Annotated in this window: 57 protein-coding genes and 2 tRNA genes (1 of these 59 running past the window's edge); 46 read left to right on the forward strand and 13 right to left on the reverse strand. The window is 37.1% G+C overall.

The genetic code is table 11. The annotated features are described in order from the left end of the window. Positions 1–139: 139 nt before the first annotated feature. Positions 140–214 (reverse strand) — tRNA-Gln (locus tag ES948_RS07440). A 31-nt stretch (positions 215–245) separates the two neighbouring features. Next, positions 246–322: transfer RNA gene (locus ES948_RS07445), tRNA-Met, on the reverse strand. Positions 323–487: 165 nt separating this feature from the next. Between ES948_RS07445 and ES948_RS07450 the strand changes: the two genes are divergently transcribed. After that, complete coding sequence (locus ES948_RS07450) at positions 488–1,516, forward strand: bifunctional 3,4-dihydroxy-2-butanone 4-phosphate synthase/GTP cyclohydrolase II (RefSeq protein WP_152184324.1); 1,029 nt, start codon at positions 488–490, stop codon at positions 1,514–1,516. Next, on the forward strand, positions 1,516–2,448 hold the full coding sequence (locus ES948_RS07455) for an FAD:protein FMN transferase (RefSeq protein ID WP_188109481.1): 933 nt from the start codon (positions 1,516–1,518) through the stop codon (positions 2,446–2,448). The genes ES948_RS07450 and ES948_RS07455 overlap by 1 nt, the downstream gene beginning before the upstream one ends. Here the strand turns inward: ES948_RS07455 and ES948_RS07460 are convergent. The 5 genes from ES948_RS07460 to ES948_RS07480 are packed head-to-tail and all read right to left on the reverse strand — an operon-like array spanning position 2,434 to position 6,291. Beyond that, on the reverse strand, positions 2,434–3,537 hold the full coding sequence (locus ES948_RS07460; RefSeq protein WP_152184325.1) for a multiheme c-type cytochrome: 1,104 nt from the start codon (positions 3,535–3,537) through the stop codon (positions 2,434–2,436). The genes ES948_RS07455 and ES948_RS07460 overlap by 15 nt on opposite strands. Positions 3,538–3,552: 15 nt before the next feature. After that, complete coding sequence (locus ES948_RS07465) at positions 3,553–4,005, reverse strand: hypothetical protein (protein WP_152184326.1); 453 nt, start codon at positions 4,003–4,005, stop codon at positions 3,553–3,555. Continuing rightward, positions 3,995–4,429 carry a hypothetical protein gene (locus ES948_RS07470; protein ID WP_246153845.1) on the reverse strand — a complete coding sequence of 145 codons (435 nt, stop codon included), beginning with the start codon at positions 4,427–4,429 and terminating at the stop codon, positions 3,995–3,997. Before ES948_RS07470 ends, ES948_RS07465 begins: the two co-directional genes overlap by 11 nt. 42 nt (positions 4,430–4,471) lie before the next feature. Then, a complete protein-coding gene (locus tag ES948_RS07475; RefSeq protein ID WP_152184328.1) occupies positions 4,472–5,002 on the reverse strand; it encodes an FMN-binding protein in 531 nt (176 codons plus the stop codon). A 41-nt stretch (positions 5,003–5,043) separates the two neighbouring features. After that, positions 5,044–6,291, reverse strand: a complete 1,248-nt coding sequence (locus ES948_RS07480; protein WP_152184329.1) for a porin — start codon at positions 6,289–6,291, stop codon at positions 5,044–5,046. A 192-nt stretch (positions 6,292–6,483) separates the two neighbouring features. Between ES948_RS07480 and ppsA the strand changes: the two genes are divergently transcribed. The 15 genes from ppsA to ES948_RS07555 are packed head-to-tail and all read left to right on the forward strand — an operon-like array spanning position 6,484 to position 22,477. Beyond that, positions 6,484–8,898, forward strand: coding sequence for a phosphoenolpyruvate synthase (gene ppsA / locus ES948_RS07485; protein ID WP_223176045.1), 2,415 nt, complete (start codon positions 6,484–6,486; stop codon positions 8,896–8,898). 1 nt (position 8,899) lies between these two features. Continuing rightward, positions 8,900–9,826 carry an NAD(P)-dependent oxidoreductase gene (locus ES948_RS07490; protein ID WP_152184331.1) on the forward strand — a complete coding sequence of 309 codons (927 nt, stop codon included), beginning with the start codon at positions 8,900–8,902 and terminating at the stop codon, positions 9,824–9,826. Then, positions 9,823–12,402, forward strand: a complete 2,580-nt coding sequence (locus ES948_RS07495) for a plasma-membrane proton-efflux P-type ATPase (protein ID WP_152184332.1) — start codon at positions 9,823–9,825, stop codon at positions 12,400–12,402. The genes ES948_RS07490 and ES948_RS07495 overlap by 4 nt, the downstream gene beginning before the upstream one ends. After that, positions 12,399–13,310, forward strand: a complete 912-nt coding sequence (locus ES948_RS07500) for an LOG family protein (protein WP_152184333.1) — start codon at positions 12,399–12,401, stop codon at positions 13,308–13,310. Before ES948_RS07495 ends, ES948_RS07500 begins: the two co-directional genes overlap by 4 nt. After that, on the forward strand, positions 13,300–14,565 hold the full coding sequence (locus ES948_RS07505; RefSeq protein WP_152184334.1) for an MgtC/SapB family protein: 1,266 nt from the start codon (positions 13,300–13,302) through the stop codon (positions 14,563–14,565). The genes ES948_RS07500 and ES948_RS07505 overlap by 11 nt, the downstream gene beginning before the upstream one ends. Before the next feature lie 12 nt (positions 14,566–14,577). Continuing rightward, the gene (locus tag ES948_RS07510; RefSeq protein WP_246153846.1) at positions 14,578–15,234 is read left to right on the forward strand and encodes a thiamine pyrophosphate-dependent dehydrogenase E1 component subunit alpha; all 657 of its coding nucleotides are present in this window, start codon (positions 14,578–14,580) and stop codon (positions 15,232–15,234) included. After that, positions 15,227–16,318, forward strand: a complete 1,092-nt coding sequence (locus ES948_RS07515) for a 2-oxo acid dehydrogenase subunit E2 (protein WP_152184335.1) — start codon at positions 15,227–15,229, stop codon at positions 16,316–16,318. Before ES948_RS07510 ends, ES948_RS07515 begins: the two co-directional genes overlap by 8 nt. Before the next feature lie 14 nt (positions 16,319–16,332). After that, entirely contained in the window at positions 16,333–16,458 is a 126-nt protein-coding gene (locus ES948_RS11165; protein ID WP_188109482.1) for a 2-oxo acid dehydrogenase subunit E2, read from the forward strand. A 3-nt stretch (positions 16,459–16,461) separates the two neighbouring features. Then, positions 16,462–17,778, forward strand: coding sequence for a dihydrolipoyl dehydrogenase family protein (locus tag ES948_RS07525; RefSeq protein ID WP_152184337.1), 1,317 nt, complete (start codon positions 16,462–16,464; stop codon positions 17,776–17,778). Continuing rightward, positions 17,775–18,362 carry a lipoyl protein ligase domain-containing protein gene (locus ES948_RS07530; RefSeq protein WP_152184338.1) on the forward strand — a complete coding sequence of 196 codons (588 nt, stop codon included), beginning with the start codon at positions 17,775–17,777 and terminating at the stop codon, positions 18,360–18,362. The genes ES948_RS07525 and ES948_RS07530 overlap by 4 nt, the downstream gene beginning before the upstream one ends. Continuing rightward, positions 18,343–19,179 carry a lipoyl synthase gene (gene lipA / locus ES948_RS07535; protein ID WP_246153847.1) on the forward strand — a complete coding sequence of 279 codons (837 nt, stop codon included), beginning with the start codon at positions 18,343–18,345 and terminating at the stop codon, positions 19,177–19,179. Before ES948_RS07530 ends, lipA begins: the two co-directional genes overlap by 20 nt. Then, positions 19,176–19,874, forward strand: coding sequence for a 2,3-bisphosphoglycerate-dependent phosphoglycerate mutase (locus ES948_RS07540; protein ID WP_152184339.1), 699 nt, complete (start codon positions 19,176–19,178; stop codon positions 19,872–19,874). The genes lipA and ES948_RS07540 overlap by 4 nt, the downstream gene beginning before the upstream one ends. A gap of 4 nt (positions 19,875–19,878) precedes the next feature. Next, entirely contained in the window at positions 19,879–20,775 is an 897-nt protein-coding gene (locus ES948_RS07545; protein ID WP_152184340.1) for a cation diffusion facilitator family transporter, read from the forward strand. After that, positions 20,776–21,429: a response regulator transcription factor gene (locus tag ES948_RS07550; protein WP_152184341.1), complete on the forward strand. Its 654-nt coding sequence runs from the start codon at positions 20,776–20,778 to the stop codon at positions 21,427–21,429. Continuing rightward, a complete protein-coding gene (locus ES948_RS07555; protein WP_152184342.1) occupies positions 21,416–22,477 on the forward strand; it encodes a sensor histidine kinase in 1,062 nt (353 codons plus the stop codon). The genes ES948_RS07550 and ES948_RS07555 overlap by 14 nt, the downstream gene beginning before the upstream one ends. A gap of 2 nt (positions 22,478–22,479) precedes the next feature. Here ES948_RS07555 and ES948_RS07560 read toward each other — a convergent pair whose 3' ends face one another. Then, positions 22,480–22,920, reverse strand: a complete 441-nt coding sequence (locus ES948_RS07560) for a hypothetical protein (protein WP_152184343.1) — start codon at positions 22,918–22,920, stop codon at positions 22,480–22,482. A 193-nt stretch (positions 22,921–23,113) separates the two neighbouring features. On the opposite strand from ES948_RS07560, the gene ES948_RS07565 reads away from it, so the two are divergent. The 14 genes from ES948_RS07565 to ES948_RS07630 all read left to right on the forward strand — a co-directional run bounded on the left by ES948_RS07565 (position 23,114) and on the right by ES948_RS07630 (position 33,951). Further along, on the forward strand, positions 23,114–23,368 hold the full coding sequence (locus ES948_RS07565) for a hypothetical protein (protein ID WP_152184344.1): 255 nt from the start codon (positions 23,114–23,116) through the stop codon (positions 23,366–23,368). 1 nt (position 23,369) lies between these two features. Further along, positions 23,370–24,110, forward strand: a complete 741-nt coding sequence (locus tag ES948_RS07570) for a DUF4395 domain-containing protein (RefSeq protein WP_152184345.1) — start codon at positions 23,370–23,372, stop codon at positions 24,108–24,110. Next, complete coding sequence (locus ES948_RS07575; protein WP_152184346.1) at positions 24,097–24,504, forward strand: arsenate reductase ArsC; 408 nt, start codon at positions 24,097–24,099, stop codon at positions 24,502–24,504. Before ES948_RS07570 ends, ES948_RS07575 begins: the two co-directional genes overlap by 14 nt. Then, the gene (locus ES948_RS07580) at positions 24,504–25,340 is read left to right on the forward strand and encodes a M90 family metallopeptidase (RefSeq protein ID WP_152184347.1); all 837 of its coding nucleotides are present in this window, start codon (positions 24,504–24,506) and stop codon (positions 25,338–25,340) included. Before ES948_RS07575 ends, ES948_RS07580 begins: the two co-directional genes overlap by 1 nt. A gap of 42 nt (positions 25,341–25,382) precedes the next feature. Next, the gene (locus ES948_RS07585) at positions 25,383–26,102 is read left to right on the forward strand and encodes a DUF695 domain-containing protein (RefSeq protein WP_152184348.1); all 720 of its coding nucleotides are present in this window, start codon (positions 25,383–25,385) and stop codon (positions 26,100–26,102) included. Next, the gene (locus ES948_RS07590; RefSeq protein ID WP_152184349.1) at positions 26,102–27,943 is read left to right on the forward strand and encodes an MFS transporter; all 1,842 of its coding nucleotides are present in this window, start codon (positions 26,102–26,104) and stop codon (positions 27,941–27,943) included. Before ES948_RS07585 ends, ES948_RS07590 begins: the two co-directional genes overlap by 1 nt. After that, positions 27,918–28,289, forward strand: coding sequence for a diacylglycerol kinase (locus ES948_RS07595; RefSeq protein ID WP_152184350.1), 372 nt, complete (start codon positions 27,918–27,920; stop codon positions 28,287–28,289). The genes ES948_RS07590 and ES948_RS07595 overlap by 26 nt, the downstream gene beginning before the upstream one ends. A gap of 137 nt (positions 28,290–28,426) precedes the next feature. Continuing rightward, positions 28,427–29,611: a saccharopine dehydrogenase family protein gene (locus ES948_RS07600; protein WP_152184351.1), complete on the forward strand. Its 1,185-nt coding sequence runs from the start codon at positions 28,427–28,429 to the stop codon at positions 29,609–29,611. Positions 29,612–29,614: 3 nt separating this feature from the next. Beyond that, positions 29,615–30,460 (forward strand): HDOD domain-containing protein, encoded by an 846-nt coding sequence (locus ES948_RS07605; protein ID WP_152184352.1) that lies wholly within the window; start codon positions 29,615–29,617, stop codon positions 30,458–30,460. Further along, entirely contained in the window at positions 30,444–31,598 is a 1,155-nt protein-coding gene (nspC, locus tag ES948_RS07610) for a carboxynorspermidine decarboxylase (protein ID WP_152184353.1), read from the forward strand. The genes ES948_RS07605 and nspC overlap by 17 nt, the downstream gene beginning before the upstream one ends. Before the next feature lie 10 nt (positions 31,599–31,608). Beyond that, positions 31,609–32,166 carry a class I SAM-dependent methyltransferase gene (locus tag ES948_RS07615; protein ID WP_152184354.1) on the forward strand — a complete coding sequence of 186 codons (558 nt, stop codon included), beginning with the start codon at positions 31,609–31,611 and terminating at the stop codon, positions 32,164–32,166. A gap of 8 nt (positions 32,167–32,174) precedes the next feature. Beyond that, on the forward strand, positions 32,175–32,777 hold the full coding sequence (locus ES948_RS07620) for a 3-methyladenine DNA glycosylase (RefSeq protein ID WP_152184355.1): 603 nt from the start codon (positions 32,175–32,177) through the stop codon (positions 32,775–32,777). After that, positions 32,778–33,194 carry a secondary thiamine-phosphate synthase enzyme YjbQ gene (locus ES948_RS07625; protein WP_152184356.1) on the forward strand — a complete coding sequence of 139 codons (417 nt, stop codon included), beginning with the start codon at positions 32,778–32,780 and terminating at the stop codon, positions 33,192–33,194. Beyond that, the gene (locus ES948_RS07630; protein ID WP_152184357.1) at positions 33,184–33,951 is read left to right on the forward strand and encodes a DUF429 domain-containing protein; all 768 of its coding nucleotides are present in this window, start codon (positions 33,184–33,186) and stop codon (positions 33,949–33,951) included. Before ES948_RS07625 ends, ES948_RS07630 begins: the two co-directional genes overlap by 11 nt. Here ES948_RS07630 and recO read toward each other — a convergent pair whose 3' ends face one another. Then, entirely contained in the window at positions 33,952–34,569 is a 618-nt protein-coding gene (recO, locus tag ES948_RS07635; protein ID WP_152184358.1) for a recombination protein RecO, read from the reverse strand. Between the two features lie 178 nt (positions 34,570–34,747). On the opposite strand from recO, the gene gltB reads away from it, so the two are divergent. The 9 genes from gltB to ES948_RS07680 all read left to right on the forward strand — a co-directional run bounded on the left by gltB (position 34,748) and on the right by ES948_RS07680 (position 46,098). Continuing rightward, positions 34,748–39,187, forward strand: coding sequence for a glutamate synthase large subunit (gene gltB, locus ES948_RS07640; RefSeq protein WP_152184359.1), 4,440 nt, complete (start codon positions 34,748–34,750; stop codon positions 39,185–39,187). 2 nt (positions 39,188–39,189) lie between these two features. Continuing rightward, positions 39,190–40,575, forward strand: coding sequence for a glutamate synthase subunit beta (locus ES948_RS07645; RefSeq protein WP_152184360.1), 1,386 nt, complete (start codon positions 39,190–39,192; stop codon positions 40,573–40,575). A gap of 155 nt (positions 40,576–40,730) precedes the next feature. Next, the gene (gene accD, locus ES948_RS07650; RefSeq protein ID WP_152184361.1) at positions 40,731–41,576 is read left to right on the forward strand and encodes an acetyl-CoA carboxylase, carboxyltransferase subunit beta; all 846 of its coding nucleotides are present in this window, start codon (positions 40,731–40,733) and stop codon (positions 41,574–41,576) included. A 1-nt stretch (position 41,577) separates the two neighbouring features. Continuing rightward, positions 41,578–42,141, forward strand: a complete 564-nt coding sequence (locus ES948_RS07655) for a thiamine phosphate synthase (protein ID WP_152184362.1) — start codon at positions 41,578–41,580, stop codon at positions 42,139–42,141. After that, entirely contained in the window at positions 42,138–42,596 is a 459-nt protein-coding gene (locus tag ES948_RS07660; protein ID WP_152184363.1) for a 23S rRNA (pseudouridine(1915)-N(3))-methyltransferase RlmH, read from the forward strand. Before ES948_RS07655 ends, ES948_RS07660 begins: the two co-directional genes overlap by 4 nt. Positions 42,597–42,607: 11 nt before the next feature. Continuing rightward, the gene (gene dksA / locus ES948_RS07665; RefSeq protein ID WP_152184364.1) at positions 42,608–42,958 is read left to right on the forward strand and encodes an RNA polymerase-binding protein DksA; all 351 of its coding nucleotides are present in this window, start codon (positions 42,608–42,610) and stop codon (positions 42,956–42,958) included. 10 nt (positions 42,959–42,968) lie between these two features. Next, positions 42,969–43,991 carry a hypothetical protein gene (locus ES948_RS07670; protein ID WP_152184365.1) on the forward strand — a complete coding sequence of 341 codons (1,023 nt, stop codon included), beginning with the start codon at positions 42,969–42,971 and terminating at the stop codon, positions 43,989–43,991. A gap of 2 nt (positions 43,992–43,993) precedes the next feature. Continuing rightward, on the forward strand, positions 43,994–44,944 hold the full coding sequence (gene dusB / locus ES948_RS07675) for a tRNA dihydrouridine synthase DusB (RefSeq protein ID WP_152184366.1): 951 nt from the start codon (positions 43,994–43,996) through the stop codon (positions 44,942–44,944). Next, complete coding sequence (locus ES948_RS07680) at positions 44,941–46,098, forward strand: hypothetical protein (protein ID WP_152184367.1); 1,158 nt, start codon at positions 44,941–44,943, stop codon at positions 46,096–46,098. The genes dusB and ES948_RS07680 overlap by 4 nt, the downstream gene beginning before the upstream one ends. Here the strand turns inward: ES948_RS07680 and ES948_RS07685 are convergent. Genes ES948_RS07685 through ES948_RS07695 form a run of 3 tightly spaced genes read right to left on the reverse strand, consistent with a single transcriptional unit; the run spans position 46,095 to position 47,801 of the window. Continuing rightward, positions 46,095–47,057 carry a hypothetical protein gene (locus ES948_RS07685; protein WP_152184368.1) on the reverse strand — a complete coding sequence of 321 codons (963 nt, stop codon included), beginning with the start codon at positions 47,055–47,057 and terminating at the stop codon, positions 46,095–46,097. The two genes, ES948_RS07680 and ES948_RS07685, sit on opposite strands and share 4 nt — an antisense overlap. After that, positions 47,054–47,380, reverse strand: a complete 327-nt coding sequence (gene fliN, locus ES948_RS07690) for a flagellar motor switch protein FliN (RefSeq protein ID WP_152184369.1) — start codon at positions 47,378–47,380, stop codon at positions 47,054–47,056. Before fliN ends, ES948_RS07685 begins: the two co-directional genes overlap by 4 nt. After that, positions 47,373–47,801, reverse strand: coding sequence for a chemotaxis protein CheX (locus tag ES948_RS07695; RefSeq protein ID WP_152184370.1), 429 nt, complete (start codon positions 47,799–47,801; stop codon positions 47,373–47,375). Before ES948_RS07695 ends, fliN begins: the two co-directional genes overlap by 8 nt. A 126-nt stretch (positions 47,802–47,927) precedes the next feature. Between ES948_RS07695 and ES948_RS07700 the strand changes: the two genes are divergently transcribed. Genes ES948_RS07700 through ES948_RS07720 form a run of 5 tightly spaced genes read left to right on the forward strand, consistent with a single transcriptional unit; the run spans position 47,928 to position 55,293 of the window. Continuing rightward, on the forward strand, positions 47,928–48,659 hold the full coding sequence (locus ES948_RS07700; RefSeq protein ID WP_152184371.1) for a sulfite exporter TauE/SafE family protein: 732 nt from the start codon (positions 47,928–47,930) through the stop codon (positions 48,657–48,659). A 9-nt stretch (positions 48,660–48,668) separates the two neighbouring features. Further along, a complete protein-coding gene (uvrA, locus tag ES948_RS07705) occupies positions 48,669–51,494 on the forward strand; it encodes an excinuclease ABC subunit UvrA (protein WP_152184372.1) in 2,826 nt (941 codons plus the stop codon). A gap of 57 nt (positions 51,495–51,551) precedes the next feature. Next, positions 51,552–52,598, forward strand: a complete 1,047-nt coding sequence (locus ES948_RS07710; protein WP_152184373.1) for an HD domain-containing phosphohydrolase — start codon at positions 51,552–51,554, stop codon at positions 52,596–52,598. 2 nt (positions 52,599–52,600) lie between these two features. Further along, positions 52,601–54,340, forward strand: a complete 1,740-nt coding sequence (locus tag ES948_RS07715) for a hybrid sensor histidine kinase/response regulator (protein WP_152184374.1) — start codon at positions 52,601–52,603, stop codon at positions 54,338–54,340. Positions 54,341–54,366: 26 nt separating this feature from the next. Continuing rightward, the gene (locus ES948_RS07720) at positions 54,367–55,293 is read left to right on the forward strand and encodes a manganese-dependent inorganic pyrophosphatase (RefSeq protein WP_152184375.1); all 927 of its coding nucleotides are present in this window, start codon (positions 54,367–54,369) and stop codon (positions 55,291–55,293) included. An 11-nt stretch (positions 55,294–55,304) separates the two neighbouring features. Here ES948_RS07720 and ES948_RS07725 read toward each other — a convergent pair whose 3' ends face one another. Next, entirely contained in the window at positions 55,305–56,969 is a 1,665-nt protein-coding gene (locus ES948_RS07725; RefSeq protein WP_152184376.1) for an AMP-binding protein, read from the reverse strand. Between the two features lie 153 nt (positions 56,970–57,122). Here ES948_RS07725 and ES948_RS07730 point away from each other — a divergent pair, with 153 nt between their 5' ends. Then, a protein-coding gene (locus ES948_RS07730; RefSeq protein ID WP_152184387.1) for a YgiQ family radical SAM protein crosses the window boundary here: on the forward strand, positions 57,123–57,671 show its start. The gene runs 1,140 nt beyond the window's last position; 549 of the gene's 1,689 nt are visible here — the first part of the coding sequence; its start codon is at positions 57,123–57,125; the stop codon falls past the right edge of the window.

Genomic DNA, 57,671 nt, shown 5'->3' on the forward strand with positions numbered 1-57,671 from the left:
TTGGTTGAATGGGCGTGAAAAGTTGTAAAAATGTTACTGTAAGTGTCAGTCGTATTGTCAGTAAAAATCCTATAAAATCAGCTGACAGTTGTTAAATCAATTGCTTGAAAGTGCCTATTTTATGGGTATTTAAAGTGGGTGGATGGGGTAGAGGGATTCGAACCCCCGAATATCGGTACCAAAAACCGAGGCCTTACCGCTTGGCGATACCCCAATGTATGTAGTTGATAGACGAAATATCAATTTGGTTGCGGAAGCTGGATTTGAACCAGCGACCTTCGGGTTATGAGCCCGACGAGCTACCGAACTGCTCTATTCCGCGGTGTTTTAAACACTTTAACTCTGTGTTTGTGAGCGAAATTATAGACAAAATTGTATTTAATGTCAAGAGTATTTTAAAAAAAATTGTTAATTTTTTATTGACCTCTTTTTAATGAAGATTGCTATATAATATGTCAATAATAAATATTGATGAAAAAGAGAAAAAATGACACCGATTGAGAGAGTTTTACAAGCCATTGAAGATATCAAAAAAGGGAAGATGGTCATCATGATTGATGATGAAGACAGAGAGAATGAGGGTGATTTGGTTTATGCTGCAGCTTTCTCCACTCCTGAACATGTAAACTTTATGGCAACACATGCAAGAGGGCTGATCTGTGTGGCACTCTCACGTGATATAGCAAACAGGTTAGACCTTAACCCTATGGTAAGTTCAAACACATCATCATATGAGACAGCATTTACTGTTTCTGTCGATGCTAAGAGTGCTTCTACGGGGATCTCTGCAAAAGAGAGAGATGATACCATCAAGATTCTTGCAAACCCTATCTCAAAAGCTGATGAACTTGTAAAACCCGGGCATATCTTTCCGCTTATCGCAAAAGAGGGTGGTACACTTGTTCGTACAGGGCATACAGAGGGTTCCGTTGACCTTTGTCGTTTAGCAGGGCTTAGTGAAGCGGGTGTGATTTGTGAAATCATCAAAGATGATGGAGAGATGGCTCGCCGTGATGATCTGGATATTTTTGCAAAAGAGCATGACCTGCATACTGTTTTTATCTCTGATATCGTAGAGTATCGTTTGGCAAATGAGCGTCTTGTAAATGAAGTAGATGTAGAGGAGATAGAGTTTTTTGGTGTAAAAGTTACACGTCATACCTTTAAAGACCATGATGGTATTGAGCATACTGCTATCTTGTTTTATAGTGCAGGAGAAGTTGCAAATGTCCGTGTGCACAATGTTATACCTGACTGTGAGCTTCTTTTAAACCAAGAGAAGTATAACAACCTTATCAAATCGATAGAGTATCTCAAACAAAACAGTGGTGTTTTACTTTTTATCAATAAAACAAATCACCAGGATAATGCTGCCATGAAAGAGTTTGGTATTGGTGCACAGATTATCAAGTCATTTGGTATCTCTAAAATGAATCTTATCACTTCTTTAAAACCAACTGACTTTGTAGGACTGAGTGGTTTTGGTCTTGAGGTCAATGAGGTTATTGATATTTAATGCTTCGACTTTTTTTAGTGTTACTGCTGTGTCTTGTGTTAGAGGCAGATGAAGGGCTTGTAACACGTCAAAAGGTACTGATGGGTACCTTTGTGACGCTTTCTGTTGAAAGTGCGCATAAAGAGCTTATAGAGCCTTCTTTTAGAGTGCTTAACAATATTGAAAAATCTCTCTCCAGTTTTGATGAAAACTCTCCGATTTATAAACTCAATCATAACAAAAGTGCTAAACTTGATAGTTACAGTTATGAAGCGCTTCAACTTTCTTTGGAGTATTACAAACAGACAGACGGCTACTTTGACATTGCCATTGGAAAAATAACAAAAGATCTGTATCGTTTTGGCCAAGATGAGCGAGTAGCTGTGAAAAAAGAATTAAAAGCAGCTTCTACAGATATGAACGGGTTTGAGTTCAACAAAGATGAAGCAATCATTACAGACGATATAAAAGTAGACCTTGGTGGAATGGGGAAGGGCTATGGAGTCGACAAAACAGTAGCATTTTTAAAAAAGCATAAGGTGCAAAAAGCCATTGTTGCATTGAGTGGTGATATTCGCTGTATCGGAGGCTGTAAGGTAATAGTAAATAATCCTCTGCGTGAGGATATACCTTTAGCAAGCTTTACGATAAATAACAGCGGTGTGAGTACAAGTGGAAATTATAATCGTTATGTAAAAGAGAAAAAGTATAACCATCTCATCAATCCAAAGACAAAAGAGTCTGCGTCTAACTTTTTGTCTGTAACACTCATTTCAAAACTGCCTTCTGCAACACTTGATGCCTATGCGACAGCTGTAAGTGTCATGCCTAAGAACAAAGCCTATATGTTTTTGGATTTACAGCCACTTGCATATATTATTTTAGAATCAGACAAGAGCTTACATATCAGCCATGATATCAATGATTATGTAGATGATCTAAAACGCAAATGATTCTGTTTTTAAGACCTTTATCTTTGTAAGTTCTTTGTCTTTATCAAGTTGCAGTTCTTTTGCTGCCTCTTTTGATATGAGTCGAAAACCTAGAGTTATTATCAGCTGGTCGCCTTTTTTCAGTTTTGTATCATAGTTGATACTCTTTTTCGCATAGATGAGTGTATCTTTTAAAACTTCTGTTGCTTCAAAAGGCATGCTTGTTTTTCCATCTTTTCCAAATGTGCGTTTAAATATGTATGGTTTTAGTGCAATGTGTTTTCCGTCTCGGACGATTTTTACTTCCAAAATACCTTCTCTGTAAGCCTGACCAAAAAGAGCATGATTGGCTTGGTTGATAATATTTACAGTAAAACCTTTTGTATCTTTTGTTACATCAATATCAATATATTTACCTAAATCTTTTGAGAACTTATGCAGACCCGCTATGCCATGGTAAGCGTGTGTCTTACTATCTCTGAGTGTTGTTTTTGAGCCCATTGTCTTTGGCATATGACAGGAGATACAGGTCTCTTTGTCTTTTTTATCAATGTAGGCATCAAGCATAACAACATCGAAGCCGTGAGCATTGTTCACGTGAGAGTGGCATCCCATACAGACATTGCCATTATAGTAGTTTTCATTATTATACTCTATTTGATGATATGGTGAGTTTTTAGAGCGTTTGATAAGACCGAAAAATGAGCTAGTTGTCTCATACTTTACTTTTGCTTTTTCTTTTTTATCGGCTTCGGCACTGTAAAAATCTCTTTTTTTGTCACTGAGCACGTTTTTATTTTGCTCGTCATGCTCTTGAATATTAGTTATGGTATGACAATAGACACATGAGATAGGCTCTTCTTTTGCCTCTTTTTGTGTTTTTGCACTTGGTGAGTGGCATGCTTTACATTCATTTTTATCTGTAACTTGTTTTTCTTTTTCAAAGACAGCTTTATAGATTTTATCACTCTCAAGAGAGGATTTTCTATGGATGGAACTGTAGTACTCTTTATAGATAAGCGGATGACACTTTTGGCAAACTTTACTCTCACTTGCCAGCAGTGAACTGAGATTAAGAACGATAAATAGTGTAAGGAGTAGTTTTTTCATAGAAAAGATTGTACCTTATTTATCATAAATTATACTTTTAAAAAGTATAAACAGAATATATAATAGTGTTACTTGGAAAAGAAAAAAGGAGATAATTTTCATATAGACAAAGAAAGAAAAGCCCATAAGAATCAAAAAAGGTGAAAAAAGTTCTAAAAAGGCACTCAAAAATGTGAGGAGTATGATAAAAGTAATCTCTTTTGTATTACGTTTTTTAGTAAAGATCACAAAATGTAGAACGACCATTACAAAAAGCCCAAAGGCAAAGATGTGAGGAAGGATGATCTTTAAAAGACCTGTATATGTTTTTGCCGGTGTAAAAGTAGCTTCATTTCCTAGGTAATAGTGCAGAACACTCTCATAGGAAAATCCAATCTTATCTGCAAATATCATGGCACTGCTTAACAGCAGTAAGATACTAAAGAGTAAAAAGTAGCCTATTGCATATCTATATGCTTTATGTAACAAGGTTGAGCTCCCATAAAGAGCGTAGTGTCATCCAAAGTGCTATGATATGCCATGCAAAAAAGGCGACTAGATAGATAGTCGTAAATTGAGCTGAATAAAAATAGGCAGCAGTAAGTGTTATCGGAGTCAAAAGTGCAAAGAAGACGAAAAGATTCATACTTAAAATGGTATTTGTTTTATGATGTAAAAGACGAATATATACGGCACTCAGTGTAAGAACAAGCATCATTAAAAAAAAGATTTGCATATGAACAAACTCTAAAAAGACAGATTTGTTCATCGGGTCTAAGAACTCATCGGCATTTCCAAAAAGTGTTGTTTGAATGGTACCTGTTGTGATACCCATAGTATGTGATTTTACAAAGACATCAACAAGCAGATAAAGTAGTATAAAAATTAAAAGCCTATTGAGTAAGGGCTTCATTATTTTGTCTTGTTTTACATTTTTTATCAGAGTAAAACGCAATTACTTCCCTTTTAAAAGTTTATTGTAGATTGCAAAGGCGATGCGTGAGCTGTCAGTGACACTTCTTGCACTGAGTGTTGCTCCTGTGATAGTGGGAATATCACGTGAGAGTTGCAGCATTTTATTGGTTTTTATATCTCTGAACTGCTCTTGCCATGTTTTACTTGGAATATACTCATGTGGTTCATTAAAGGCAATAATCTCGATACCTTTAAGTGTTCCATCGCTGATAAGGTACATAACAACACCATTTTTAGAGCGTACTTTTTTATTGATCAAAATTCCGTATCCAAGAATCTTTCCATCTTTTTTTGCTGTATAGATACGATAAATTTTGGTTGTCAGTTTTGTTTTTGCTTCTGCCTGTACTTTTTTAAAATCCTCATTTGAAAGAAGGATGTTTTTCTTACTTATGGTAACACTTTTACCATAGTTCTCTTTCATGGCATCTATCGGTGAAAGAAGAACTTTCGCCGATAGATTTGCTGTCAAAAAGATAAAGAGTAAAGAGAAGATAAATGTTTTTTTCATAAGCTAACTCTTGTGAATTTTTTTATCATTATAGCAAAACTCTAAAAGATAAAGCCCATAGAGAGACTAAATGTATCAGAATCTATACCACTGTTTGCATAATCATTATCTGCCATTGCATAGTCCATTTTAAAAACTACTTGCTCATGCGGATAAAAATTTAGACCTACTGTTGTAATGTTCACTGTATCAAAATTCTCTGGAGCTGTACCAACTGTTTTACTTTGTGGATTCAGGCTTTCATATTGTACAAAAAGAGGTAAAGTATAACTGCTTTTTGTCAGTGACAAGATATCAAAACTTGCATTGAGATAGCCTCCTTTGGCCTCTTTTGCTATCGATGGTGTTGTAAAAGCATCTGTTTTTGAACGGGATGTCTCTGTATAAACACCATAGAGTCTAAAACCACTGTTTGTATAGTCAATATGGGTGTCCCACATAGTAAGAGTATTGTCCGTATACAAAGAAGCACCTAAAAGCAAACCATTGATACCTGTATAATCTACTCTAAATGTTCCACCGATTTTTGGATCTGTGTTTTTAAAAGAGCCACCTCGTCCGCCACGTATCCACTTTTCACCATTTGCTGCAGTATCTAAACCTGTTATGAGTGCAGCTTTGTATGTTAGAGATTCAACTATATCTCCGTACGCCATTACACCACTTTCATTCCAGGTAGAAGGGATAAGATATTTTGCACTCTCAGGACGCTGTACTGTTGTAAAGAGTGTTGGCTCATGTCTCTCATTGATAAGTCCCATAGGCACTAAAAAGTTACCAACTCGAATGTTTGCATTTTGATTGATGAGAAAATCAAGATACATGAACTCTAAAATAACTTCGCCACCTACAGATGTCCCTCCATTATTTTCAATTCCACCGTGTTCAAACTCTATCTCTGTATTTAAAATGATATTATCAGAGAATTTATATCCTATGTAGGGTACAAACCTATAGACATCTACTGTTGAAGTAGAACCGCTTTGATTTGCAAGTTTTTTGTTTGCATAATACATTTCTCCATACCCACCTATACTTAATGGTGATTTTGAGTAATAAACTTTTGATGCAGCAGCACCAAGACCACTGTGTGATTTTTCTGTATCAACTACCGTATAATTAAATCCGGTCTTTAAATCACTTGTTTCATCAATAAGCGTCTGTGTTATCTCTTTTAGAGAAGCTATCTCTTTTTTGAGTTTAACAATATCCTCTTTCTCATCTGCAAAAGATGCACTACTTGTGAGTAACATACCAGCCAAAGCTAGTGAGATTTTTGTTTTTTTCATTATGAATTCCTTTTATTTTAATTATGATATTTACTATCAAAATCTTTTATGTTGAAATAGTACAAAATTTTTTTTATAAAGTCAATAGTTATGATAATTAATATCAATATTTAAGAAAAGAATGTTGATATATGACAACATTTTATTTACATTTAGAGGAGTATAATATAAGCGTGTTGATGGAGAATAATGATGGAAAATGTTAAATGGTTTAACGAAATAGGCATAGAGGATGTTGCAGAAGTTGGTGGAAAAAATGCTTCGTTGGGTGAAATGTATCAAAACCTCACGCAGCTAGGTGTACGTGTTCCAAATGGTTTTGCCGTTACATCAAGTGCATACAGATATATACTTGATACCAATAATGCATGGGAAAAACTCCATACAGAACTTGATAATTTAGATATAAATGATGTTGATAGTTTGCAAAAGCATGGGAAGGCATGTAGAGATATCATATATAGTTGTGAAATGCCTGATGATTTGAAGCAAGATATCTTAAATGCTTATGCAAAACTCAAAGCGGAATATGGTGAAGAGCTTTCGCTTGCTGTTCGTTCCTCTGCTACTGCTGAAGACTCTCCTGAAGCCTCTTTTGCAGGACAAAATGATACTTATCTGAATATTTCCACGGAAGATGAGCTTTTAGATGCCTACAAAAGGTGTCTCGCCTCCAATTTTACAGACCGTTCTATCCATTATAAGTATGACAATGGTTTTGATTATTTAAAAGTCTATCTTTCTGTTGTTGTAATGAAGATGGTTCGCAGTGACATAGGGACAAGTGGTGTAATGTTCTCTCTTGATACGGAAACTGGGTTTGAAGATGTTGTTTTTATAAATGCGGCACTTGGGCTTGGTGAAAATGTAGTACAAGGAAGTATCAATCCTGATGCCTTTTATGTTCACAAACCGACATATAATGAGGGTTTTCGTGCAGTACTTAAGCGCTCACTGGGCTCAAAAGAGCAAAAGATGATATTTACAGATACCATCAATCTTGACAATATCGCAGTTGAGTATACAAAAAATATTCCTACCACTCAAGAGGAACGTAGCCATTTTTGTATTACAGATGAGGATGTGATGGTACTTGCAGGTTATGCTATAAAAGTGGAAAATCATTACTCCAAAAAAGCCGGTTTTCATAAACCGATGGATATGGAGTGGGCAAAAGATGGAATAGACGGACATCTCTATATGGTTCAAGCAAGACCTGAGACTGTAGAGTCCCAAAAAAAAGGTAATGTGCTCGAGATTTATCATCTTAAAGAAAAAGGCAAAGTGATTGTTAGCGGTCAGGCTATCGGTACAAAAATTGGTCAGGGAAAGGCACACTACATAAAAGATGTCAGTGAGCTGAATACTTTTAAAGCCGGAGAGGTTTTGGTCGCTGATACCACATCACCTGACTGGGAACCTGTGATGAAGATAGCATCTGCTATTGTTACAAACAAGGGAGGACGTACCTGTCATGCGGCGATACTGAGTCGTGAACTTGGTATTCCTGCAGTTGTCGGATGTGATAATGCTACAGAGCTATTAACAGATGCTAGTGATGTGACTGTCAGCTGTGCAGAAGGTGAAGAGGGTTATGTTTATGAAGGTAGACTCGCTTTTGAGATTCAAAAGACAGATCTGAGTAATCTGCCAAAAACGAAAACAGCAATTATGATGAACCTTGGCAACCCTGATCAGGCCTTTTCACTTTCTTCCCTTCCGGTAGATGGTATTGGACTTGCCCGTATGGAATTTATCATAAATGAATATATCAAAGCACATCCAATGGCACTAAAACATCCGGAGCGTGTTGATGATAGGACTAGAGAGCAGTTACAGGAGCTCACGCAGGCATATGATTCTATGGAAGATTTCTTTGTAAAAACGCTCTCTGAAGGTGTGGCAACCATTGCATCGAGTGTTTATCCTAAACCTTGTGTGGTACGTATGAGTGATTTTAAATCCAATGAGTATGCAACACTTTTAGGTGGAAGCAGTTTTGAACTTCAAGAAGATAACCCGATGATAGGGTTTCGAGGAGCCTCACGATATGCGCATCCAAATTATGAAGAGGGGTTCGCCTTAGAATGTGCTGCGATGAAACGTGTGCGTGAGGAGATGGGCTTTACAAATGTAATCTTAATGATTCCATTTTGCCGTAGAGTAGAAGAGGGTAAGCATGTTATCGATACAATGGCGAAATATGGTCTCAAACAGGGTGAAAACGGACTGCAAATCTATGTAATGTGTGAGATACCAAACAATGTGATCAGTATTGATGCCTTTAGTGAAATCTTTGATGGTTTTAGTATAGGAAGCAATGATCTCACGCAGCTCACACTTGGCGTGGATCGCGACAGTGAAATCGTTGCATTTGATTATGATGAACGAGATGAGGGTGTTAAGGAGATGATTAAGATGGCAGTAGAAGGGTGTAAACGTAACAATCGGCACAGTGGTATCTGTGGTCAGGCACCCTCAGACTATCCTGAAATGGCAGAATATCTGGTACGACTTGGTGTGGATTCTATGAGCTTAAACCCTGACAGTGTTCTAAAAACCATACAGAACATAGGTTTTTTAGAAAAAAAACTTACAAGAGCCTAAAATGAAAATTGCATTTTTTGAGATAAAACCGGAAGAACAGGAGTTTTTTACAAAAGCTTTGGTGTCCGAGAAGCTCTTTTTCTTTGAAGATACCATTAATGAAGTTATTTTAGAAGATAGAGATTATGATATTGTCTCTGTATTTGTGCATTCAAAAATTTCAGATGAGATTTTAGAAAAACTTCCGAAGTTACAATATCTGCAAACACGTTCAACAGGTTATGATCATATAAAATGTGACTTGCTTTATAAAAAAGGTTTGCTTCTTTCGAATGTGGCAGGATATGCCGGACCTGCTGTCGCAGAATTTTCCTTCTCTTTACTTTTAAATGCTACACGGCATACGCATACAGCACTAGGGCGAACAAAAGAGGGTGATTCTCACTATAGTGATCTAAAAGGAATCGAACTCTTTGGCAAAACAATCGGTATTTTGGGCTTAGGTACGATTGGCTCCCAGATGGCACGTATCGCTTGTGGTTTTGGTATGAAAGTACTGACATATTCTCGGACAAAAAAAGATATTGTAGATGAACTGCAAATAGATTTTTGTAATCTTGAGATAGTTCTCAAAGAGAGTGATATCATTATGATGGCACTTCCACTCACACCAGCAACACGGCATATATTAAATATGGAAAATAGTAATTTACTAAAAAAGAGAGCTATAGTTGTAAACACTGCTCGAGGTGAACTTATTGAAGATAATGTATATGAAAAAGTAGCCAATATATTTTGTTTGGATGTTATTAGTAAGCAAGAATATATAAAAGAAGATAATATTCTCTATACACCACATATGGCCTACTACACAAATGAAGCACTGCAGAGAATCATGCAGATTTCTCTAAAAAATATAGAAGCATTTTTATCATCAGAGGCATTACCCAACTGTTTAAAACTGCCGTGTCAAAAGGACTATAGATGAGAAAGGGAAATGATGAGCTTTCTAATCTGACAGGACTGAGCGAAGAAGAAGTTCATGAACGACTGCAAAAATACGGTTACAATGAGATAAATGAGAAAGAGGAGAGTTGGTTACATCGTTTTTTTCGTCGATTTTGGGGACCAATTCCATGGATGATTGAAGTTGCAGCCATTCTTTCTGCAGTTGTGAAGAGATGGGAAGACTTTATTATCATAATTATTTTACTCTTCGTGAATGCTATAGTTGATTTCTATCAAGAGTCCAAAGCTTTGAATGCAATAGCAGTGTTAAAGAAAAGATTAGCACGAAAAGCATTGGTATTACGTGAAAATGAATGGATGGAAATTGATGCAAAAGAGATAGTACCTGATGATATTATAAAAATAAAGATAGGCGATATAGTACCTGCAGATGTTGCGTTGTTGCAAGGAAGTGAGTTTTTGCTTGTTGATCAGTCTGCACTTACAGGTGAATCTTTGCCTGTTCGAAAAAAAACAGGTGAGACATTGTATGCAAATGCCATCATTAAACAGGGTGAAATGGTAGCACGGGTTACACAAACAGGAAAAAATACCTATTTTGGAAAGACAGTTGGACTTGTGGCAAAAGCCCAAAATGAAGAGGTAAGCCATTTCCAAAAAATGGTTATAAAGGTAGGGAATTTTTTAATCTTTTTAACACTCTTTATGATTGCTATCATTATTTATCATGGTATCCAAACAAATCAGCCTACAGTTGAGTTATTAATCTTTGCACTTGTTTTGACAATCTCTGCTATTCCAGTTGCCATGCCGGCAGTTTTAACTGTTACTATGGCCATAGGTGCAAGAGCTCTGGCTGCCAAAGAGGCTATTGTGAGTCGCTTGGCTGCTATTGAAGAGATAGCAGGTATGGATGTATTGTGTTCCGATAAAACAGGCACATTAACACAAAACAGAATGAGCCTGGCGGAACCATATTTAGTAAAGGATACAACGCAAGAAAAACTGATGCTTTATGCAGCACTGGCAAGTAAAAAAGAGAATCAAGATCCTATTGAAAAGCCTATCTTTGATTATATAGACAAATATAGCCTTCAAAGTGAAATTGCAGCACATAAATTGAAAAAATTTCTTCCATTTAATCCTGTTCATAAAAGAACAGAAGGGATTTATGAAGATGAAAATTGTGAACTTATCTTTACAAAAGGTGCCCCGCAGGTTATTATAGAACAGAGTGATGAAAAAGAGTTTGACAAAGAAGCAGCTTATAAAAAAGTAGAATATTTTGCTTCTGAGGGTTTTCGAACCTTGGGTGTCGCTTATAGAAAATGTGAAGAGGATCTGTACCATTTTATAGGACTGATTCCTCTTTTTGATCCACCTCGTGAAGATTCTGTAGAAGCTATAGCCGAAGCCAAGGCAAAAGGTATTACAGTTAAAATGATTACAGGAGATAATCTTGCTGTTGCAAAATATATTGCATCTTTGCTAGATATTGGAGAAAAGATAGAGGATATCCATATACTTAAAGGAGAATCAGTCGAGGAGTATATCTATCTTTCAAAAATATTATCCAAAGCTATTGTTCAGTCATTACAACCTGATGTAGCACAGGAGAAGATAGATGAAGAGGTAACCAAGATTGTTAAAAAAGTTCAAAAAGAGCTTTATAATATGCCGCTTCCAAAAGGGAGTGTTAAAAAACATGAGTCAGAGATCATTGCACTTATAGAGTATGCTGACGGTTTTGCACAGGTTTTTCCTGAAGATAAATATTTTATAGTCGATGAACTGCAAAAGGCCGACCATATTGTCGGTATGACAGGAGATGGGGTCAATGATGCACCGGCACTTAAAAAAGCAGATTGTGGAATAGCAGTCAGTGGTGCTACAGATGCTGCACGTGCTGCAGCCGATATTGTACTTATGGCTCCTGGTCTGAACGTGATTGTTGATGCTATTAAAGAGTCAAGACAGATTTTTGAACGTATGAAAAGTTATACAATTTTTCGTATTGCTGAAACCATACGTGTCATTATTTTTATGACACTTGCAATTGTTGTATATGATTTTTATCCTATTACCGCTTTGATGATAATTATACTTGCACTTCTTAATGATATACCAATTATGAGTATAGCCTATGATAATACAAAGTTGCGTGAGACACCTGTACGCTGGGATATGAAAGAGGTTTTTGTTCTGGCTTCCTGGTTGGGAATAGCAGGAGTGCTTTCTTCCTTTTTACTCTTTTGGATATTAATCTCATATATGGATCTGCCACTTGAACTGGTTCAAAGTCTGTTTTTTGCAAAACTGGTTATTGCCGGACATGGTACAATATACAATATGCGTATAGATGACTGGTTCTTCAAACGGCCATGGCCTTCTAGGACACTTTTTGGTGCAACTTTTTTAAGTCGTGTTACTGGAACAATAATTGCCGTATATGGTTTTGATCTGATGGCGCCAATCGGTTGGGGATGGGCTGGCTATATGTGGGCTTATGCTCTTGTGTGGTTTGTGTTTAATGATGCTGTAAAAATGGCTGTACTTAAATATTATAGAACAAGATATAATGAGGATATCATATGAAAAATGAAAAAACAAGTTTACCTTGGGAACATCCCAAACTAAAAGCGGAAGATCCAAAATCGTTAGAGCTTATTAAAAAGATTATGAAAAGTCCTACATATACTATGGCTGAACAAGATGAAGCGTTTATGCACTCTTATGAAGCTAGAGGAATTCGTCTTGAAATCGACTATTTAAAAGCAGAGCTGAAGATGAATGAATATGGCATCGAGCATACGATAGTTGTCTTTGGGAGTGCACGTATAGTTGAGCGCGAGACTGCACTGAAACGACTGCGAACCATTGAAGAGATGCTTCAAAAAAATTCAGATGATAGAGAGCTTTTATGGGAACTGTATGTTGCTGAACGTATGGTTGGAAAGAGTATCTATTATGAAGATGCAAGAAAATTTGGGCGTTTGGTAGGAAAAAGCGGAGAGACTGTCGAAGATTGTCGTGTTACTTTAATGACAGGTGGTGGTCCAGGTATCATGGAAGCAGCTAACCGTGGCGCTTATGATGTTGGAGCAAAAAGTATAGGACTCAATATCAAACTCCCGCATGAACAGTATCCAAATCCTTATATAACCCCTGATTTATGTTTCTTGTTTCACTATTTTGCAATAAGAAAGCTTCATTTTTTAAACAGAGCCAAGGCTTTGGTTGTGTATCCTGGAGGTTTTGGAACTTTTGATGAACTTTTTGAGACCTTGACACTTGTTCAGACAGGAAAAACAAAAGATATACCTGTGATTTTAGTAGGGAAAAAGTACTGGAAAAAAGCGATAGACTTTGAATTTTTAAAAGATGAAGGCGTAATCGCTCCTGAAGATATAGATGTATTTCATTATGTAGATAATGCTGAAGAAGCTTGGGAGTATATACTCTCTTGGCATAAAAAACAAGGAAAACCACTCTATGAATCTTAATCCTGAATTACTTCACTTTCTCGTTGTAACTGTTTTTAGCTTTTTAATCGGTCTTGAAGTAAAATCATACCGCAGTCAGTTTACAAATGCAGAGAGTGAGAATTATTTCTTTGGTGATGTCCGAACATACAGTTTTGTAGGTATTTTGGGTTATGTTCTTTTTCTACTGGAGAGTACAACTTTACTGCTTTATCTGGCAGGTTTTTTTTCTATAACACTTCTTTATGCAATTTTATACAGCAGAAATCTTTTAGAAAAAAAACGCAGTATCTTACTTTATATTGTAATGCTCCTGGTTTACAGTTTTGGTGCATTGATCCAAACGCAACCACTTTGGATGAGTGCACTGTTATATGTAAGTATTGTTTTTATTCTCAATTCAAACAGAGGTATTGAGAAGTATGTAAAAAATATCAATATCAGTGAGTTTGAAACACTTGGAAAGATGGTACTGCTCTCTGCTGTTATATTACCACTACTCCCTGATACAAAAAGTATTCCTTACATTCCACTCTCCCCGTTTAAAATATGGCTTGCCGTTGTTGTAATCTCGGGTATCAGTTATGGTGGCTATATCTTGCAAAAGTACTTTTTCCCATCAAAGGGCTACTTTTTAACAGGGATTTTTGGAGGCTCTTACTCTTCAACGGCCACAACGGTTGTCCTGGCTCGTAAGGCAAAACATCTTGGAGGGCGTAATGTCATAGATGCAGCCATTATCTCAGCGACTTCGGTGATGTATCTGCGTCTTATTGTAATAGCACTTTTGTTTAATTTTGAGATTGGAAAGATGCTTTTGTTACCATTTATAGTGTTGGCGGTATTTGGTTTTACTGTAGCAGCTTTCTATCTACGAAATACACAAGAGAGAAAAGAACACCCTGACATTGTTGATAAAAACCCTTTAGAGTTGAAAACTGCATTTATATTTGCCTTTTTATTTGTTGCGATGATGATTATCACACAGTATGTGACAGAGGATTATGGAAAAGTTGGACTTGAGATTCTTGCGTTTGTTGTTGGTTTTACAGACATTGATCCTTTTGTTCTCTCAATCCTCACAGGAAAATTCAATATAACATCAATACAGATTACAGTAGCCATTATGATAGCAGCAGGAAGTAATAATTTATTAAAAGCTCTCTATGCGCTCTGGTTTGGCAGTGTCAAAAAAAGTTATAAATCAGCGTTGTGGTTGGCAGTTCTAGGTGTTGTCACTATCTCTCTGGGACTTGTATATGAAAATGTTTTATAAAGGTTGAAAAGTATGAATAAGTTACTTGCAGAAGAGATATATTATTTGATGGTACTGGGTCGTAAGTTTGAGTATGCAGCCAAAGAGAACTATATGAAGGGAAATATATCAGGCTTTTTGCATCTTGATATCGGACAGGAAGCTTTGAGTGTAGCTGCCATTAAAGCGTTTGAAAAAGGAGATGTGTTTTCCACGTACCGTGAGCATATTATGGCCATGGCAAGGGGAATTGAACCTAAAGCTGTCATGGCAGAACTTTTTGGAAAAGCAAGCGGTGTGAGCGGTGGTAAAGGTGGAAGTATGCACCTCTTTGAACCTTCACGCTTCTTTTACGGCGGGGATGCCATTGTCGGTGGACATATTCCAAATGCAGTAGGGTGTGCGTATGCTAGAAAGTACCAAGGCAGTGATGATGGTGTGATGGTTATCTTTGGAGATGGGGCTACAAACGGTGGAGCTTTTTTTGAATCACTCAATATTGCTGCAACACAGAAACTTCCACTGCTCTTTTTATGTGAAAACAATGAATACGCAGATGCTCCACCACTGCGACTAGCCGGAGCAGATACACCTATACCCTATAACAGAAAACTCGAACTAGCTTCCATACCAACACCACAAAGTATTGCGGATGATATTATAGAGTGGGGAAGGAAAAACGATGTATGATATAGTGATGCCCCAACTCTCAGACTCGATGGATGATGGAAAGCTTATAGCATGGAAAGTAGATGTTGGTCAGACAGTCAAGAGTGGTGATATAATAGCTGAAATCGAGAGTGACAAGGCGATTATGGAGTTGCAGAGTTTTCAAGATGGTATCGTTGAAGCCCTGCTCGTTGATGAAGGTGCAGAAGTGCCTGTCGGTACCGTTATAGCAAAGATCGCAACAGATGAAAAAGTGGAGCAGGCAGTAAAGAAAAAAATAGAAAAAAAAGAAATAAAACAGAGTAAACCAAAAGAGCTCAAAGAGCAAAAGAAAAAAGAAGCAAAAAGAGATGAAAAAGAAAAAATTGAAATCTTGAAAATAGAGTCTGCAGATGGAGTTTCGCCAAAAGCACGTGCCAAAGCAGCACAATATGGCATAACACTCCAAAATCTCATGCAGCATACACAAAAGGTTCAACTGCATGCAGATGATGTAGAGAGGTATATAAACGAGCACTATTTTACACCAAAGGCACAGAAGCTTCTTTTAAAGTATAAACTAGAGGCTTCACTCTTTGCATTAAATCATAAAATAGATGAAGTTGAACTGCAGGAGTATATCGACGAACATGAGATTCCGCTCCCTTGTGCAATAAGTTCTATGCAAAAAGCCATCATTAGCAATGTAACATCTTCAGCAAAGAAACCGGTATTTCATATTTATGAGTATGTTGATGCAACACTCTTACAACAGAATGTACAATACAGTATAACAGCCTGGTTTATCAAGATTTTTGCAGACATTATGATGCGACATGATACATTTCGCTCACGTTTACAGAAAGAGAGTCTCTCTGTCTATCCAAATGCTTCTATATCTTTAGCTGTTGCAGATACAAAAGAGCTTTACATGCCTGTTATAAAAGATGCAAACAAGCTGACAATTACAGAGATAGATACAATGCTTAAAAGCTTTAAGTCAAAACTGCAAAATAAAAGCTTTACACAAGAAGATATGCATGGCTCAACATTTGGCATATCAAATCTTGGTATGCTTGGCATTAAGCAGTTTGATGCGATGATAAAAAAGAAGATACTGCAATAGTCGCTATCGGTGCAGTGGAGAATGGTAAAATCGCTATAACACTTACAGCAGACCACAGGCTGATAAATGGTTATGAGGCAGCACTTTTTATGCAAGATGTGAAAAAAGAGCTGAGTAATCCTCTTAATTTTAAGGATTAGACGATGTATGACATAATTTACATAGGTGGTGGACTTAACTATGCTGGTGCCATTGTTGCAGCAAAAAATGGGAAAAATGTGGCGCTTATTGAAAAAGATCTTAACCAGCTTGGTGGTGTATGTCTGCAAAAAGGGTGCATTCCTTCAAAGATGTTTTTACATTATGCCAATTTGGTGTATGAGAGTAAAAACGAGATACTGCAAGGGGAGTTGGAACTTTGTCAAAAAACACTTTTTGAAAAAAAAGATGCATTGCTCAAAAGTGTAACAAAAGTTGTGCAAAAGCAGTGTAGCCATTTTGAACTGATTGAAGGGGAAGGGAGCGTTGTTGCTCCGCATAAAGTTGAGGTAAACGGTAAGGTTTTAGAAGCTGAGCATATTGTTATGGGAACGGGTTCAGCGCCTTTTATTCCTGAAGGTATTGAGTACAATAAAAAAGATATCATTGTAAGCGATGAGGTGTTACAACTGCAAGAACTTCCAAAAAAAGTTGCTGTTTACGGTACTGGGGCTATTGGACTTGAGATGGCAAGTTTTTTTGCAGCTGCCGGAGTTGAAGTTTTTCTCATTGACAGGTCTGAAAATATTTTGTTCAATGCGCATCCAAAAATCATCGAATCATTGAAAAACCAGCTTGAGAAACTGGGTATCAAGCTTTTACAAAATCATCCAATAAAAAGTGCAAAGAGTACAAAAAAAGGTGTACATATAACATATGAAGGTAAAAGCAGTAAATATTTTGAGATGCTCTTAGTGGCTACCGGACGCAGACCAAATGTCGATGTCGTTGCCTGTGATGATATAAAGGTGGAACGTGGAATTGTAACTGACACTCATTTTGAGACAACGCTGCAAAAGCATTATGCTATAGGAGACTGTAATGGCAAGGTCAAACTTGCTCACGCAGCACGAGCTGAAGTTCTGAACGTCACAGAACGTATTCTTGGAAAAAAACCTCGTATACTTAACTTAGAGCATGTTGTGAAGTTTATCCATACTTTGCCAATGAGGTATGCTAGAGTTGGAAAGAATAAAGCAGATTTAGAAGAACAAAAGCTAGAGTACAAAGAGAGTATTATAATGCTCAATCAATTTACATATTCAGTTTATAATCATGCAAGTAATGGTGTAATGGTCAGTTATATTGATAGAGAGGGATTTGTTTTGGGTGCGGAGATTTTTGCTCCAAATGCAGAAGAGCTTATCGCACCGGTTGCAATAAGTTTGGCAGGGGAGATGGACGCTGCATCGGCAAAACGAACCATCTTGGCACATCCTACATTTTCCGAAGCCTTAGAGAGAACATTTTATAAGTTATGATACTGCACAAATGGGGCGAAGTAGAGTATGGTAAAGCTAGAGAGATGATGCAGAATGTTCATACAAAAGCCTTGCAAGATGGAAAGAATCATCTCATCCTCTGTTCACATCCCAATATTTTTACGGTTGGCAGTGACAGAGATGAGGATTTTTGTGTCGGTGTTGTTCAGAGTGATCGGGGTGGCTCCATCACCTGTCACTCAGAAGGGCAAAATATTTTTTATTTCTGTTTTCAAGTGAATAATCCGGTACAGTTCTATAAAAAAGTTTTGAATGCTTTTGAGAATTTTTTTATACAACATCTCTCGGAAGTTTTTTATGATAAAAAGAGGGCAGGCTTTTATATTCAAAACCGTAAGGTTGCCTCTTTGGGCTTTCGTTACTCCAAAGGAGTTTCTCTTCATGGTGTAGCTTTAAATGTTGATGTGGATTTGGATTTTCATGCACAGGTCAATCCCTGTAATTTAGAAGGTGTAGAGCCAACTTCACTGAGAGCTGAAGGTGTGATGCTTACGCAAGAAGAGGTAAACAGTAAGATACTACACTTTTTAGAGAAGAGTTTTGATGATGCATTACAAACCTAAAGTCAAAGCTCCACATCCAGAGTTGATACAAAAGATGCAAAATACTCTACGTGAGTACAGTTTAAATACTGTTTGTGAGACTGCAGCATGTCCTAACAGAGCTGAATGCTATGAAAGAGAGAGTGCTACTTTTATGATACTTGGGGATGTCTGTACACGCTCTTGCAGCTTTTGCAATGTAAAAACAGGGCATGGGGTGGCAGTTGAAGCAAAAGAGCCTGAGCATTTGGCATCAGCTATTGCAGCGTTGGGGCTGAAATATGTTGTCATTACTTCAGTGGACAGAGATGATCTAAAAGATTATGGATCAAAACATTTTCTTTCTTGTGTCCGTGCTGTTAAAGAGAAAAATCCAGATATCAAAATAGAGCTTTTAACACCTGATTTTCGATTTTCTCAAGGAGCTTTGGATACAATCATAGTAAGTGATGTACACAAACTTGCACATAATCAAGAGACGGTTAGGCGTTTAAGTAAGACTATAAGACCACAAAGTGATTATGATAGGTCACTGCAAGTCTTAGAATATTATGCAAAGTACTCCAAGTCCAAGATTAAATCATCATTGATGGTCGGACTAGGTGAATCTGAATCTGAATTGTATGAGGCAATGCAAGAACTATTAGATGTTGGAGTAAGTGAACTGACAATAGGGCAGTATTTACAACCAACACAAAGACATCATAACGTTGAAAAATACTATGCACCGGAGTTTTTTGAAGTAATGAAGCAAGAAGCCTATAGAATGGGTTTTTGTGCTGTGGCTTCGGGTACACTTGTGAGAAGTTCTTATTTCGCTGAGGAGTTGGGAAGATGAAGAATGCAAAACTTGTTTTAATGCGACATGGGCAAAGTGTCTATAATCTACAAAACCGTTTTACCGGTTGGAGTGATGTGGAGCTAAGTGAACAGGGTGTGCGTGAGGCCAGAGAAGCAGGAGTGCTTTTAAAAAAACATAAAATCTATCCGGATATCTGTTTTACTTCATGGCTTAAACGTGCCATTCATACAGCAAATTTGGCTTTAGAAGAGCTTGAGTGGGAGCACATTGATACACTTCGTTCTTACAAGCTAAATGAAAGACACTATGGAGCGTGGCAGGGAAGAGATAAGAAGAAGGTAAAACAGCAAGAGGGTGCAGCAAACTTCTTGGCAGTTCGTCGTGGTTATGATGTGCCACCACCACCTCTACGTGAGGATGACGAAAGAGTGGTCTGGAGAGATAAAAAATATGCCGCAATTCAAAAAGAGCTTTTACCTTTGAGTGAGTCATTAAAAGATACAAAAAAGAGAGTTGTGGAGTATTTTGAAGCTGTGATAAAAAAAGAACTGCAAAAGCATTCCACTGTTTTAATCTCGGCTCATGGAAACTCCCTGCGTTCTTTAGTAATGTATCTGGAGAAGATAAGTAAAGAGGATGTCGTGAGACTTGAAATTCCAACAGGAGAGATAATTGTATACGCTTTTAATGAGAAGCTCAATATCATTAAAAAAGAGGTTTTCAAAGGATGAAAAAATGAGTAGTCATAATCACCACCATCATGCAGTAAGTGGTAGAAATCTTTTTATTACGATAGTTTTAAATATTATTATTACACTCTCTCAAATCATAGGAGGAATCTTCTCTGGTTCTTTGGCACTATTGAGTGATGCGATGCACAACTTCAGTGATGTTTTGACTTTACTTATTGCATGGTTGGCTAACAGACTTGCTCAAAAATCTTCTACACAAAACAGAACATTTGGGTATAAACGGGCAGAGATTTTAGCAACACTCTTCAATGCTTCTGTTCTCATAGTTATCGGCGTCTTTTTAATTGTAGAAGTCTTCCAAAAGTTTTATCATCCTGAGGCGATAAACTCTCTGTATGTTATCTGGCTTGGAGTACTGAGTATCGTACTAAACTCTGTCAGTGTTCTACTTGTAAAAGATGATGCCCATACAAATATGAACATCAAAGCAGCTTATTTGCATCTGCTCACAGATGTCATGACAAGTGTTGCCGTTGTCGGTGGTGGTCTGTTGATGTACTACTATGATCTGTTTTGGCTGGATCCGTTGGTATCACTACTTATAGCACTCTATCTTATTAGTGCCTCTTTTAAGCTTGTGAAAGAATCTGTTTCGATTTTAATGCAGTTTACTCCTTCTTCTATTGATGTGCAGGAGCTCATAGCAATGATAAAATCTTTGGATGCCATAGATAATGTCCACCATATTCATCTATGGCGATTAAATGACCATGATATCCATGCAGAAGCACACTTAGATTTTACAGAGAATGTTACGTTAGAGAAGGCTTCACAAATTATTGATATACTTGAAGAAAAATTAGCCGATACCTTTGGTATCAATCATGTGATATTTCAGTGTGAATACAATAGAGATGACAATAAAGCGGAGATTGTGTAGATGTCTAAAATACTTCTTTTAGAAGATGATGAAGTCTTAGCAGAGACTTTGAGTGAGCTCTTGGAGAATGAAGGTTTTGAAGTAGTTCATGTTACAAATGGAGAGATGGCACTTGATGCTACTTTCAATGCAAATTTTGAACTCTTTTTACTTGATGTAAATGTGCCACAGCTCAATGGTTTTGAACTTTTAAAGAGTCTGCGTGAGGCGGAGAACACGACACCTGCCATATTCATTACATCTTTAAACGATATTGCTTCACTCTCAAAGGGTTTTGAAATCGGAGCAGATGATTACATTAAAAAACCTTTTGATTTTGATGAGCTTTTAGTTCGTATCAAAGCACTCATCCGTAAGTCATATCACAGTAGGTCAAATCTCCTGAGTGTAGCAAACTTTGCTTTTGATATTGAGAAGAACGAACTCTATAAAGATGATATTTTTGTAAAGCTTTCTCCTTATGAGCTACAAATCGTAAGACTATTTTTTAAAAATCTCAATCAAACGCTTTTGAAAGAAGATCTTTTAGAAGAGTTAGGAGACGGCAGGGAGATGAGCGAAGGAGCACTGCGTGTGCATATCGCAAAACTACGAAAAACAGGACTCAATATCACAACCATTAAGGGAATAGGATATCGCCTTGCGTCATCATGAAAAAGTAGCTTTTTTAAAGTTTTTTATTACATATTTTGTCAGTGTTGCTCTTTTGATTCTGGTGGCCGGATTTTTCTATTTTGAGCAGACCAAAGGCTATCTTTTACGGATGGAGGAATTTTCACTCATAGAGTATGCCAGACATATAAAGATGGGTGAAAATCTGGATACATTTGGTAAAGATTACCACCATGATTTTCTGCGTGACAAGCAACAATATATAGATATTCGAAATTTTAAAGCTCTAAACGGGGAATTTATAAAAATTATACCAATGAATCACAATACATACTATTTGCAGGTTTTTAAGTCGAAACACAGCTATGATGAGAATCTCTGGAATCTAAAAAAGAGGGTCATAGCTGTTCAGATACTACTGCTTTTGATGTTTGCATTTTTAAGTTACAAGCTTGCAAAAAATGCGCTCAAACCTTTGCAGGAGAGTATCTCTAAACTCGATAAATTTGCAAAAGATTTGATACATGACCTTAATACTCCGGTTACGTCAATAAAGCTTAATATGAAACTTTTGGAAAAAAATCCAACACTGCAAGGTGATAAGATTGTCGCGCGTTTAAACAAAAGTGTCCATAATATCTCGGAGTTGCATGAAAATCTTAATATCTTATTGCAAGAGGAGACCTTCCAGATGCAGCGTATCAATATCTGTACACTTGTCAATGAAGTGGTTGATATTCAAAAAGGGCTCTATAGCAGTATAAACTTTCAAGTTGACTGTTCTGATTTAAAAGTCAAACTCAATCCTAATGCCACAAAACAGATACTTCAAAACATCATATCAAATGCCTGCAAATACAACTCTCAAAACGGCTATGTCAAGATTTATCAAAAAAACGGTGCTTTGTATATTGAAGACAGCGGAAAGGGTATTAAAGAGCCTGAAAAGATTTTTGAGCGCTCTTACAGTGCCGAGCATAGTACAGGCATTGGTCTGGATATTGTCAAAAGGTTGGCGCTTGCGATGGATATCACTATTGAAGTGACAACTTCCGACAGAGGAAGTTGTTTTATTTTACGATTTACGTGAGATTATTCTAAAATATCACGTTGGTCCTGTGTGAGAACCTTACGGGTATTGAAAATACATCTAAGGTGAATCATTGTTGCTTTTGCACGTAGATTAGCGAGCTTATAGACATCTTTTTTCAGTGATGCTGGATTGGCTCCTTTGTTGCTTGAGAGAACTATTTTACTCTCAAGGGCCATAATCTCTCTTTGCAGTTTCTGTACTCCGCTAACAGTCGCTTTTCTGATCTTAAGTAACTTTCGCTTTTGTGCTTTTGTAAGAGCCAAATCTTTGTCATCCCACATCATTTTGATCATCATTGTTAAATGTGGCAGTTTTCCTTGAATCAAAAATGGTTTTGATTTGGTCTTTTTTTGGGGATTTGCACTAAGTGTTACAGGTGTGAGTGTTGCTGTAATGAGAAAAGCACAAAAGAGAAGACCTAGAGTTGATTTTATAGACATAATATAGTCCTTTGCTATTAAGATGTATAATTATAAGGAGATACTATTAAGAGATTGTTAACAGATTAAAAGAAGGATAGTGATGTTTTACTACTTAAAATGGAAAAGAGAATAGGAATTATATATCAAGATATGTTGATATATATAAAAATTTATGTTAGAGTTACACAATTAAATAAATACAGAGGTAAATATGCAAAAAAATGTAAGTAAAACACAAAATGGTGTGAAGATTAACTTTTTAGGATCTGTTGCAAAGCAAAATATTGTAACAATGGTACAAAACTGTGCAACAGGACAGTGCGAGTGTATGAGTGATGATACAAAGGCAAAGATAAAAGATATGCAGGTAGAGGGAAGTGATGGGAATGTTGAACTCTCGCTTGAAGGTGATGTCTCGGTTGAAGAGATTCAAGCAGCACTGGAAAAATCAAAGGTACTAAATTAAGATGAGCAAACTTAAAGAGTTTTTTCCTTACGGAGAGAAAGTTCCTGGTTATGATGTTCGTGTTCTTAATGAGCGTGAAGCGCGTGCTGCTGCAGGAATTTTGTTTATCGGGGCTTTTTTAGGGTTGACCAATGGTGTGATGCTTGGTACTGCTGTTTTTTCAGAGTATTTTGTCAGTTTTTTCGCACTTGACTTTACTATTCGTGTGATTCAACCACGTTATGCTCCAAGTCTTTTACTCGGAAGATTTTTTGTACAGAATCAAACACCTGAATATGTAGGAGCTGAGCAAAAACGTTTTGCGTGGCTTTTGGGCATGGTGATCGCATGGCCGATGTTTTACTATCTTGTTATCGACTTTCAGCCAAACCCCATCAAAGTGCTTGTCTGTCTTATCTGTATGGCACTGCTCTTTTTTGAGTCTGCTTTTTCAGTCTGCCTTGGATGTAAAATCTTTCATTTGATTAAAAAAGCAAAACCGACACATTGTCCTGGCGGTGTCTGTGAGATGCGTATAAAAGAGACTGTCCAGAAGTTTGATCCTGTACAAAAGTTTATCTTGATTGTGACCGTCATTGCCATATCTTACGGTTCCTATCTCTATATGACCAAACTAGAAGACAGAACAGTACTTGTCAAAAAGATAAAAGTAATGCTGATGAGCGAAGAGGAGCTTCAAAAACTAGAAGAGGCAGAGTATCAAAAAGAGTTAGAGGAGTTTGACAACGATGACGACTTCTAAGAAGAAAGTACTCATTATGTGTACAGGAAACAGCTGCCGAAGTATTATCGGTGAAGCGCTTATTAACAAAGAACTAGATGGTGTAGAAGCTCAAAGTTGTGGTGTCGCACCAAGTGGCAGGGTCAACTCAAATGCTAAAAAAGTTTTAGAGTTGCATGATGCATGGGATGATAGTTACTACTCAAAGCATCTTGATAGTGTCATTGATGAGGACTTTGACCTTGTCGTAACTGTATGTGACCATGCAAAAGAGACATGTCCCATTTTTCCAAAACCGGTGAAGAAAATTCATGTTGGCTTTGAAGATCCGGATGGAAAAGATTTTGATGCTTTTGAAGAGACTTACGTACTCATAAAAGATAAACTCCTAAAGCAAGTCAAAGAGAATCTCTAGTGAGCTATTATGAGGTACTGCTTCTCTTTTTTGGTGGGCTTGGTATCTTTGTCTATGCAATCTATTTTGTTTTAAGATTTAAAAAAGAGAGACATTTAGAACAATTACAAAGTGAGCCTTTTAAAGAAGAGTACAGAACCTACTTAGAACAAACACCTCATTATAAAAATCTCTCAGCTGAAGATAAAGCCAAGATAGAACGCTCCATTATCATATTTACCAATACAAAAGAGTTTATCGGCGTGGGTATAGAGCTCACGCAGGAGATGAAAATTATTATCGCTTTTTATGCCTGTCTTTTATTGCTGCGTAAAACAACAACAAACTGTTATGATAATCTCAAGACCATTATTATCTATCCAAGTGTGGTAGTCTTTGAAAATCTGCACTCATCAGGTGGTATTTATACCAAAGAGAAGTTTCTTCTTGAAGGACAGGCTGCAAATGATACAGTTGTCATCATCTGGCATGATGCAAAAAAAGAGGCCTATCATCTACGTCATGGCAATGTTATTATTCATGAATTTGCCCATGAGATAGACTTTATGGATGGAGAAATTGATGGTGTTCCACCGATTGAGCGTTCAAAGTATGATGAGTGGACACGGGTACTTTTTCATGATTTTAAAAAACTCAGCAATGTGGCTTTAAAAAACAGAGATTGGGGCAAGTACAAACTTTTAGGCTCTTATGCTGCAACAAATGAAGCAGAGTTTTTTGCAGTGCTTACAGAGCGTTTTTTTGAATCACCCCAGAGTCTTAAAAAGCATTTCCCGGAACTTTATAATGAGCTCAAAGATTTTTATAAAATCGATACAATAAAGCTTATAGGCTAAGTTTGCTATAATCACATAAATAATAAAGAAGAGTATATATTTATGAGAGAATTTTTTAGACGAATTGAAGATGGCAATGAAATCATTATAGAAGCAGATTTGAATGCTTATGGATACAGTAACAAATATGCCTGGCTATTAAGTGTTTTTATCAAGTTTGATGCATCAGATGAGACACAAGAGGGCTTTGAAGAGTATTTAGAGACAAAAGAGTCGCTTATCATTGCTCTAGAACATGATAAAAAGGCAAAATATGTCGGAAGCCGTATGCTTGATGGGTGGAGTGAACTCTACTTCTATGCGGATGACTCAAAAGGACTTGATAAACTTGTTGCCAATATCTTGACACCGAGTAACTATGTTTATGAGAGTCATACTGTCAGGGATTCAAAATGGGATTTTCATCATAAAAACCTTACACCAAACGAACTTGAACTTGCACATATACAGAGTGACAAGATAATCTATCTCTTGGAAGAAGAGGGTGATGACTTAGAACTTCCACGTCCTGTTGAACATTATGTCTCATTTGATACGCCTACACAAAAAGAGCGTTTTTTAGAATCACTCAACGAGAAACAGTTTACTTTTAAAGATGAGATAAGTTCTGATGAGTTTGAAAACGGTATAGCACTTGTAAGAGAGCATGCTGTGACTCAAAATGGTGTTAAAGAAGTTGTTGAAGAGCTCTTTGCAATGATAAAAGAAGAGAATGGTTATTATGAGGGTTGGAGTACAACACTTGCTAATGAAGAGGCTTAATGATTAAAATCATAGGAAGCATTAACTATCTTCTTGTTGTTTTTTTAAATGCTTTTACAGATTTAGGGCATAAGATAATCATCCAAAATACAATTTTTAAAGTTTATGATGGTTCAACGCAGATAGTTTTGACTGCTATTGTCAATGCATTGATACTTTTTCCTTTTATCTTGATCTTCTCACCATCCGGTTTTTTGGCTGACAGGTTTGCCAAAAACAAGATTATGGAGTATGCTGCTCTTTTTGCTGTAGTTATTACGTTGGGAATTACCTACGCTTACTATCATGGTCATTTTCTGCTTGCATTTTCTTTGACATTTGTATTGGCTTTACAGAGTGCTATCTATGGGCCTGCAAAGTATGGTTATATCAAAGAATTTTTTGGAGATAAGTACATCAGTGCAGCAAACGGAGCTGTTCAGGCTATCACTACAGTTGCAATACTTGGTGGTATCATCTTTTATACTGTTTTATTTGAGGGAATGTACAGTGATAGCTACGTCACTGAAGACGAAATCCTGCAGGCGATTGCTCCTCTTGGATGGCTGCTTGTCGGAGCTTCTTTGATAGAGTGGTTCTTGGCTGCAAAGCTTCCAAATAAGACAGAACAGAAGAGTGTAAAGGTCTTTAAGGCAAAAAAATATCTTAGTGGTTTTTATCTTGTAAAGAATTTAAAGACATTAACACGAAAAAGAGAGATATATGAGGCTGTTATCTCATTGGGTCTTTTTTGGTCCATCTCACAGGTTGTTCTTGCTATTTTTGGTGAGTATGCAAAATCAGAACTTGGTGTGACAAATACCATCTATGTCCAAGGTGTTATGGCACTTGCCGGTATTGGGATCGTGTTAGGTTCCATACTTGCTGCAAAATTTTCAAAATACTACATTAATCTAGGACTCAGTGGTATTGGTGTTATTGGGATTACTCTTATTGTATTTAGCATCCCTTTTATAGACTCAATGATGCTAATAGCAGTGATGTTTATACTCTTTGGTCTGCTTTCAGGCTTTGTTCTTGTACCGTTAAATTCCCGTATTCAGCATTTGGCATCGCGCATTCATCTTGGGACTATTATCGCAGCAAACAATTTCGTCCAAAATATTTTTATGTTCTCATTTCTAATGCTGACTACGGTTTTTGCCTACTTTGGAATGAATGCTGAGATACTTTTTTATTTGATGGGGCTTGTCGGTCTCTATCTTGTCTACCTTTTGTTTAAAAGGTACTATGTAGATATTTTTTGGGCCTTTATGGGACTGCTCAGTGCTTTTCGCTACAAGTATGACTATTATGGGTTAGAGAATGTTCCACAAGATAAAGCAGTACTTCTGCTTGGAAATCATGTAAGCTGGCTGGATTGGATCATCTTACAGTTGCCATTTGAAAGACGGATAAACTATATGATGGATAAAGAGATTTATCACTGGAAGTTGATGTATCCTCTCTTTAAAAGGGGTGAAGTTATTCCTCTCTCTCCACGTGCTTTTAAGGATGCTTTTAAAGATGCTCACGCAAGACTTAAAGAGGGGCGTATTGTCAGTATATTTCCAGAAGGCGGGATAAGTAAAGATGGCAATATTGGTACCTTTCACAGAGGTTTTGAACTGATACCCAAAGATTATGATGGTGTTATTGTGCCATTTTACATAGACAGTGGTATTTTTGGCACTGTTTTTTCAAAATATAAACCGAAAAATGGTAAACTTAACTTATTTAAACGTAGAGTTATAAGAATCTATTTTGGCAAGCCACTACCAAAAGAGACAACGAGTGAAGAACTAAAAGCGATTGTTACACAAATGAAGGAGCAGTATGAAACTCAACAAACCCAAGCATAATCTTTTTAGAAACGGTGTCTATGCGCTAGAAGGTTTTGTGGATATTGTTAAAAATGAGACCTCTTTTAAGTGGCAGCTGCTAATGTTTTTTATATTAGGTACTACTGCCTGGGTATTACCGATTAGCTTTGGGTATGCAAGTATACTTTTTTTGTCACTCTTTATCCCAATCCTTGCAGAAGTTGCAAACTCCGCACTGGAGCGTGTTGTTGACCTGGTAACACAAGATTATCATATCTTGGCAAAACAGGCAAAAGATGCAGGTGCGACCCTTGTTCTTTTAAGTCTTATTTTGATGCTTCTTATCTGGGCATCTGTTTTACTGCTTGCATTTGAAATAGTCTAAGGGAAGAGTTTGAAGTAAAGAGAGTATTTGTTTTAAAGCTCTTGGAAAAAATTGTTAGGTATTGTTATGAGAGATGTATAGGTGTTGGTAATAACACAGAAAAATAAAGACCTATATCTTACTTTAGGAGAAAAATTTTGAAAAACAGAACTTTAATAATCGGTGCAGGTGGTGTTGGTCGTGTTGTTGCACATAAATGTGCAATGAATGCAGAAATCTTTGGTGAAATTACTCTTGCTAGTCGTACGAAATCCAAATGTGATGCAATCGCAAGTGAGATAAAGGATGTAGTAGTTAAAACAGCAGCAGTCGATGCAGATAATACAGAAGAGCTTATTGAACTCATTAAAGCAGTGGATGCTTCTATTGTTATCAATGTTGCACTGCCGTATCAGGATTTGACTATTATGGATGCCTGTATAGCTACCGGAGTAGATTATTTAGATACTGCAAACTATGAGCATCCCGATGAAGCCAAGTTTGAGTACAAAGAGCAGTGGGCAAAAGATGCAGATTTTAAAAAAGCTGGAATTATGGGACTGTTGGGAAGTGGCTTTGACCCGGGCGTGACGAATGTATTCTGTGCTTATGCGCAAAAACACTACTTTGATGAGATTCATACTATTGATATCTTAGATTGTAATGCAGGTGATCACGGTTACCCATTTGCAACGAACTTCAATCCTGAGATAAACCTGCGTGAGGTAAGTGCAAAGGGACGCTACTGGGAGAATGGAGAGTGGATAGAGACTGAGCCTATGGAGATTAAGATGGTATGGGACTATCCAGAAGTTGGTCCCAAAGACTCTTATCTGCTTTATCATGAAGAGATGGAGTCTCTTGTGAAGCATATTAAAGGGCTTAAACGCATTCGCTTTTTTATGACCTTTGGTGAGAGTTATCTTACACATATGAAGTGTTTGGAAAATGTTGGAATGCTAGGTATTGAGCCGGTGGAACATCAAGGACAGAAGATAGTGCCTATTGAGTTTTTAAAGACACTTCTGCCTGATCCAGCATCTTTGGGTCCTCGTACAAAGGGTAAAACGAATATTGGAATCGTAGCAGAGGGTATAAAAGATGGTAAGAAAAAGAAAATCTACATCTATCAGGTAAGTGACCATGAAAAGTGTTATAAAGAGGTAAAAAGCCAGGCAGTATCGTATACAACAGGTGTTCCTGCAATGATAGGTGCGAAATTGATGCTTGAGAAAGTCTGGTATAAAGAGGGCGTACATAATATGGAAGAGTTCGATCCGGATCCGTTCATGGAAGAGCTCAATACTCAAGGACTTCCTTGGCAAATAAAAGAGCTGGAGTAGTGTATGACCTATGAAGATTTAGTCAAAAATATTGATGATATGCCGTCACTTTCAAAAGTGGCATCGGTTATACAAGGACTGTATGCAAGAGGGGCACATAATGTGGATGTCCGTAAGTTGATTCGCATGATAGAAGCCGATGTTATGCTTACGGCAAATATATTAAAAACGATAAACTCTCCCTATTATGGTTTTAAAAGCCGCATATCTTCCATCTCTCAAGCAGTAACGCTTTTAGGAACACAGCAGATGTACTCTTTGGTCATTCACTATGCCATCTCGAAGCATCTCCAAGCAGATACTACGATATATGGCTTTAACAATGCACAATTCAATGAGATGTGTATACTGCAAAGTTCACTTATGATGCAGTGGTATGCAAAGATTGATCTGCATGATACACATATCTTAACTTCATTGGCATTGATTATGGAGTCTGGCAAGATTATTATCTCTAAAGAGTTGATGGAAAGTGATTACAGAGAGGAGTATAGAAAAGGTTTTTTAGCCTGTGAAGATATTCCAAAGTTTGAACAGGAGTTTTTGTATACAACTTCATACAATTTGAGTGCACTGCTTTTTGAGCATTGGAATTTGACTCCTATCTACTCCATAGTGCTAAAAAATCTTGATAAAGATGAAGCAGAGTATGGGGAAGATGTTGATGCCATTATGGCACAGTATATCAAAGCTATAGATGTTATACGTACTGCAATTAATCTTAAAGAGGTTCTCACTGATAACTCCATTGCAAAAGCTACTCAAAAAGTAAAAGAGATAGGTCTGGATAGTGAATATTTTGAAACAGTAGCACAAAGAATAAGAAAGAAGTATGAAGAAGCAGCATAGATCTTTAGCTACTCCTTACTATCTCTGTGAAGAGGAGCTATTAGAACAGAATTTAAAAGTTTTGGATTATGTACAAAAAGAGAGTGGAGCTAAAATTATTTTGGCTTTGAAGGGTTTTGCTATGTGGTCCACTTTTGATTTGGTCTCACGCTACCTTAAAGGATGTACTGCAAGTGGACTATATGAAGCACGACTTGCACGTGAGGAGTTTTGCAAGTGGAATCCTCACGCAGAAGTTCATACCTATTCACCTGCCTTTAAAGAGGATGAAATAGAAGAGATAGCTCGTATCTCTGATCATATAGTTTTTAATTCTCCAAATCAATTAAACAGATTTGTTTGTAAAGTCAAAGAGATTAATCCGAAAATAGAAGTTTCTTTGCGCGTTAATCCTGAAGTCTCATCTTCTCCAGTTGATATCTATAATCCTTGTGGTTTATACTCAAGACTCGGTACAACAGTTGAAAATTTTGATGAAAATCTCCTAAAAGAACTCGATGGACTTAATTTTCATGCACTTTGTGAGCAAAATGTGGATGCTTTAGAAGAAGTGCTTAAAAGTTTTGATGAAAAGTTCTCAAAATATTGTAAAAATTTGAAGTATATCAACTTTGGCGGGGGGCATCATATCACTAAAAAAGGATATGATTTAGAAAAACTTATTTGGATAATCAAAGAATTCAAGAAAAAATACAATGATATTGAAGTTTATCTTGAACCGGGTGAAGCTGTTGGCTGGGAGACGGGTTATCTAGTGTCAACCGTACTCGATACTTTTAAAAACGGCATGGATATTGCCATCTTAGATACATCGGCTGAAGCACATATGCCAGATACATTAGCAATGCCATATCGTGCCGAGGTCAGAGGTGCCGGTAAAGCGGGTGAGAAAAAATATACTTATCGCTTGGGAGGAAATACTTGTCTTGCCGGTGATATTATGGGGGATTACTCGTTTGATAAGCCTCTAGAAGTTGGAGATGAAATGATCTTTGAAGATCAGATTCATTATACTTTTGTGAAAAATACAACTTTTAATGGTATCAAGCTCCCATCTCTTGCTATCAAACGCAAAAATGGTACGATAGAGTTGATAAAAGAGTTTGGTTATGAAGATTATAGAGATAGATTAAGTTGAGGGAGAAACAATGATAAGTGATAAAGAGCGCTGGAACAAACGATATCAGGAAAAACCTTTCCGTGATTATGTTGAACCGATAGTTGAGAAGTATATCGATGAAGCAAATGTAGGTTATGCACTTGATATTGCATGTGGGCAAGGTCGTAATACTCACTTTGTAGCTGATTGTGGCTTTGAGGTGGATGCAATTGATTTGAGTGATTATGCACTCTCAAAAGTAATGGATAATGACAAAATTCACAAGATTGAAGTTGATCTGGATGAATATAATTTAGAGAAAAAAAAGTATGATCTCATTATCAATATGAACTATCTCAATCGCCGTTTTTACCATCAGATAAAAGAGGCTTTAAAACCGGATGGACTTTTGATATTTGAGACATTTATCATTGCTCACGGAGATTTTGACAACCCGCAAAATCCTGAGTATCTTCTACGTCAAAATGAACTTTTGCATGCCTTTATAGGACTTGATATTATCTACTATGAAGAGCGAGATGATATTAATTTACGTGGAGAAAAGACCCGTGTAGCCTCGCTTGTAGCCAAAAAGAGAGCTTGTTAGAGAGTTTTATGCAAAAAAGTGCTTATGAAATTTACAACTACCTTGACGAACTTGATTTACTGAAAAAATCTCCAGAGTTTTGGTGGCCAAATACAGGAACTTTTGAAGTAGTTGTTGGAGCAATTCTAACACAAAATACAACTTGGAAAAATGTAGAAAAATCACTTGAAAATTTAAAAGGATTTTTAGAATTAGAATCTTTTGTAAGCTTGCGTGAGGATGCATTAAAAGTTAGGATAAAACCAAGTGGATTTCAGAATCAAAAAGCTCCAAGACTACTGCAACTTGCACGCAACATCAAAGAAGAGTTTATTACTTTTGAACATTTCCAAAAAAATGTCACACGTAAGTGGCTTTTGTCTCAAAAAGGTATAGGGGAGGAGAGTGCAGATGCTATTCTTTGTTATGGCTGCATGCGAGAGGAGATGGTGGTGGACAGCTATACAAAACGACTACTCAAAGAGTTTGACATAGAATTTAAAAAATATGCTGAGTATAAAACATTTTTGGAAAGTAGCCTACGCGAGCATTGTAAAGAGGATGAACTTTTTAGGGTATTTGCAGAGTTTCATGGAATGATAGTAGAGTACAACAAGCAAAAAGACAAATAGATGCAGCTATATCAAACGACACTCAAGCTTCCTTCGTTTTCAAGAGGTTTTCATATTATTACAAAAGAGATAGAAAAAGCCATAGAACCTTTTAGTGTAACTACGGGAGTGATAAATCTTTTTATCCAACATACTTCTGCATCTTTGAGCATTAATGAAAATGTAGACCCCAGTGTGCGTGAGGATATGGAAAGTTTTTTTAATGAGCTTGCAGATGAAAAAACGCACTATATTCATACCTATGAGGGGAGTGATGATATGCCGGCACATATTAAAAGCTCTCTTCTTGGGCACTCTCTTACGATTCCTGTTACTGGTGGAAGGCTCAATCTTGGTACTTGGCAGGGTGTCTATCTTGGAGAACATAGAGATTTTGGCGGTAGTAGAAAGATAGTCATTACTCTTTATGGAGTTTGATTTGCTGGTTTTAGGCATTGATCCTGCTCCGGCAAAAGAGTCTGTTGTCTTTGATGGTAGAGAGTTTCACTCTTTTTTTCCAAAAGAGCTCAAAGCCTACATTCAATCACATCAAGAGCCACTTTTTATCAGTTGGGATGCACCTTTGAGTGCTGCTTTGGATGATGCGTATTTCAGTTTGACAATTCGACCGATTGAACGTTTTTTCAACAGACTTGGCAGACATGCAAAAGAGTTTGGAATTCCTGAAGGTATTACAACACTTGGGTTTTCCGGGTGTCCGCACTGGACACTCTCACAATATATATTTGCATTGCCACAGCTTAATGATGAATTGCAGCATAAAAGTGGTTTTGAGCTTGTTATGGAGCATCAAACAAATTTACAGAATAACAAAAAATATATTACAGAGATTCATCCGGCTCTTTCAATGTGGATGTTCTTAAAAGAAAAGCTTGACAATGAAGTTCTTTTTCAAAATTCTTGGAAATATAAAGGCGACCGTAAAAAAGAGACACTAGAGCGAAGAGAACGTTTAAGTGCTGAAATGATTTTTCTTGCAGAAGAGATTTTTAATCTTAATGATATAGTAATTAGAAGTGATGATGAACTTGATGCTTTTGTCTGCTGGATAATGGGAAAACTATATGTTATGGGTAATCAACGGGCTTATATCTATGGAAGTCAAAAGGTCGGCTCTTTTTTATTGCCTTATGAAAAAGAAGTATTAGAGACATTTACAGAATATCTGCAATAGTTATAGTCCTTCCATTAAAACATTCCAAAGTCTTTCTATCTCTTTATCATCTAAAAAAAGGGAAGATTTGTTCTCATAAAGTTCTTGCAGCCCTTTTGGATTGATAGGGTAGGTGTGAGAGCAGTTTTCATGTGTCGGCAGGTAAGCACGGATGAGTGAAATGTTTTCTTCTATCTTGCGTGAGCATAAAAAGCAGTGCATATCTTTGTGCAGACGACCTTCATGCTCTAAAAGCTTTACATAGGATTCAATGGCCACACGTTTTGGGTTTTGCTTACTCCACTCATTTGAGGCAGATTCTAAAAGTTCAAAGTAAAAATCTCCAAGGGCTTCAGCTTCTTTGAGATGTTTGTAAAAGAGCCCACTGAAACTTTGCCAGAGTCGAAGCAATTCGCGGTCATTTATCCATCTATACCCAATATGCACAACATCTTTAAGTCGTCCGATGGTACTTTTTGCAGAAGGTTCTATCTCATAGTCGATTTTAAAGCCGAGATTAATTACTCCATGACGTGCTCCGTAGAATCTGTAAAGCGTCTCTAAGCTCCCTCTTGATAAAATAGTAACTATTAAATCTTCCTCTTTGACGCGATTAAGATTTATGATAAAACCTTTCACTTAGTGCTTCCTTTATACCCATCTTCATAAAAATTATTGATTATTTTCCTTCATATTATACTTGCTTAAACTAAAAAACAGTATAATAAACCCACTTTGTCTAAATAGACTAAGTTTCTTTAAAAAGAGATTAAACTGTAAGATTTTTTTACATGAATTTAAAAATTTGGGAGTGAAAATGGTTGAACATCATGATTTATTGAGATCGTTTAAAGATAACTGTGGTTTTGGTCTTGTTGCAAACATTGACAACAAGCCTTCACGCAAGGTTCTAAATGATGCTATTACTGCACTAGAGCGTATGATGCACCGTGGTGCTGTTGCAGCAGATGGAAAAACAGGAGATGGTAGTGGACTTTTACTCTCTATGCCAGAGGAGTTCATCCGAAAAGAGGCTGCTAAAAATGGAGTAGAACTTGCAAATCAGTTTGCAGTTGCTTCAGTATTTACAAAAGAGTTAAAACATTTAGATGTTGTAGAAGAGATTTGTGCAAACAATGACCTAAAAGTTGTACTTCGCCGCGTTGTTCCGGTAAATACAAATGCACTAGGTGCGCAAGCACTTGAAACACTTCCAAATATCATTCAACTCTTTATCGTTCCTAATTCGATTATGGCGACAAATAGATTTGATGCACTGCTTTACCTCTCACGCAAGGAAGCAGAGCATAAACTTGTAGATGACAGAGATTTCTACATCGCATCTATGAGTAGCAGAGTTCTTTCATATAAAGGGCTTGTAATGCCTACACATATTAAAGAGTTCTATGAAGACCTTCAAGATGAAAGCTTTAAAATCTCTTTTTCACTCTTTCACCAAAGATTCTCAACAAATACACTTCCAGAATGGCGTTTGGCTCAGCCGTTCCGTGCAGTTGCACATAATGGTGAGATCAACTCGGTTGAGGGGAACCGTATCAATGTTGCTATCAAGTCTGAATCTATCAAGTCGGAAGTTTTCTCAGCCCAAGAGATAGAGAGACTTTTACCTATTTTACAGCCGGGCTCATCGGATTCTGCATCGGCTGATAACTTTTTAGAGTTCCTTCTTGTAAACGGTATGGACTTCTTTAAAGCTGTACGTGCAGTGATTCCTTCTGCATGGCAGAATGCACCGCATATGGACCCGGAACTTCGTGCATTTTATGAGTACTTTTCTACTGTATTTGAAGCGTGGGACGGTCCTGCGGCATTCTCTGTAACTGATGGTCGTTATATTGGTTGTGCACTTGACAGAAATGGTCTTCGTCCTTCAAAATATATTATTACACATGACAACAACCTGCTTATCGCTTCTGAATATGGTGTTATTGACATCCAAGAAGATGAGATTAAAGAGCGTGGTCGTCTGCAATCAGGTGAAATGATAGGACTTGATCTAAAATATGGGAAAGTGCTTAAAAGTTGTGATATTGACAACTACCTTAAATCTTCAAACCCATACATGAAGTGGCTAAATGAGCATATGATCTATCTGCAAGAGCACGTTGAAGAGCAGTACAGTGAAGCTGAAGCTATGGAAGAGGATATGCTCATCAGAAAACAAAAGTTCTATAACATCACTGAAGAGATTGTAGAGCAGGTTATTGAGCCGATGATCAATGACGGTAAAGAGGCTGTTGGTTCTATGGGTGATGATACGCCACTTGCTGCTTTTTCTGAAAAACAGAGAAACTTTACAGACTTTTTCAAGCAAAAATTTGCACAGGTAACAAACCCGCCGATTGATCCGATCCGTGAAAAAGTAGTTATGAGTTTAAACACAGGTTTTGGTGAAGTACATAATATCTTAGATGAGATTCCTTCTCACGCACACAGACTCAAATCTATCTCTCCTATTATTACAATGGAGAAGCTTGAGGTACTGAAATCTTTTGGAGATAAAAAGTCACCTTCGTACCAAAGATTCTATAAAAATGAGACATTCTCAACGGCCTACAGCGGAAGTTTGCGTGAGGCTCTTGATAATCTTGTAGCACAAGTTATCGGTTCTGTTAAAAATGACGGTACAAGAATTGTTATTTTGGATGATGCTGAATTTGGACCGGATAAAAAGACGATTCCAATGGCTATGGCTGTCGGTCGTATTAATTTTGCACTTCTTGGTGCAAAAATTCGTCACTTGGTATCAATCATTGCAGTAACAGGTGAAGTAGTAGATTCTCACTCTGCAGCAGTTTTACTCGGATATGGTGCAAGTGCAATCTATCCAAACCTTCTGTTTGCAACGGTTATTAAACAGCTAGAGCGTAAGAAAAATAGTAAAATCACAGTTCCTGAAGCGCTCAAATCGGTACATACTGCACTTAATGGCGGACTTTTGAAAATTATGTCAAAAATGGGTATTGCAACGATTGCATCGTACAGAAACTCTGGTCTTTTTGATGTTATGGGACTTTCACGTGAGATAGTGCAAGAGTGTTTTGAATCTTCAAACTGTGTTGTACCGGGTCTTTCTTATGAAGATATTGATAAAAGATTAGAGAAGTATCACACTTCAGCATTTAAAAATGATGGGTTTAAGAAAATCTTCCCACTAAACATTGGTGGTTTTTATAAGTTCTATACAGGTCAAGAACATCATGACTTCGGTCCTGCTGTTATCCATGCTATTCATAAAATGGCATCAAGCGGAAAGCCTGAAGATTTTGCAGAGCTGAAAAAACTTGTTGAGGGTCGTGGTCTGAAGATGATTCGTGACTTCTTGGATATCAAGTCAGACAGAGAACCGATTGATATCAGCGAAGTTGAACCAAAAGAGGCAATCTTTAAACGTTTTGCATCAGCAGCAATGTCTCTTGGTTCTATTTCACCTGAAGCACATGAGACTATCGCTATTGCGATGAATCGTATAGGTGGTCAATCAAACTCTGGAGAAGGTGGAGAAGATAAAGAGCGTTTTGGAACGGAAAGAGTCTCTAAAATCAAACAGGTCGCATCAGGTCGTTTTGGTGTAACTCCGGCATATCTCCGTTCAGCTGAAGAGATTCAGATCAAAGTTGCACAGGGTGCAAAACCGGGTGAGGGTGGACAGCTTCCAGGACATAAGGTTACTCCGTTAATCGGTAAACTTCGCCATACTGTTCCAGGTGTTACACTTATTTCACCTCCTCCTCATCATGATATCTACTCTATTGAGGATTTGGCACAGCTTATCTTTGATATGAAGCAGGTAAACCCTAAAGCACGTGTTGCCGTGAAACTTGTTTCAACTGTCGGTGTTGGAACAATTGCAGCAGGTGTTGCAAAAGCGTATGCAGACAAAATCATCATTTCCGGTGGTGATGGTGGTACAGGTGCTGCACCACTTACTTCTATCAAGTTTGCGGGGAACCCTTGGGAGCTAGGTCTTTCTGAGGCGCATAATGCTCTTAAAGCGAATAATCTTCGTGGATTGGTTGAACTTCAGACTGATGGTGGACTTAAAACTGGTCTTGATGTCGTAAAAGCGGCACTTTTAGGTGCTGAGTCTTATGCATTTGGTACAGGTGTTCTTACAATCGTTGGTTGTAAAATGCTTCGTATCTGTCATGTCAATAAATGTTCTGTAGGTATTGCTACACAAAATGAGAAGTTGCGTGAGGAGTTCTTTAAAGGACATGTTGATCAGGTTATCAACTACTTTACACTGCTTGCTGAAGATGTAAGAGCTATCATGGCTCAGCTTGGTTACAGAACAATGGAAGAGATGATAGGTCGTGTTGATCTACTTCAAGTGAAAGAGGACGAGTTCGCAAAAAAATTCGACTTCTCTGCAGTGCTTCATAAAGAAGAGGGTGTAGATACTTGTCAACAACCGTTCAATCCTCCGTTTGATGATAATGCTTTTGAAAAAGATGTGCTCAAAGAGGCATATGTAGCTATCAAACATCCTGAGCATCCAATTAGAATCAAAAGAGATATCTGTAACCTAAACAGAAGTTTTGGTGCACTTATCTCTGGTGAGATTGCAGAATATTACGGTGATACAGGTCTTAAACCTGATACAATCAAAATCAATCTTGAGGGTGTTGCAGGTCAGGCACTTGGAGCATTCTTGATTAATGGTGTCTCTATTTACCTCAAAGGTGTGGCAAATGACTACATCGGTAAAGGTATGCACGGTGGTAAGATCATCATTACTTCAAAAAATGAAGGTGAAGCATACTCTGCCGGTGGTAATACGTGTCTTTATGGTGCGACTGGCGGTAAACTTTATGTTTCAGGAAGTGTAGGTGAGCGTTTTGCCGTTCGTAACTCTGGAGCATTTGCTATCGTTGAAGGAACAGGGGACAATGCCTGTGAATATATGACAGGTGGTGTCGTTGTTATCCTTGGTCGTACAGGTATTAACTTTGGTGCAGGTATGACAGGTGGTATCAGTTTCGTGTATGACAAAGAGCACAGTTTCATTGAAAATGTAAACGGTGAGCTTGTAGAGGCTGTAAGAATCGATACAGATGAGGGTGATGAAGCACGTCACTACCTCAAACGTCTGCTTAAAGATTATGTAGTAGAGACTGGCAGTAAGAAAGCACAAGACCTGCTTGATAACTTTAGAGTAGAAGTAAGAAACTTCTGGTTGGTAAAACCGAAAAACTTAACAAAACTACCTCTTAACCTAGAGAATGGAGATTAATAATGAGAGAATATTTAACAACAGAAAGAATTGATCCAGAGAAGAGACTTGTCGTTGAGAGAACGAAAGACTTTGGTGAAATCTATGAGGTATTTGATCGTGATGATGCTGCTACTCAAAGTGACAGATGTATTCAGTGTGGGGATCCGTTTTGTCTGAACAAGTGTCCTCTTCATAACTATATTCCACAATGGTTAAAAGCGATATCTGAAAAAGATTTGGAGTTTGCATTCAGACTCTCTAATGAGCCTTCACCATTTCCAGAAGTTATGGGAAGAGTTTGTCCTCATGACAGACTTTGTGAGGGTGACTGTACGCTTAATGACGGACATGGTGCCATTACTATCGGCTCTGTTGAGACACACATCACTGAAGCTGGTTTCAAAGCAGGATACAAACCAGAGTTTCCTGGAATTACAACAGATAAAAAAGTTGCAGTTATCGGAAGTGGTCCTGCGGGGCTTTCAGTTGCAACGTATCTTTTAAGAAGTGGAATTGCTGTGACTATGTATGAAAGAAGTGACCGTGCTGGTGGACTTTTGACATATGGTATTCCTAATTTTAAACTTGATAAAAAAGTAGTAGAACGTCGTATTCGTCTTTTAGAAGAAGCAGGGCTGAAACTTGTACTTAACTGTGAAGTTGGTCGTGATATCGATTTTGAAACGATTGCTAATGAGCATGATGCGATGTTTATCGGTGTTGGTGCTACAAAAGCAAAATCAGCCGGTATTTCTGGTGAAAATGCTCCAAATGTATATGCAGCTATGGATTATCTTACTGCTATTCAGCGTAAACAGTTTAAGCTTGATTATGACAAGAAGTTTGACTTTAAAGACTTAAATGTTGTTGTAATTGGTGGTGGAGATACTGCAATGGATTGTCTTCGTACTGCAAAACGTGAAGGTGCAAAGTCTGTAACATGTTTGTACCGTCGTGATGAGAAGAATATGCCAGGGTCTAAAAAAGAGTATAAAAATGCAATGGAAGAAGGTGTTGACTTTACTTTCTTTGTATCTCCAAAAGAGATCATACTTAATGATGAAGGTAAAGCTGTAGCTGTGGAAGTTGTTAAAACTACACTTGGTGCTAAAGATGCATCTGGTCGTCAGCGTATGGAAGAGGTAAAAGGAAGTGAGCATAGAATCAATGCAGATGTTATTATTATGTCTCTTGGTTTTGATCCTGCTGTACCATCTTTCTTAGCTGAAAACGGCATCGAGACAAATGAGTGGGGCGGTATCATTATCGATGAAGAGACACATGAGACTACAACTGCCGGTATCTATGCCGGAGGAGACTGTTTCCGTGGAGCTGACTTGGTAGTAACGGCTGCTTATGACGGTCGTGAGGCTGCTAGAAGCATCGCTAACGCTTTATTGAGATAGAACACTAAACTATCTTTATCTATTTTCGATAAAGGTAGTTTCTTCCCTCTTTTATTTTCACTTTCATTTTATAAATTACAAAAAAAGTCTCAAACAATTTTTATGTTAGTATAAATTTGCTATAATATCGCACGATTATAATATAAGGATATTTTTTGAATTTACTCAACCTTTTTACAAAAAAATTTGATAATAAACAGCCTGAAAAAGCAGAAGCCGGTTCTCACTGGATTAAGTGTAAATCTTGTCACTCTTTAATGTACTACAAAGAGGTTGAGAATCAAAATTATGTATGTCCTAAGTGTGGTTACCATATCCGTATAGGTGTAAAAGAGCGTATCAAGCTCTTGGCTGATGAAGGAACATTTGTAGAGCATGATGCAGGGCTTGAGCCGGTTGATCCACTAAAATTTGTTGATAAAAAACCATACAAAAAGAGAATTGAAGAAGGAGAGGCTAAAACAGGAAGAAAATCTTCTGTAGTTGCTGGAAGCTGTAAGATGAATGGACTTCCAGTTCAGCTTGTTATCTTTGATTTTGCCTTTATGGGTGGTTCTTTAGGCTCAGTAGAGGGTGAAAAGATTGTACGTGCAGTTAATCGTGCGATAGAAAACCGTGAAGGTCTGGTTATTCTTTCTGCTTCTGGTGGGGCAAGAATGCAAGAATCAACTTTTTCACTACTTCAAATGAGTAAAACTTCTGCAGCACTTGGAAAGCTTTCCAATGAAGGGCTTCCGTTTATCTCAGTACTTACTGATCCTACAATGGGTGGTGTTTCAGCTTCATTTGCAAATCTTGGTGATATTATTATTGCTGAGCCTGGTGCACTTGTCGGTTTTGCCGGAGCACGTGTAATTGAGCAGACAATCGGTTCTGAGCTTCCTGAAGGGTTTCAGCGAGCTGAATTTTTGCTTGAAAAAGGCTCTATCGATATGATTGTAAATCGTAATGAGCTCAAAAAAACACTTGCAGATCTCCTTCTTTTAATGAAAAAAGACTAGTATGCGACTCTATGCTTTATGTGACCAGGATATGCTTGATAAAAAAGGTCTCTCTTTAGAGATATTTTTAGAAAAAGCAAATGAACATAAGGCAGAAATCATTCAATATCGTGCAAAAAATGCAGATATTGCCTTCATTAAAAAACAACTCATAGCAATAAGAAAAGAGTATGACGGTTTTTTGATTGTCAATGATGCCTATGAACTCATAGAGTTTTGTGATGGTGTCCATATGGGTCAAGAGGATCTGCGTGAGATAGATGAAGATATCAACAAAGCAGTGACTATTTTGCGCAGTGTTATAGGAAGTGACAAGATACTGGGTGTCTCAACACATAATGAAGAAGAGGTGCTTCAAGCAAACAGCATGGATCTCAACTACATTGGTTTGGGTGCTTATAGAGATACATTGACGAAACAAGATGTCTCGACAGTTTTGGGTGACAAGCTTGATGCTATTGCACAACTTTCAGACCATTATGTCGCAGCTATTGGTGGTGTGAAACTTGATGACAAGTTTGAACATGTTACGTATCATGTCATAGGAAGTAGGTTATTTGAATGAATATAGAGATTATATCTATTGCAAAAAAAGAGAAATCCATCTATGATCCACTCTACAAAGAATTAGAAAAAATGATAAGCAGGTTTGCAAAAGTCAAAGATACAGAGATTTTTACAAAAGATGTAACAAAAGCACACACTATTTCGCAAAAAGCCGCTCAAGAGGCATATACAAAGGTTTTAGAGCCTTACATTGGGAAAGATTTCTGTATAACTTTACATCCTGATGGAAAATTAATCGACAGTTTTGAATTTAGTAAGCTATTAAATGATAAAATGTCCATTAAATTTTTCATAGGTGGAGCTTACGGCTTTGAAGAGAGCTTTTTAAAAAAAAGCAACAGTGTGATAAGCCTGGGAAAAATAACTATGAGTCATAAAATAGCAAAAGCAGTTTTGTTAGAGCAGATTTACAGAGGTTTTTCCATACTGAGTAATCACCCATATCATAAATAAGGAAAGCATACGTGCAGACAAGTGAGTTAAATTATTTTAAAGAAATATTAGAGAGTCGTAAAGAACAGATTCAAAAAAACATAAGTAGTGTAAACAGCGAGTTGAATCAACTCAGTAATTTAGAACTCAATGATGAGGGCGATCATGCTTCAGTAAACAATAACTCAATGGTTGAGAGTGCTATAGTACAACAACAGACTCAAGAACTCGAAGAGATAGAAAAAGCACTCTCTAAAATAGCAAATGGCGAGTATGGGATCTGTGAGATGTGTGAAGATGATATAGGTTTTCAACGACTGAAAGTGAAACCTCATGCTGTTTATTGCATTGATTGTAGAGAAATAGCAGAAAAATCTAATTAAGGAATTTGCAATGTATATAAAAAGATACTCAATAGCTGCGTTTATTTGGATAGCTCTTGTTGGTTGGTATGTTTATGCATACGTAACTCAAGAGACTATGAGTATTGATCTTTTTGGTATTCCAATGCCGTCACTTTCAGTGGCGTTATGGGTAGTAGTACCATTGGTGGTCCTCTATCTTGCGAGTGTCTTTCATATGGCATTTTATTCTATGCTCGGTAGTTTTAGACTGCGTGGGTATGAGAAAGATTTTGAAAAAATCATTGATGCTATCATTGATGCATATCTTGGTAAGAAAAGTAGAAGCTATACTTTTAAGACTGATAGATACAGACTTCTTGGAACACTTCTTGAAAAAAGTACAGTTTTTCCAAGCGGCGAATTAATTGGAGCTACTGGAAATGAAAAAATAGACAGAGTTCTTAAAATGATTGAAGATATCAAAAATGGTGAAGTAGTTGATTTAAAACCATTCAATCTTTTACCTGAAAATCCTTTAGTTATTCAAAATGAGAAAAACAGAGTGAAAAAAGGTGAAGTTAAAGTCGCAGATATCCTTTCAAACTGTACAAAATATGCAGATGAGTTATGTCAGTTTGTTTATACTGATTATGTAAAAACTGCATCGCTGCAAAATATTTTAAAGTATAAAGCATTTTTAACAAAAGAGTCACTACATGTTATAATGGCACGTATTAACTCTGATGGGCATACACTGAGTATCTCGAATGAAGAGTTAATTGAACTGCTGAATAAACTTGAACTTTCAAAACAGGACTACATCGAGCTCTCTATTACACTCTCCAAAGGTGGTATGATTCCAGAGCAGAGAATGAAGCTTTTTGAGACCTTAAGTGAAGAATATCATGAAGAGGCAATGGATGCCTATCTCTTTACACTTTTTGATTTAGAGATGCTTGCCCCTGCTGATGAAGTGCTGGAAAATGCACAACCGGATGAGTTCCAAAACTTTAGAGCATATCGTGCACTTAAAGAGTGTGGTAAAAACTTTAGTATTTACCTCTTTGTATAGATATGATAAAAAACCTCTCCTTTGATAAACCTCTTTATGTACTAGCCCCTTTGGCGGGCTTTACTGATTTGCCTTTAAGAAGTGTTGTCAAAAAATTTGGAGCAGATTTGACTGTCAGCGAGATGTTAAGTTCAAATGCTTTGGCACATGGCTCACAAAAAACCCTTCATATGCTTGAAAAATCCCCTCTAGAAGACCCTTATTCTGTTCAAATTGCCGGAAGTGACGTTGATATTGTCAAACGTGCTGTAGAGGTTTTAAATGAACAAGAGGGCATTGATATTATTGACTTAAATTGTGGATGTCCTGTACCAAAGGTAGTAGGCCATGGCAGTGGAAGTTCTCTACTTTTAAATCTACCACTTATGGGTGAGATTATCAAAACAATCAAAGAGACTTCAAACAAAGAGCTTACTTCCGTAAAGATTCGTCTTGGTTTTGAAGAGAAAAATCATGTTGATATTGCAAAAGTGGTTGAAGACAGCGGAGCTGATTTTATAGCAGTCCATGGTAGAACACGTGCTGGGAAGTTCAAAGCACCGGTTGATTATGATGCAATCCGTGAGATAAAAGAGGCAGTAAAGATTCCTGTCATTGCAAATGGCGATATAGACTCTTATGAGAAAGCAAAATGGGTGTTAGAGCATACTGGTGCAGATGGAGTGATGATAGGTCGCGGAGCTGTTGGAGCTCCTTGGATATTTCACCAGCTTCGCACAGGTGAAGAGCATGTGGAGTTGTCTCTAAAGCATGAGATTATAATGGAACATTTTGATAAAATGATAGAGTTTTATGGTGATTATGGAGCAATTTTATTCCGTAAACATACACATACCTACTCGAAAGGTTACCGTGGAGCTTCAACGCTTCGTAACCAGGTAAACAGTATCAGTGATGTTACAGAGTTTCGTGATGTATTAGATAACTTTTTTGGTAAAGCAGAGTTGGCATGAGTTTAGAGATATCAAAATCCATCAAAAACCTTGAAAAAGATGATATATCAGATAATCTGCTGCATTATGTTTACAACACAAAACACCTCCTCTCTTTAATTAAAAAAGGGATCGATACGGAAGATCCTTCATATCTGAGTTCATATCGTTCTTTTGAGGGAGAGGTATATGAAAATTTTCTCTATGAGAAACTTTTACGATATGCAGAAGAGAATGATTACATCACGAAGTTCATCTTAAAAGGTTTTCATCAGTCAAAGCACAAAGCTTATGCAAATACACTCTCCATCAGTGAAAAAGAACAAATTGTTTACCGTACAAAGTCACGTGAGATTAGTGAGTTTGATGCGATGTTTATTACAAAGAACAATGAGCTCTACTTTGTAGAGATGACACTTGTCAAGTCAGTACTCAAACTGCGCAGACGTCTTCGTAAGAAAAAAGCACTTTTAGAGATTATCTTTCCAAATTACACTATCAAATCACTCATTATTTTAAATGAAGGGGCAACAGGGACAAAACAGTTCCCTGACTATTGTAAAGTATGGTTTACAAAAGAGTTCTCTGCAAAAGAGGTATTAGAGTACATTACTAAACTTGATAAGCAAAAGCTGCAGCCAAAAGACAAAATCGGTTCTAAAAAGATGATAGAAGCCCATACACTGAAACTTCATCCGTTTAGATACTACAATACTATGAGCTGGATTACAAAAAAACTGCGCTCACATCCGAAACATATAATCGATATGAGCTTTTTGTATAACTTTAAAATACAACGTTATCATAACCTCTATAATAAGTTTTATATCGGGTATCTCTCTTTGGAAAATGCAAAAAAGATTCTTACCCTCAAAGATGATGAATATAAGCCAGATAAGCGTGTTGTAGTAGCGTTAGAGAAAAAACACTCTGATGAGATAGTCCTTACATATTACATTCAGACAACGCGCAAAAATCTCTACCTTTATAGTTTTGATGATGAAGGAAAAGAGTCAAAAGAGAAAAAGGACCCGTATGGTATTACGGTAACAGAGGTATTTCATATCAATAAACTGATGGATGAGAAGTATGAACTAAATCTTCAAAATATCAATACAATGAAAAAACTGCTCAAAGAGCGTTTTGAGAGTAACTCTAAGAAGAAAAAATCTTAGAGTTCATCATTATATAAAAGAGAAGCAGCTCTCTCTTTATAAGCCTGCAGCGGTTCTTTTTCCTGCTCTTTTGTATGCACACTTTTATTATTCTGGCCATTTAAAAAGTTTTCCAACTCTTCATGTCTGCTTTGCAAGATTGTCTCAAACTCCTGCTGTGAGCTTGGTCTGTTCTCATGGAACTTATCAAGTAAGATATTGCTATTACCCATCAGTACAAGATAACTCTCAGCTCCAAAATCAAGCATAATGACACTGTTGTGTGCATCTATAGCCTTTTGAAAGCGGATAGAGACATCATTTGTACTTTTCTGAGTGCTCTCTTGCTGCAGTGGAGCTTGTTGCTGAGGCGTAGTGTTTGCATTGAAAAGCCATGGTGTCTTTTGTTGTTTTGTCGCTTGTCTGTTTTGTTTGAGTTGTTTGAGTTGTGCAGGCGTTGTTTTTTTCTTGATATAAAATAGAATCAATATCCCAATAATTAAAATTGCAACAACAATATAATAGCTCTGTGTAAGGTCATCACTTTTTTTCGTTGGAAGTGGAGAGAGGGAGTTGTTTGTTTGTGCAGTACTGTTTTGAGTGAGACTTTTTTGTCTTGTTGCTGCTTTATTTGTAAAGCGTAGTCTAAGCCCATAGCCATCTGCTGTTTTTGATGCTAGGAGTTTGACAGATTGTGGTACAGAGGCAATGATTTGTGTTTGACCTTTGAGCGGTGTAATAGCGACAGATTGTAAAAAGCGTGAAGCAACTTTTTTTATCTTTGGTGACTCTATCGTAGCATCTTCTAGTTTGATAATTATCTTCGATTTGCCACGACTCTGTTTGATGATACCGCTGTATGGTGTATCAAAAGTTATCATTACATCTGCTCTGTCTGTGCGGTCGTAGATGTTATAACTTAAAATTTTAGAGCCAAAGAGTGAAAGAGGAAGTAGGAAAAGTAGTAAATATTTAATCATAATCTCTCTTTAGAAAGGTAGTATAAAACAGCAGAAGAATCAAGTACTTCATTGATACGGATAGCAAGATTTTTCTCGTAAACCATAACCTCACCTTTACCCAGTATACGCCCATTTACATAAGACTCTACAGATTCTCCTGCAGGTTTTTTTAAGTCAATAATAGAGCCTTTTTCAAGTTGCAGTATCTCATGAACAGTCAGTTCTGTTTCACCCAGGTCAGAGACAAATTCGACTTCCATATCTAAAATCCCTGAGTAGTCCATCCATGACAGATCAGGAGATTGTTCTAATTTCTCTTTTTCTTTTTTTGTATCAGGCATCTATTTCCTTAATTGCAACAGTAAGTTCATCATTGCCGATTTTGATTGTTTTTGAGTCATCAACATCAAAATTAAACTCCCCAATCTTTTCAAACTTTGGTGTCCCAATAGTGTAAGGGTTTCTGCTGATCCCTTCAGCTATAACTTTTGCACTCCCAATGATTAGGTTTGCAGTTTCAAGTGTCATATCTTTGAGTGTCTCTTCATCGCTCTCATCTTCTTCCAAAAAGAGCTTGGAGACTCTTTGCATAAACTCTTTATCTGAAGCAATGTAAACCCTGTGCTTTTTATTGTCTTGTGTGTCAATATCTATGTAAGCAATAAGCGTTCTCTTTTGTGTTGAGCCATCTTTTAACTCATGAGGTTCACGAATCTGATGAACACAAAAGTTTTCAGCCGCCTCTTTAATAGTATCTAACATTTTTTTTCCCGTTTTGTAATGATTAGATTATACTTGAATGAAACACAAACTAAAATTAAATTGTAATTTTGCAAGGACTCTCTTATTGATAATGGAGTATAATTCCAAAAAAGTTTATGGATATTTATGATTGCATTAATGCTGCTTGGCTCTTTTGTCGGACTTTTGTCAGGTTTTTTTGGCATTGGCGGGGGAACGATTCTTATTCCTTTACTCTTACTGCTGGGTTATGAAACAAAAGTAGCTATCGGTATATCAGTTGTACAGATGGTCTTTAGTTCTATTTACGGAAGTTATCTGAACAATAAAAAAGGTACTCTTGATATTAAAATGGTAAGTGTCATTGGTATCGGTGGATTTGGTGGAGCACTGCTGAGTGGTTATATCGCAGCATTTTTAAGTGATAGAAGTTTAGAGATACTATTTCTCTCTTTTGCGACATTTGCACTCTTTCGTATGTTCTTTAAGACGCATGAAGATGCTAAAGAAAAGGAACTGCATTATTCTCTGCTGCTTCTTATCGGTGCTTTGCTTGGTGCTTTTAGTATGACAATAGGTGTAGGTGGGAGTATATTACTTGTTCCTATACTGGTGGGTTTTTTGCATGTATCACTTAAAAAAGCGGTCTCGGCCGGACTCTTTTTTGTGGTCTTTTCTTCCGTTGCAGGTTTAATATCTCACGCGATTGAGGGACATGTGGATTATAAAAGTGGCATCATCATTGGACTGGCTTCACTTTTGGGTGTTTATCTGGGCATCCACTTAAAAGAGAAGGTATCACATCGTCTACAAAAGAGACTATTGGTTGGCTTTTATCTCTTTGTAGTGCTTTATCTGGCAAACAGAATATTTTTTTAAAGGCAGAATTTGAAAAAAAAAGATTTAATAAAAATTACAGGTGCTCGTGAAAACAACTTAAAAAATATAAACTTGAGCATACCAAAAAATGAACTTATCGTTATGACGGGCCTTAGTGGAAGTGGTAAATCAACACTCGCTTTTGATACGCTCTATGCAGAGGGACAACGACGTTATATGGAGAGTCTATCCTCTTATGCAAGACAATTCCTTGACCGTGTCGGTAAGCCTGATGTTGATAAGATAGAAGGACTGACTCCCGCTATTGCTATTGATCAGAAAACGACTTCTAAAAATCCTCGCTCTACTGTCGGGACGATTACTGAGATTTATGATTATCTACGTCTTTTATATGCACGTGTAGGGATTCAGCACTGTCATAAGTGTGGCAAGGTTATCTCACAGATGTCTGCATCAGATATCATCAATGAAGTGGCAAAATTACCAGAAGGTGCGAAACTTGTTCTTATGGCACCGTTAGTGCGTGAGAATAAGGGAAGTTATGCAGATCTGTTAGAATCACTGGTACATAAAGGGTATGTTCGTGCTATGATTGATGGTGTGATGGTACGTCTTGATGAAGAGATTGAGCTCTCTAAAACAAAAAAACATACGATTAAAGTTGTCATTGACAGAGTTGTCGTGAAAGAAGAGAATAAAGAGCGAATTGCTTCTTCGGTTGAAAAAGCATTGAAAGAGAGCTATGGCGAGCTTGAGATCGATGTACTTAATGCCCAAGAGTTAGGAATTTCTGAACATATTCACTACTCGGAACATAATGCCTGCTTTGACTGTAAAATCAGTTTTGATGAACTAGAGCCACTCAGCTTTTCATTTAACTCTCCAAAGGGTGCATGTAGTGAGTGTGACGGATTAGGACTTCGCTATGCGCTTGATGTAGAGAAGATAATAGATCAAGACCTGCCGATAGAAAAGGGTGCGGTCAAGATTGTTTATGGTTTTAACAAAGGTTATTACTTTACCTTCTTAAAAGGTTTTTGTGCAGCTAATGATATTGATATCACCGTACCTTATTCAGAACTGCCGCAGCATCAGCAAAAAGCAATACTTCATGGTGGTATAGAAGAGGTCGAGTTTCTTTGGAAAAAACATAAGGTAAAACGAATTTTTCCGGGGATTATTCGCATCGCTTATGATATGTTCAAGGATGAAAAAGAGCTTGGTGATTATATGAGTGAGAAGGTCTGTAATGTTTGTAATTCTCACCGTCTTAAGCTCGAATCACTTGCTGTAAAAGTGGCAGATAAAGGCATAGCAGAACTGCTCGATATGCCAATAGCAAAAACATACGAGTTCTTTGCAAATGAAGAGAATTTTACATACCTTGACAAACAGCATGCGCAAATCGCACTGCCGATTTTAAATGAGATACGTGAGCGTCTCTTTTTCCTTTATGATGTAGGACTTGGCTACATCACACTTGGACGTGATGCACGTACGATTTCTGGGGGTGAGGCTCAGCGTATTCGCATTGCTTCGCAGATTGGAAGTGGACTGACTGGTGTTATGTATGTTTTGGATGAGCCAAGTATAGGGCTACATGAGAGAGATACACTCAAACTCATTAAAACACTTAGAAGTCTGCAGAAAAAGGGTAATACCGTCATCGTTGTTGAACATGACAAAGAGACTATTGAAAATGCTGATTTTATTGTAGATATCGGAAGTGGAGCAGGGAAGTTCGGTGGAGAGGTTGTCTTTAGTGGTACACTTGATAAACTCAAAAAAGCAAAGACACTCACTGCAGATTATCTCTATGGTCGTAAAAAGATAGAGTACTTTTATAGACGTGGCCAAGAAAAGTGGGTAGAGATTAAAAATGTAACGATTAACAACATCAAAAATCTCTCTGCGAAAATTCCGCTCAATAATTTTGTATGTATTACAGGTGTCAGTGGAAGTGGTAAAAGTTCACTGATGCTTCAAACACTCCTGCCTGTTGCACGTGAGCTTTTAAATCATGCCAGAAAGGTCAATAAAGTTGCAGGTGTCGAGATAACAGGGCTTGAAAATGTCGATAAGGTCATCTATCTTGATCAAAGTCCTATCGGGCGTACTCCACGTTCAAACCCTGCAACTTATACCGGTGTAATGGATGAGATACGTAACCTCTTTGCACAAACAAAAGAGAGTCAGATTCGTGGTTATACTGCTTCACGCTTCTCTTTTAATGTAAAAGGTGGACGTTGTGAGAAATGTCAGGGTGAGGGTGAGATAAAAATAGAGATGCATTTCTTACCAGATATTATGGTCAAATGTGACAGCTGTAAAGGTCGCCGTTACAATGACCAAACTTTAGAGGTCTACTATAAAGGCAAAACCATTTCTGATGTGCTTAATATGAGTGTAGATGAAGCTTTTGAGTTCTTTAAACCGATTCCAAAGATTCATCAGAAGATGAAAACACTTGTTGATGTGGGCTTAGGTTACATCACACTCGGACAAAATGCTGTGACACTCTCAGGTGGAGAGGCACAGCGTATCAAACTTTCAAAAGAGCTCTCACGCAAAGATACTGGAAAAACACTCTATATCTTAGATGAACCTACAACAGGACTGCATTTTGCCGATGTAGACAGACTGACAAATGTTCTTCATAAATTTGTAGAGCTTGGTAACTCTGTACTTATCATCGAGCATAATCTTGATATGATAAAAAATGCTGATTATATCATCGATATGGGACCAGAAGGGGGTAGTGGCGGTGGACTTGTCATCGCAGAAGGCTCACCAGAAGCATTGGCAGAGAATTATGAAAGAACAGGTTCTTATACAGGTGAGTATCTCAAAAAAGAGCTGGCACTTCATAAATAAAGAGAAACATCAATTTTTAATGATATAATAAAACATTGTTAAAAATTGGTAGGTTTTATGCAAAAGAAATATGATATATTAATTGTTGATGATGTTAGTGAAAATATCCGATTAGCAATTAGTATTTTAAAAAATGACAATTATAACTTCTCTTATGCTTTGAGTGGTAAATCTGCTATAGAAATTTTAAAACGAAAACGTTTTGATCTGATACTGCTTGATGTAATGATGCCGGAGCTTGATGGATTTACATTATGTAAGATGATCAAAAAGACTCCGGTACTAAAAGAGATTCCCATCATATTTGTTACTGCAATTGTTGAAATAGACTACATACAAGAGGGTTTTAAACTTGGTGCTGTTGATTATGTGACAAAACCATACCATTCTGTTGAACTGCGTGCCCGTGTGGCAAATCATCTTGAACTCTACAAACACAGACAAAATTTAAAATATCGTAACAGGGAACTGATACATGATATAAAAAGTGAACGTGATCAACACCTAGCAGAGTTGGAGCTAGCGCAAAAAGAGATTATCTATATTCTCTCAGAGATTATGGCATCAGACAGCGGTGAAACGGCTGAACATGTAAAACGTGTGGCAAACATATCCAAAGAGCTTGCACTTTTAGAAGGTCATTTGACACATGAACAGATACATACAGTCTATCTTGCTTCTCCACTGCATGATATAGGAAAAGTTTTGATTGACAATTCCATATTACACAAAAATGATAGACTTACTGATGAAGAGTACTATGAGATGAAAAAGCATCCTGTCTTGGCATTGAACATTTTAAGTAAATCCAAAAGTGAACTTATTAAAGCTGCAGCAGTCATTGCCTATGAACATCATGAAAACTGGGATGGTTCAGGTTATCCTAAAGGTTTACAAGGTGAAGATATACATATTTATGGTAGAATTGTTGCACTAGCAGATGTACTTGATGCATTAACCCATAAACGCTCCTACAAAGAGAAATGGAGCTTTGAAAAAGCTGTACGTTATATCATAAGTCTTGGAGGCAAGAAATTTGATCCAAGGCTTATACACCTATTTGAAAGTAATCTTGAAGTATTTAAAGAGCTAGTGGAAGAGTAAAAATGTATGATCATGAGTTGATAGTTTTTGGAGCTGCAATCATTTTTTTGATAATGGCTTTTTTTGTAATTCTAAAAATTTCAAAAGAAAAACAGTTAGAGCATCAAAAGGCTCTTGAAGATGAGATATATACGTTAAAAGCAAAAATTATAGACCAAGAAAAAATTATAAAATATGCAAAAAACAGTTCACAGAGTCGTTTGGCATTGGAGCAGATTAAAAAGATTGAATCACTGCAATCAGAGATAAAACGACATAAAAAACGTGTCCAGGACGCAAAAGCAATTGCACAGGAAGCACATAACGTAAAATCAGAATTTCTCTCAAACATACGACATGAGATACGCAGTCCGATGAACTCAATCATTGTCTTTGCAGAGCTTTTGGTTCAAGAAAGTCAAAACGCAAAACTGCAAAACTATGCGAAAAATATCTACAGTGCAGGTAAAAAGCTTTTGGAAATGCTTGATGATATCATTGAACTCTCACGTGTTGAAAAGGGTACATTTGTACTTGAAGAAAAACCTGTAGATATCAAAGCACTGATACAAAATATTGTCAGAACACAGAGAGAAGAGGCAAGCCGGAAAGGATTGGAGTTTACACTAGACATTGATGAAAAGATTCCAGATTCGTTGATGCTGGATGAGTCAAAAATAGAAGATATTTTTGCCAATCTTATAGAAAATGCAGTTAAGTTCACAAACAAAGGTTATGTATGTGTAAAACTTGAAGAAGATGGTAAAGACATTGCCAAAAACTCCATTAACTTTCTTTTAACTGTTGAGGACAGCGGTTCTGGTATCGCAGATGAAGATAAAGAGAAAATCTTTGAAATCTTTGAAAGTTCCAAAGAAAAAGAGCTAAGGGGAATAGGACTTGGCCTTTCTATAAATAAAAGAATGGCTAAACTCATGAATGGAGATATCTTTGTTGAATCTCAAGTCGGTAAAGGGTCAAAATTTATTTTTGCACTTACTGGTGTGGAAGTAGTGCTTTTAAGTGCTGACTCTAAAGAGTATAATGAAGATATGATCGATTTCTCACTTATCAAACCAAGCGGTGGAACAGTTATGGTGATAGATGAAAATGCAGAGGTGAGAAGCCTCATTCGTGATTCATTTTTTGAGAGTGCCTTAAAAGTACTCTCATACGACAACCCAAGAGATGCCATAGAAGCTTTGAAGCATAATAAAGTAGATATGATTTTTATTGATATTGACATCTTGACAAGTGATGACAATGCTGTTTCAAAAATCTTAAAAGGTATCAGTGATGCTCCTGTCATCACTTTAACAGAGAAACAGATACGAGGCATTGGTCTGAAATTTAATGCTGCCAAAATTGCTGGACATTTGAAAAAGCCATTGTCAAAATCTGAGCTTTTTAAAATCTCTTTACATGTTCTCAAAGAAGAAGATGAACATGCATATAGTTTAATCTCAGAAGATGAAGAGAGTTTTGAGAATCTTCAAAGATCTCAAGTAGAGCGTTTTTCCCAACTTACATCAAAAAATCTGAATCAACTCTATGATAAGGCCCTTAAAACCCACGATCTCGATACCATAAAACTTTTTGCCGAAGAGCTTTTGAGCATAGCACTGGACTGTGCTATAGAGGATATGGTCAAGTTTGCCGATAAACTTCTTGTAAAGATCGAACTTTTTGAAATTGATGCTATTAACAATATGATGCAGCAGTACAAGCAAAAAGTTTCTCGATTAAAAAATTCTATAGTATAATTCGACAAAAATTACAAAGGCTAAAAATGTCAGTATATGTTTTTGGACACAGAAATCCAGATAGTGATTCTATTATTGGTGCAATAGCACTTTCATATCTTAAAAATCAGGTAGAAAATGAAGAGTATATTCCTGTAAAACAGGGAGATATTTCTGCTGAGACTGCATTTATCTTAGAAAAATTCGGATATGCAGATAAAGAGCCGGCTTTAAAAACTTCTGTAGCAGGTGAGAAGGTTTATCTTGTAGACTCTACTGACAAACCACATTTCCAGGATGATATTGATGAAGCAACTATTGTTGGTATTGTTGACCACCATAAACTTGGTGATATCATCACATCTACGCCACTTGAAGCGTGGATAAGACCAATTGGATCATCAAATACAGTTATTTATGAGATGTACAGATGCTATGGTGTTGACGTGCCAAAAGAGATAGCGGGAATGATGATGCTTGCAATTTTAAGTGACACTGTTATCTTTAAATCACCAACATGTACAAAAGTAGATACAAAAGCCGTAAAGGAACTAGCTCAAATTGCAGGCATAGAAGATTATAAACAACTTGCAATGGAGATGTTCATTGTAAAATCTGCAGTCGATGGTGCATCTGCACGTGATTTAAATACACGTGACTATAAAGAGTTCAATATGAACAGTACAAAAGTAGGTATCGGTCAGCTTGAGATGGTGGATATCACAGTCTTAGAGCCACGTGAGGATGAACTTTTAGAAGATATGAAAAAGATGAAAGAGGAGAATGGTCTGCATACTGTTCTTATTCTTTTGACAGATATCATGAAAGAGGGCTCAAAACTCCTTGTAGTATCTGACGATGCAAGCAAAATAGAAGCTGCTTTTAATGTAAAACTAGAAAATAACAAAGCATGGCTTAAGGGTGTTCTTAGTCGTAAAAAACAGGTCGTTCCTTTCGTTCAGCCACAATTCTAAAAGATTAAACGCTACTCAGTATAGAGGTAGCGTTTGATTTTCTTCGTTGGAGTCTTTACAAAAGGCTCGATTTGTTCTATGAACTTTGTTATCTTTGAAAAAGATGCAAGTTGTGCGTTTACTTCCTTTCGCATATCTTCTAGAAGTTTGTCTATCTTCTCTTTTACTTCACTGTCCGGTGTATTATCCGCTTTAAAGAGTTTGTCTATGAGCTCATAATCCAAGTGAATTCTAGCTACAAGTTTACCCTCTTTTTCCATTACAAGTGAGTCAAGAACTGTCTCATTTTGATTGATAATGGCTTCTATCTGTTCAGGATAGATGTTCTCTCCACCAGAGCCGATGATGACATTTTTACTTCTTCCGCTTATGAACAGATAACCGTCTTCATCAAGATAACCAAGATCTCCTGTTTTAAACCACTCTCCATCCATTACCTCTTTTGTTTGCTCTTCATCTTTGTAATATCCCAGCATTACACTTGGAGATTTGACATAGATTTCGCCTTCACCATTGTTTGGATTTGGTTCATGGATTTCAACTTCCACTCCAACCATAGGGAGGCCAGTTGAGCCGATTTTTGGGGTATGGTCGAGTCGTGTACCTGCAATAAGTGGAGATGTTTCTGTCAGTCCATATCCTATAATGTATGGAAAATCCGCTTCTGCAAGGAATTTCTCAACAAAAGGAGAGAGTGCGGCTCCACCAATTCCTAAAAACCGAAGCTTTCCGCCAAATGTTTCTATCAGCTTTTTCCCTGCAATTTTGTTGAGTTTTTTTCTTACAAACGGGATGTTATAAAGAAATCTCATAGGAGCTGAGCTTGTAAACTTTGGCAGTACCTTGTTTTTGTAAATCTTCTCGATGATAAGTGGAACTGAGAGCATCATAGTCGGTTGTACAACACTAAAAGCTTTGATGAGTACATTTGGTGTTGGTGTTTTATCAATGTAGACAACATCTGCTCCGTGAAGTATAGGTACTATCATCCCAACAGTACACTCAAGAGTATGTGCAAGTGGTAAGATAGATAAAAAAGTGTCTTCTGGAGTAATGTTTATATTCTTGTAAGCACTCATGGCATTTGTAACGAGATTTTTATGTGAGAGCATAACACCTTTTGAGTGTCCTGTAGTTCCTGAAGTGTAAAGCAGTGCCGCCATATCATCTTCTGCAGGCTTTGGCAGCTCTTTAGAAGCTATACGTTGTTTGAGTTTGGACATATAGCTGTGGTTGGTTAACTCATCTACAAGTGTTAAATCATCAAGCTTGATAACAAACTTCATATTTGAGTCTTCAAGCTCTTCTATGGTTTGCAGATGTTTGTTGGAGACAAAAACAGCTTTTGCTTCTGAGTGACGAATGATATGCTGTACATCAGATGGATGAAAATCCGGTAAAATAGGGACTATAATCCCGCCAAAATAGGTAACACTAAAGTAGGCTATGGCCCAATTTGGCATATTTTCACTCAGTAGTGCTACTTTGTCACCTTTTCTTATACCATTGTCTTTTAGAATCTTTATCATATTGAAGATATTTTCATAAAGTTCTTTATAGCTCATAGGTTCTTGACCTACTTTAGAGAGAACATCTCTTTCTCCATAGAGTTTGACAGAACGGTTTAACAGTGCCGGAAGTGTAAAGTTTTCTAAGTTTTCATATGGATATAGCATATATAATCTCTTCTTGTATATAAATTTAGTATTATTATACATAAAATATTCCAATCAGGCATAACAATGAGCAGACGACACAAAAGCAAACAGCCAAAACGTAATACCGTAACATTTACAGCTAAAGATTTTCTTCCAACAACACGCGCAGAGATGGATGCGCGTGGATGGGATTATTGTGATGTGATTTTAGTAAGTGGTGATGCTTACATAGACTCTCCATTTATCGGTGTTTCAATGGTTGGTCGTATGCTTGAGAGAATGGGATATAAGGTCGGTATGATAGGTCAGCCGGATATTGATTCACCTGATGATATTATGCGTCTTGGAGAGCCACGTCTTTACTGGGGTGTTAGTGGTGGTAGTGTTGACTCTATGGTGTCAAACTATACAGCCACAAAGAAGTTTAGAAATTCAGATGACTATACTCCGGGTGGAAAAAACAACAAACGCCCAGACAGAGCAGTCCTTGTCTATACAAACTTAATTCGTCGCTATTTTAAAAATACAGTGCCGATTGTCCTTGGCGGTATTGAAGCTTCACTTCGTCGTGTGAGTCACTATGATTACTGGTCAAATAAACTCAAAAAACCCATACTTTTTGACTCTAAAGCTGATGTGATGATCTATGGAATGGGTGAGATTGCCTTAGAACAACTTACAAAGGCCATAGAGGATAAACGTGATTATCGTGATATTCGA

Origin of the sequence: Sulfurimonas indica, assembly GCF_009192995.1 — a bacterium.
GTDB lineage: Bacteria > Campylobacterota > Campylobacteria > Campylobacterales > Sulfurimonadaceae > Sulfurimonas > Sulfurimonas indica.

Coding starts and splice junctions, on each gene's coding strand:
- ES948_RS07455 (WP_188109481.1), top strand. CDS start 1,516: ATGCTTCGACTTTTTTTAGTGTTACTGCTGTGTCTTGTGTTAGAGGCA.
- ES948_RS07500 (WP_152184333.1), top strand. CDS start 12,399: ATGAAAAATGAAAAAACAAGTTTACCTTGGGAACATCCCAAACTAAAA.
- ES948_RS07680 (WP_152184367.1), top strand. CDS start 44,941: ATGAGTTTAGAGATATCAAAATCCATCAAAAACCTTGAAAAAGATGAT.
- ES948_RS07725 (WP_152184376.1), bottom strand. CDS start 56,969: ATGCTATATCCATATGAAAACTTAGAAAACTTTACACTTCCGGCACTG.
- ppsA (WP_223176045.1), top strand. CDS start 6,484: ATGGAAAATGTTAAATGGTTTAACGAAATAGGCATAGAGGATGTTGCA.
- ES948_RS07660 (WP_152184363.1), top strand. CDS start 42,138: ATGAATATAGAGATTATATCTATTGCAAAAAAAGAGAAATCCATCTAT.
- ES948_RS07490 (WP_152184331.1), top strand. CDS start 8,900: ATGAAAATTGCATTTTTTGAGATAAAACCGGAAGAACAGGAGTTTTTT.
- ES948_RS07575 (WP_152184346.1), top strand. CDS start 24,097: ATGACGACTTCTAAGAAGAAAGTACTCATTATGTGTACAGGAAACAGC.
- ES948_RS07590 (WP_152184349.1), top strand. CDS start 26,102: ATGATTAAAATCATAGGAAGCATTAACTATCTTCTTGTTGTTTTTTTA.
- ES948_RS07525 (WP_152184337.1), top strand. CDS start 16,462: ATGTATGACATAATTTACATAGGTGGTGGACTTAACTATGCTGGTGCC.
- ES948_RS07565 (WP_152184344.1), top strand. CDS start 23,114: ATGCAAAAAAATGTAAGTAAAACACAAAATGGTGTGAAGATTAACTTT.
- ES948_RS07720 (WP_152184375.1), top strand. CDS start 54,367: ATGTCAGTATATGTTTTTGGACACAGAAATCCAGATAGTGATTCTATT.
- ES948_RS07700 (WP_152184371.1), top strand. CDS start 47,928: ATGATTGCATTAATGCTGCTTGGCTCTTTTGTCGGACTTTTGTCAGGT.
- ES948_RS07480 (WP_152184329.1), bottom strand. CDS start 6,291: ATGAAAAAAACAAAAATCTCACTAGCTTTGGCTGGTATGTTACTCACA.
- ES948_RS07685 (WP_152184368.1), bottom strand. CDS start 47,057: ATGATTAAATATTTACTACTTTTCCTACTTCCTCTTTCACTCTTTGGC.
- lipA (WP_246153847.1), top strand. CDS start 18,343: ATGATGCATTACAAACCTAAAGTCAAAGCTCCACATCCAGAGTTGATA.
- ES948_RS07645 (WP_152184360.1), top strand. CDS start 39,190: ATGAGAGAATATTTAACAACAGAAAGAATTGATCCAGAGAAGAGACTT.
- ES948_RS07460 (WP_152184325.1), bottom strand. CDS start 3,537: ATGAAAAAACTACTCCTTACACTATTTATCGTTCTTAATCTCAGTTCA.
- ES948_RS07545 (WP_152184340.1), top strand. CDS start 19,879: ATGAGTAGTCATAATCACCACCATCATGCAGTAAGTGGTAGAAATCTT.
- ES948_RS07505 (WP_152184334.1), top strand. CDS start 13,300: ATGAATCTTAATCCTGAATTACTTCACTTTCTCGTTGTAACTGTTTTT.
- ES948_RS07560 (WP_152184343.1), bottom strand. CDS start 22,920: ATGTCTATAAAATCAACTCTAGGTCTTCTCTTTTGTGCTTTTCTCATT.
- ES948_RS07605 (WP_152184352.1), top strand. CDS start 29,615: ATGACCTATGAAGATTTAGTCAAAAATATTGATGATATGCCGTCACTT.
- ES948_RS07655 (WP_152184362.1), top strand. CDS start 41,578: ATGCGACTCTATGCTTTATGTGACCAGGATATGCTTGATAAAAAAGGT.
- ES948_RS07495 (WP_152184332.1), top strand. CDS start 9,823: ATGAGAAAGGGAAATGATGAGCTTTCTAATCTGACAGGACTGAGCGAA.
- ES948_RS07550 (WP_152184341.1), top strand. CDS start 20,776: ATGTCTAAAATACTTCTTTTAGAAGATGATGAAGTCTTAGCAGAGACT.
- ES948_RS07570 (WP_152184345.1), top strand. CDS start 23,370: ATGAGCAAACTTAAAGAGTTTTTTCCTTACGGAGAGAAAGTTCCTGGT.
- ES948_RS07630 (WP_152184357.1), top strand. CDS start 33,184: ATGGAGTTTGATTTGCTGGTTTTAGGCATTGATCCTGCTCCGGCAAAA.
- ES948_RS07670 (WP_152184365.1), top strand. CDS start 42,969: ATGTATATAAAAAGATACTCAATAGCTGCGTTTATTTGGATAGCTCTT.
- ES948_RS07615 (WP_152184354.1), top strand. CDS start 31,609: ATGATAAGTGATAAAGAGCGCTGGAACAAACGATATCAGGAAAAACCT.
- nspC (WP_152184353.1), top strand. CDS start 30,444: ATGAAGAAGCAGCATAGATCTTTAGCTACTCCTTACTATCTCTGTGAA.
- ES948_RS07620 (WP_152184355.1), top strand. CDS start 32,175: ATGCAAAAAAGTGCTTATGAAATTTACAACTACCTTGACGAACTTGAT.
- ES948_RS07625 (WP_152184356.1), top strand. CDS start 32,778: ATGCAGCTATATCAAACGACACTCAAGCTTCCTTCGTTTTCAAGAGGT.
- ES948_RS07715 (WP_152184374.1), top strand. CDS start 52,601: ATGTATGATCATGAGTTGATAGTTTTTGGAGCTGCAATCATTTTTTTG.
- ES948_RS07540 (WP_152184339.1), top strand. CDS start 19,176: ATGAAGAATGCAAAACTTGTTTTAATGCGACATGGGCAAAGTGTCTAT.
- ES948_RS07595 (WP_152184350.1), top strand. CDS start 27,918: ATGAAACTCAACAAACCCAAGCATAATCTTTTTAGAAACGGTGTCTAT.
- ES948_RS07695 (WP_152184370.1), bottom strand. CDS start 47,801: ATGTTAGATACTATTAAAGAGGCGGCTGAAAACTTTTGTGTTCATCAG.
- ES948_RS07515 (WP_152184335.1), top strand. CDS start 15,227: ATGTATGATATAGTGATGCCCCAACTCTCAGACTCGATGGATGATGGA.
- ES948_RS07470 (WP_246153845.1), bottom strand. CDS start 4,429: ATGAAGCCCTTACTCAATAGGCTTTTAATTTTTATACTACTTTATCTG.
- ES948_RS07510 (WP_246153846.1), top strand. CDS start 14,578: ATGAATAAGTTACTTGCAGAAGAGATATATTATTTGATGGTACTGGGT.
- ES948_RS07450 (WP_152184324.1), top strand. CDS start 488: ATGACACCGATTGAGAGAGTTTTACAAGCCATTGAAGATATCAAAAAA.
- dusB (WP_152184366.1), top strand. CDS start 43,994: ATGATAAAAAACCTCTCCTTTGATAAACCTCTTTATGTACTAGCCCCT.
- ES948_RS07530 (WP_152184338.1), top strand. CDS start 17,775: ATGATACTGCACAAATGGGGCGAAGTAGAGTATGGTAAAGCTAGAGAG.
- ES948_RS07585 (WP_152184348.1), top strand. CDS start 25,383: ATGAGAGAATTTTTTAGACGAATTGAAGATGGCAATGAAATCATTATA.
- fliN (WP_152184369.1), bottom strand. CDS start 47,380: ATGCCTGATACAAAAAAAGAAAAAGAGAAATTAGAACAATCTCCTGAT.
- ES948_RS07475 (WP_152184328.1), bottom strand. CDS start 5,002: ATGAAAAAAACATTTATCTTCTCTTTACTCTTTATCTTTTTGACAGCA.
- ES948_RS07710 (WP_152184373.1), top strand. CDS start 51,552: ATGCAAAAGAAATATGATATATTAATTGTTGATGATGTTAGTGAAAAT.
- gltB (WP_152184359.1), top strand. CDS start 34,748: ATGGTTGAACATCATGATTTATTGAGATCGTTTAAAGATAACTGTGGT.